Here is a 57,671-nt window from a genome sequence, read left to right on the forward strand (position 1 = left end):
CACATAGCGCGATTAAAAAACGTATTTAAGCAAGTAAACCACCCTGATGCCAAATTGCATATAGGCCATGCACTGGCAAAAGAATACCAAGATCTAGCCAAGTTTTCAGCGGCTTTTGACGCTTTACAGCAAGGTAAAGCAGAAAAATTAGCGCAATGCCCCTTTGATAACCAAGCATCTGAGACGTTATTTACACACATTAAACAGCTCAGTGTTAAGTACAAAAACCAAACAGCAGTAGGTAACCCCAGTAATGAGCCAATTTTTGTATTAGGTATGCCGCGCTCTGGCACCACATTAATTGAGCGAATTTTATCAAGCCACAGCGAGGTACAATCAGCAGGCGAGCTGCAAGACTTTGGCCTAAGTGTAAAAAAATTAAGCGAAACACAGACCCCTCACGTGCTCGACACCGATACATTAAACCAGGCTTATCAACTTGATTATGCAAAACTTGGCAGCACTTACCTTGAAGCAACCCGTGTTGTAACCGGCTGCCATAAACACTTTATTGATAAACTGCCGTTTAACTTTTTTTATATCGATTTAATTACTAAAGCACTGCCAAACGCCAAAATAATTTGCCTACTTCGCGACCCTATGGATACCTGTATTGGTAACTATCGCCAGCTATTTACTATTAATAACCCGTATTATGCGTATTCGCTAGACTTACTCGACACCGCTAAATTTTACAGCCGTTTTTATCAGCTTATGCAGCATATGCGCGCTCTACACAGTAATATAAAATTCATCAAATACGAAGAACTGGTCGCCGCACCAGAGCAACAAATAAAGGATATATTGAAATTTTGCGAACTACCTTGGCAAGCACAATGCCTGGATTTTCATTTAAATACCGCACCGGTATCAACAGCAAGTAAAATACAAGTACGCCAACCCCTTAACAGTAAAGCCATAGGCCGCTGGAAAAAATTTAAGCCCCACACCGATGAAGCTCACACTTATTTAATTAAAGAAGGTGTTTTATCTGTCATTCCGCACCCTAAATCTGAATTAAATTAGTTCATTAAATGCTGAGAGATCCCCACGAATTTAGCCTAAATTATCAATTTGTATAGTCAGAAGTGACAACTGGCTATACACATAAATAATGAACTGCCCATCAGGCTCATACCTAGGATCATCAACCACTTCTTTGCCAAGATAAATATAGGACAATACTCGTCGTTTTTTCTCTGTATTCGCTTGTAATGCCAGGGCAAACGGGTTGATTTTATACAGTTAGCCCAACGGTTAGCACTTTCATCATATAAACATTATCCCAACCCGCTTTCAAGCGCTTGCTTTTCACTCCAACCTTTGCACTTTTTTCGTTCTTCAATAGATTAAGTGCTATTTTATTAATTAACGCGATGTTTTGAGCTGCATACCCACTGCGTAAACGGTTTTGGTCTTCATTAAAGCTAACGTCGAGTTGCCAATGTAATTTATTCTCCACATGCCAATGACTACGGATAGCATCAGCAATAAATGCAGCGTCTTTATCTTTATGGCTACTAAGATAATACCGCTTCTCATTCGAACTTACACCATTTACCTCTCGTGTTGAGCATATTACGGCAATACTTTTTAAGCTTTTCCATCGTGGATGTCGTGCTACCAACCAATCTACTTCTGTCGTTAACCAAACCTCTCTATTTTCTATTCGCCCGTGATCACCATTTAGTGAACGATGCACGCTGTGTGGGATATTTTTAAATTGCGTGTTGAGCTGGGTATCTAAATGTAGTTTAACGTCATCATAAATCTCCCCTTGATTCCCCTTAAGTCCAAGCACATAGTTACCCTCGTTAGAGATTATTTGCTCACCGATTTTATACTGGCATCCCATGGCATCTGTTGTAATTGTTGCTCCTTTTATGTCAAGGAGCTCAAGCAAAATGGGGATAGCGGTTATTTCATTCGATTTATCAGCAACCTTAACTTGTCCTAAACAAAAATTATTCTCAACAGACCATGCACTGACTAAGTGAGTTGCGGGCATACCTGAGGCTTTATCTAATGTACGGCGCATTACTTTACCATCCAGAGCAATCACTCCTTCTTTATTCTTACTTATTTCAGTGACCCATTTGGTAAATGCGCTATTAAATTCAGTTGGGTTGAGGCGATTGAGTACGTCATTAAAAGTGTCATGACTAGGAATACCATTTTTCAGGTCTAAAAATTTCCGTAACCACTTTACTTTTGACTTTCCGTATTCTTCTATCTCGTTAAAATTATTGCAACCGCTGATAATAGCGCAAATAGCGATACTCAGAATATTAATAAGTGGATGGCGGACACTGGCAGAGTTTCTTGGATCGGTTAGTTGATTAAAAGCTTGGCTGATAGTCGTTTCTTTCATGTTTTGTACAGGCAAAGACTATTATAAACCACAATCATTAGGATCGGTCAAATGATCAAAAAGTACTTGTATGTTTTTTACCCGTTTGCCCTGCTTGTAATGCCGCATCCCCTTGTTGTGCCGACACGGTGTACCCTATGCACCATAAGACAAACAACATTAACGCCGCTATGAGCAATAAATTATCAAACCTTTCTGCGCTTCTTGAATTTGCAAAGGCTAAACTAATGCCAAGTTTTGCATTCTTAGTGTCTCTGAAACTTTCTTCTATTTGCATACGTTGTTTATATAAAGTCACAATCCGTTGAGGCTTATCTGTAAATTGTGTAGGTAAATTAAACACAAGTAGCCAAGGCTCTTTGGCCTTTTGTTGTTGGTATTTAACCGTTGTACATTGAGATTGCCCACCCCGTTTTTTGATTTTTTTACGTCCCTTGTTTTTCCCTCTAAACAAAACACCTTGGCACGCGAAACGAACTGTTTTTCCGTAGTAAATCTGTGTCAGAAGGTGTGGTTTATCTGTTGCTTGCTCAAACCATGATTTACAATTTCGCCATGTCTCAAGGTCGCTAGATAAGGTCACATTGCCTCTGACGCGCCCAAGCCAATACCAGCCTTTATCTTCTATGGCTTTAAACCATGGCGTTCTAAAAATAGCATCAGATAAAATAATAGGCTGACAATCTGCAGGTAAACACTGTGCCAAGCTATCGAGTAAGTGTTGATGAGCCGCTTCGGTATTTAATTCGCTTTCAGGATACACTTTTTCATAGAGCGTTAACGCTCTTCCCCCCATTGGTATGCTTGCCCTGAGCACTTGAAATATTTCGCCGCCATTAATAGGTGACCAGTCAACGATAATAAGTGGGTGTTGTTGCTGGCCTACTAAGCATTCGGTCATATGTTCATAGAAACAAAGACGTTCTTGATGCAGGTTAGCATTACCAATCAAACGGTCTGCGCGTTTAATATCATGTTTTTTATCGGTATTAGAAAATGATTTTAATCCGCGGCCTAGGTAAGTGACAGTAACGCGCTGGTCACGCAAGCCTGAGTTAACAAACGTAAAGACTGTATTTAAACGTGTTTTATGAATTTCAGGGTAGGCAATGGCAATATCTTTGTGTAATATTTCGGTGGCTTTCATGATTATGAGTGAGTTTTTTTATAGTGAAAAAATTTGATCACAAATAATCATGAGAGTCTACCATTAATTTTTATTTTGTGGGGATTCGTCAGCATTAAATGCAGGGCAAACGGGTTGATTTTATACAGTTAGCCCAACGGTTAGCACTTTCATCATATAAACATTATCCCAACCCGCTTTCAAGCGCTTGCTTTTCACTCCAACCTTTGCACTTTTTTCGTTCTTCAATAGATTAAGTGCTATTTTATTAATTAACGCGATGTTTTGAGCTGCATACCCACTGCGTAAACGGTTTTGGTCTTCATTAAAGCTAACGTCGAGTTGCCAATGTAATTTATTCTCCACATGCCAATGACTACGGATAGCATCAGCAATAAATGCAGCGTCTTTATCTTTATGGCTACTAAGATAATACCGCTTCTCATTCGAACTTACACCATTTACCTCTCGTGTTGAGCATATTACGGCAATACTTTTTAAGCTTTTCCATCGTGGATGTCGTGCTACCAACCAATCTACTTCTGTCGTTAACCAAACCTCTCTATTTTCTATTCGCCCGTGATCACCATTTAGTGAACGATGCACGCTGTGTGGGATATTTTTAAATTGCGTGTTGAGCTGGGTATCTAAATGTAGTTTAACGTCATCATAAATCTCCCCTTGATTCCCCTTAAGTCCAAGCACATAGTTACCCTCGTTAGAGATTATTTGCTCACCGATTTTATACTGGCATCCCATGGCATCTGTTGTAATTGTTGCTCCTTTTATGTCAAGGAGCTCAAGCAAAATGGGGATAGCGGTTATTTCATTCGATTTATCAGCAACCTTAACTTGTCCTAAACAAAAATTATTCTCAACAGACCATGCACTGACTAAGTGAGTTGCGGGCATACCTGAGGCTTTATCTAATGTACGGCGCATTACTTTACCATCCAGAGCAATCACTCCTTCTTTATTCTTACTTATTTCAGTGACCCATTTGGTAAATGCGCTATTAAATTCAGTTGGGTTGAGGCGATTGAGTACGTCATTAAAAGTGTCATGACTAGGAATACCATTTTTCAGGTCTAAAAATTTCCGTAACCACTTTACTTTTGACTTTCCGTATTCTTCTATCTCGTTAAAATTATTGCAACCGCTGATAATAGCGCAAATAGCGATACTCAGAATATTAATAAGTGGATGGCGGACACTGGCAGAGTTTCTTGGATCGGTTAGTTGATTAAAAGCTTGGCTGATAGTCGTTTCTTTCATGTTTTGTACAGGCAAAGACTATTATAAACCACGATCATTAGGATCGGTCAAATGATCAAAAAGTACTTGTATGTTTTTTACCCGTTTGCCCTGGCATTAAATGAGCGGTTGATCGAATTTTGTTAAAAAACACTTGACGGCGATCCCCATATTTGATCTATTACTCTCTTTTGAGAGCGCGTATTTATGTCTATCCCTTATGCCCAAAAACTCGAACACCACGGCTTAGTTGCTGGATTTTGTCACGATCTAGGTTTTGTCGATATTATTGATAACGCACTCGGTGGCGTGGCGCCTGAGCGCAACATCAGTTGTGGTCAATTAGTGTTGGCTATGGTGCTAAACGGCCTAGGTTTCACTGGCCGCACACTGCATATGTACAGCGAGTATTTTCAAGGCAAGCCGCTTGATAGATTAATTGGTGAAGGCGTAAAGTCCGAGCACATCAACGACGATGCGCTTGGTCGCTGTTTAGACACCTTATATGAATACGGCGTATCGAAGCTGTATCAGCAATTGGGTGAGGCGGTGGTAGAGAAATTAGGGTTACAAACCGAAGCTTTACACCTTGATTCAACAAGCTTTCATTACGATGGCAAAGCGACAAGCGAGCCTGATGATGACGAACCAAAACCTATCCGTATCGCGAAAGGTTATTCGCGCGACCATCGCCCTGAGCTCAACCAAGTGATACTCAATCTTATCTGTGAGAACCAGTCAGGCATTCCGGTTTATATGAAGCCTGCCAGTGGCAACAGCAATGATATGGAAGGCTTTAAACAGATTGTAAAGGCACATATTGGCAGTTTAAAAGCCGCGCAAGCCAGCCGCTACTTTGTGGCCGATGCCGCCTTGTATGTGCAAGAAACCATTAAAGATTTACATACTCAAGGCCAACTGTTCATTACGCGGGTACCGCAAACCCTCAAAGAAGCTAAAACCCTTGTTAAGCAAGCGCCTAACTTGAATTTCACCCCTATCTCACCTGGCTATGAAGGCGTGAGTTATGACAGTGAATACGGGGGGGTGAAACAAAAATGGCTACTCATTCGCAGTGAGCAGGCGTATAAGCGAGAGCAGCATAACCTGAACAAGCGTATGCTAAAAGCCGGAGAAGTTGCCCGCAAAAGCTTTAAAAAACTGTGCCAACAACGCTTCGCTTGCCAAAATGACGCACAAAGCGCCCTTATAAAATGGCGAGGTAAACAAGCGGTATGTGATGTGGATGCTAGTGTTCTCGAGGTCGCTGTTTATAAAGGCGCAGGACGCCCTAAAGCAGGGCAGTTACCTGAGCGTATCGAATACCAGATTACGGGTGCATTATGCACACCACTGGCATCCAGAAAAGCCGCTTTACAACAACTGGGGTTATTTATTATTGCCACCAATGATGTTAGCGACCATCTTGATATGGCCAGCTTGCTGAGCAGGTACAAAGCGCAGCAAAACGTGGAAAAAGGCTTTCGATTCTTGAAAAGTCCCGACTTCCTTACGAGCGCTATTTACCTGAAAAAGCCTGAGCGCATTGAAGCGTTACTCATGGTAATGACTTGCTGCCTAATGGTGTACGCGGGGTTAGAGCATCAAATTCGCAAAACCTTGGTCGAGAAAAACTGCTACTTCCCCACAATGAAATACAAGCCGGGCCAACGCCCCACGGCACGCTGGGTGTTCCAGTGCTTCGAGCATATCATCATAATGTATTGGCCTGATAAGCCACCCATGGTGGCGAATATGCAGCCGCGCAATCAAACCATTGTTGATTGCTTGGGTGAAAAATATCAGCGGATTTATTCTTAAAATGGGTGCGGAAGATCGGTTTTATTAGATGGCTAGTGATATTTGAACATTTAATAAAAAAGCGGCAAATAAAGTTGCCGCTTTTTCGTGGTTTAAATCGCTTTAATCTTTATTTTAAGTTTTTAATTTATTAAGTTCTGAGTCTTGTTGCGCGACCAGTTTATTAAGTTCTTCACTGCTATCCCCCGCTTGAGCAGATAGGTCTGAAAGCTGTGAAGCGGCATCAGAAATAATGGTTAAGTTACGATTTATTTCTTCAGTCACTAGACTTTGTTCTTCAGCTGCGGTGGCAATTTGAGTAATTTGATTCGTTATTTCATCTACTTTCATCACTACACTGTGCAGTGCATCAAACGCTGTCGAAGTTTCGTTTACTGCGGTTTCAGCTCGTACCACGCCTTTTTCAATAACCGTCGAGGCATTACCTACTTCTGATAGTAAGCTGTCGATTAAACTACTGATATCATCAGTAGATGAACGCGTTTTAGATGCAAGCGCCCTTACCTCATCAGCAACAACAGCAAAGCCTCGCCCATGTTCACCCGCACGCGCAGCCTCAATTGCTGCATTGAGCGCTAACAAATTAGTTTGCTCTGAAATAGTCCTGATCACATCCAAAATTTGTGTAATATCGTTACTGCGAGATGCTACTTTTTCTACCGCATTATTAGCTTCTTTGATCTCCTCAGACATGGTTCTTACTTGCGTCATTGCAGACGATAAACTCGACTCGCTACTCATTACCAACGTGTTAACTTCATCAACTTGTTGCGCTGATTGCTCAGAGGCTTTTGCCACTTCAAGTGCCGTGGCACTCATTTCATTCATTGCAGTGACCACGCTTTCAATTTCTTTAAACTGTGCCTGTACATTATTATTAGTCTCTGTGGCAATATTAGAAGTTACCTCACCTTGGTGTTTAGTTTGAGATGAAACCTCTTTGAGCTGACTAATAAGCTCTCTCAGTTTGGATAAAAATTGATTAAAGCCTTTGGCTAATGCAATTAATTCAGCATGCGTATCAACATGCAATATTTGGGTTAAATCACCCTCAGCGCTTGCTAAATTATCGACTCGTTCTTGAATTTGTTTAAGGGGCTTAACAACACTACCTACAACCAATTTCATTACAATAAACGCCAGTACAGCAATCGCAGATCCGGTGATTAATATAATAACTCCCAATTCTTTTGCTGCCTTCGACATTCCTTGCGTTAATTGAATAGGCCCTTCAAAAGCCAGCTCTTTTGGTACTTCAATTAATAGCATCCATTCAACATTAGCAAGCTTAATTTCTATGGGGTACGACACCATAATTTCAGCGCCTTGCTTGTTGATTGCGGTTGTACCTTTTAATTTTCCGTAATATTCATATGTTTTATCGTTAACCGCTTCTTTAATTGGTCGCCCAAGCTTAGCCTTGTAATGGCTGCTGCCAACGATAAGTCCTAAATGACTTAATAAGGTTACTTTGGCTTTACCATCATAAAGTGCGTTTGAAAGCTCTTCCGTTAATTTTTGAAATACGGGCAAAGTAATGTCAGCACCCGATACACCAACGAATTTACCTGATTTGATAATAGGCACCACTAACGACGTCATCATTTCAGAATAACCAGGGGTGATTTCATACAAATAAGGTTCCATAATACATGGTTTTAACTTATCTCTTGCGCACAAGTACCATTCAGCTTCACGTAAACCAAATTCGTTAACGTTATCAATGTATTTTTCTGCTGCATCTTCAACTACTTGCTGCTCAACAACTCCGCTTGCGCTTTTAGTAAAGTAAACTTCTAAAGTACCTGCACCGGCAACAGAGTGATCAAAACCTTGAGTAAAGTCACTGTCTTTACCATCAAAGCCATTTTTTTCAAATTGCGAGTAAATTGAGGAAATGACATCGTTGCTTTCTAATAAAGAGCGGTTCAACGCAACAACGGACGATCTGTCTATTGAAGACTTGTCAGCATCGGCTAGGACACTGCCAAGCGAAAAAGGTATCCGATAAGCCTCATTGATAAATGCAGCAATTTTTTCACCATAAGCGGCAGCATTTGCCGTTAATCGACCGTCTACTTCGCTTACAATTAAAGTTTCTGCCTCAGATGAAGTATTTGCATTACTTGAGGAGAGTTTAGACCAGAGTATTGCTGAAAATAGTACAACCGTTAAAAGTATACTTCCAACACTTATCCATAATAACTTTTTTGCTAACGCTATTTCCCGCATTAAAAACTACCTTGCATTATTTAAATGTTCATTTACTTCGAGTTTAGACTAATTTAAATAACATACTATAGGTTTTTTTAATAAATTAATAACAATACAGGTATTGATGTATATTTTACATTTATCGAATAAAAAGCACGGGAGTAGTTGCATACTCACCGTACCTTTTTTAGGTTTAAATAACCGACAGCTCAACTTCAATATTGCCGCGTGTTGCGTTTGAGTATGGACATACTTGGTGCGCTTTATCAACAAGCTCTTGCGCCGCGGCTTTATCCATATCCCCTAGTGATACTGCTAACTTTACTGCAATACCAAAACCGCCTTCAATTGCGCCAATAGATACTTCACAATTAATGTACGTATCATTTGGTAAAGCAATTTTTTCGCTACCGGCTACAAATTTAAGTGCGCCAATAAAGCAGGCTGCATAACCTGCTGCAAATAATTGCTCTGGGTTAGTGCCTTGTCCGTCATCACCACCTAATCCTTTTGGGGTCGATAAGTTTAAATCTAAACGCCCATCGTCTGATTTAGCAGACCCTTCACGGCCACCCGTTGCAGTTGCTTTTGCTGTGTAGGCAACATTTTGTAATACATTCATAATAAACTCCAAAGTTAAAAATTAGCCATTAATTTAGTTTGCACGCAAAATAATAATACAGGTAAATATTAATTGCAAATATTTTGCACGCAAACTAAAATGCTTTTACTTTATAACGGAGCAATCTATGTCATTTGAGCAACTAAAATTAGAAAATCAGCTATGCCATCGTTTATATATGGCATCTAATGGCATAGCTCGGGCGTACAGAGCTCCCTTAGCTGAAATTAATTTAACCTACCCTCAATATGTGGTAATGATGGCGCTGTGGGAGCAAGATCAAATTACCATTGCCGAGTTAATAGAAAAAACCGCCATTGATGGCGGCGCACTCACACAAATACTAAAAAAAATGACGGCCAAATCACTGCTGGCAGTAGTGAAAGATCAACAAGATAAACGAAAGCGTTTAATACAATTAACACAGCAAGGTCACGCCTTAAAAAATCATGCTGCCACTATTCCTGAACGTGTTTTTTGTCAATTTAAAGGCATAAACACCACACAAACAACACAGCTTATGCAATTACTTGATTTAATCGTTGCCGACTTAATTACGCCTCCAGAAAATGAAAAAACTTGATAAATAAAAGTACAGTATGGTGCTTCCAATTTAGTGCAAACAAAGCCTAGATATACCTAATTTGGTGCTTAATTTTTTGTATGTTTTCGCTATAAAAAATCAACCCATTGATTATTATTAATAAAATATTCAAATAACAATTGGCATACTTCTTCCTACTCTTTAATTGACGTTAGTAACACCGAGGAACAAGCTATGTTTAATTTTTACAACTCACTGTATTTTTTATGGCGCTTAGACATTAGCGTTTGGCAAGTAAACGAGCCAACAAGCACACATACCACCAGCGAAAAAGAGCGCGTATAGGGTTAAACTATTTTTAAACAGCCTTTGCAAGCTAAGCTATTGCGTTGTATTGTAAAAGACTATTTAATTGTTTTAGTGGAACGTGTATGCATGCTTTAGAAGTTAACTTTGACGGCTTAGTCGGCCCTACTCACAACTATGCAGGGTTATCCTATGGTAATGTCGCCTCGTTGAATAATGCGGCGAGTTTCTCAAACCCGCAAGAGGCTGTGTTGCAAGGACTGGCTAAAATGAAAGCCATGCATGATAAAGGCCTCACTCAAGGGGTATTTGCCCCACATGCTCGCCCTGATTTAAATGTATTGCGGCGTTTAGGGTTTTCTGGCAACGATGCACAAGTCATTAATAAAGCATTTAAAGCCGATCCTATTTTATTACGCGCCTGTTATTCGGCCTCTGCTATGTGGACAGCCAATGCAGCCACGGTATCTCCCTCTCCTGATACAAATGACGGTAAAGTCCACTTCACTGCAGCTAATCTAAATAATAAATTTCATCGCTCTTTAGAACCCAACACCACGACACGCTTATTAAAGGCAATGTTTAATAACGAACAATACTTTGCGCACCATACACATTTACCTGAGCAAGGTTTTTTTGGTGATGAGGGGGCTGCAAATCATACACGTCTGTGCGACAGTCACGGCGAAACGGGTTTAGAATTATTTGTGTTTGGCGCAAGTGCATTTAATAGTCAGCTTGTTAAACCGGTTAAGTTTCCAGCAAGACAAACACTGGAAGCCTCAGAGGCTATTTGTCGATTACACAATATAAAAGATACCAGCCAACTATTGTTACAGCAAAATCCCGATGTAATTGATCAAGGGGTATTTCATAATGATGTAATAGCCGTGGGTAATGCCAATGTTTTGTTATGCCACCAGCAGGCATTTTTAAATCAAACGCAAGCGTTAGATGATATCCGCGAAGCCTACGTGGGTAATAAACAGCTTTATATTATTGAAGTACCTACCAGTAAAGTCAGCATACAAGATGCTGTTAGTAGCTATTTATTTAACAGCCAATTGGTGAGCCTAAGTGACGATGCTATGTTGCTTGTTGCACCACAAGAAAGCCAGCGTAACCCTGCTGTAAAGGCGTATATTGAAGAGCTAATAATTGCAGATAACCCAATAAACCAAGTACAGTTTTTTGATTTACGCCAAAGTATGCAAAATGGCGGCGGGCCTGCTTGTTTGCGCCTGCGCGTGGCACTCAATAGCCACGAATTAGCGGCGGTAAACCCTGAAGTTATTTTAAATGATGAAAAATACACCCAGTTATGTGATTGGGCTACGCGCCATTACCGCGATAAACTCGGTGCTAACGACTTTGCCGATCCAGCGCTATTAACGCAAAGCTATCAGGCGCTTGATGAGCTAACTCAGCTACTTAGTTTAGGATCAGTTTACCCGTTTCAACTCGAAGCTTAATATTTTTGTATTGTTTTGGTTTAAAGCTTGCGTTAAAACTTTTAACGCAAGCTTTCTAAATTCAAACTAGGTTAAGTTTTTATGCTTATACTATTCAATTGCACATAACTTTCCATCAAGGTGATGTATTACCTTGGCAGCCCATTTAATGACATCACTGTCACTCAATTAATTCTACATAACCCATAACTCACTTAAGTGAGTCTTTTATTTAAGCTTGGCAGAATTCCAAAAAAGGAGATAAACCATGGCAACAGAAAAAGTTATTTTAATCACCGGCGCCTCAAGTGGCATCGGGGAAGCAACCGCTAAAACATTGGTCAATAATGGCCACAAAGTAATATTAACAGCGCGCAGTAAAGATAAACTCAATAAATTGGTTGATGAGCTAGGCCACGAAAATGCATTTAGCGTTGCAGCCGATGCTACGCAATTTAATGAACTTGAGAATGTAGTGAGTGAAGGTGTTAAAAAATTTGGCCGATTAGATGTGGCATTTGCTAACGCTGGCATGGGGGTGTCATCACCGGGCACCGAGAATGGCGATCCCGATGAGTGGTCAGCCATGATCGATCTTAATATTAAAGCTCTGTTATGGACTGCCAAACTGACCTTACCGCATTTGCGTTCAAACAAAGGTCATTTTATTTTAACAAGTTCAGCAGCGGGTCGGCGTCCTATTGATGGCTCTATTTATGGTGCGACTAAATGGTTTGCCCATGGTTTTGGTCAAAATTTGGCTGAAGAAATGAAGCCATGGCATGGTCGCTGTACCACGATTGCCCCGGGTATGGTAAATACGCCTTTTTTTGATGAAGCAAAACCAGATAAGCTCGACCCACAAGATGTGGCCGACGCGGTTTTATTTGCAATACAAGCCAATCAACGCAACAGCGTGCGCGAAATCTATTTAATGCCGACTCACTAAATAGCAAAATGATGGATAGCGTAATCTATCCATCATAATTAACAGATTAACGTCCATAGTTGTCGCTAACAAACAGTAGAATTTTTCATAAAGAGCGGGGGTACTATGATAAATCACACTTTTATGACTATGCTATAAGCTACCTATACCCAACAAATGAACATGCCGAAATGCCAGCTAATAAAACTAATAATATACCAGCTCATCAATATGTTACTAATGATCCGCTGCATCAACTTTTTGATGCAGTCGATTCTGTTTCAGTACAAGGTTACGATGAACAACGACGTGTTATTTATTGGAATAAAGGCAGTGAAATACTTTATGGCTACTCACACCAAGACGCGATTGGCAAAAAACTCGAAGACTTAATTATTCCCGCGCCAATGAAAGAGTACGTTATTAAGGCGCACGCTGATTGGATTGAGCATGGCATTGAAATTCCAGCAGCAGAACTGACGCTAAATCATAAAAATGGTAGCAGCATTGTTGTATTTTCAAGCCATGTTATGTTTACTAATCAATACAATATTAAACAAATGTACTGTATTGATATTGATCTATCAGATATGCGTGCAGCACAGGCAGAAGCTACCTTTAGCGCCACTATGCTAAAAACGATATTTGAGGCTATTCCCGATTTATTTTTTGTATTAGAGCAAGATGGCACTATTACTGATTACCATGCCAGCGATGAAAATGACTTATATTTACCACCTAAGCAATTTATCGGTAAAAAAATGCGTGATGTACTACCTGAAAAGGTAGCTGAAAAATTTCAACTCCACATAAAAAAAGCAATAACGCATGATGATATGACTAGCTTTGAGTATGAGTTAAGCATGCCTGAGGAAATAAGTTATTTTGAAGCGAGAATTCGCTTATTACCCAAAAAAAGCAAAGTGATGGTGATTATTCGCGACATTAGTGAATCATACCGCAGCGCCGAGCTAATTCGTCATCAAGCTCATTTTGACAGCTTAACCGATTTACCTAATCGCTTTTTATCTCTTGATAGACTTTCCCAAATATTGAATGAAGCGCATAAAAGCCATGAAAAAGCAGCGGTGTTTTTTTTAGACCTTGATGACTTTAAAAAAGTTAACGATTCTTTAGGGCACGAGATAGGCGACAAGCTCTTAATTGAGGCCGCGCATAGATTAAAACGTGCACTTAAAAAAAATGACACCGTAGGTCGGTTAGGCGGTGATGAGTTTATTGTTTTAATATCAAGTTTGAGCGATGAAAATGATGCCTTAGTCATTGGTGAGCGATTACTCAAAGCGTTTAGAAAGCCCTTTAAACTAGAAGGTAGAGACTTAATACTCACATTAAGTATTGGCATTGCAATTTCACCAAAAGATGGGACCTCTGCATCGGTATTGTTGCGTAATGCCGACACCGCCATGTACCAAGCAAAAGCCTTAGGCCGAAACACGTCCTCTTTTTTCACCCAACAAATGAATATAGCCATGCGCCGTCGCTTTGAAATAGAAGATCAAATGCATGGCGCATTAGAGCGCAATGAATTTGAGCTATATTACCAACCACAAATTGATATAAAAACAAATACTATTGTGGGCGCAGAAGCCCTGCTGCGTTGGCATAACATAGTGCTTGGTGACATCACACCCGATGAGTTTATTCCTGTTGCTGAGCAAACCGGGTTAATAGCGCCTATTGGTGTGTTTGTTCTTCAACACGCCTTACGGTTTTTAAATGAATGGCAAACCATTAACAATCAAAACTACATCATGGCTGTTAATCTATCGCCGCGTCAATTTAGAGACCCCGAGCTGGTAAATATAATCATGAATGCGTTAAATAAAAATGATATACCTAATGAGTGTTTAGAATTAGAAATTACCGAAGGCGTGTTAATGAATGGCCAAGCTTCTATACGTGATGCGCTAATCCAAATTGATGAATTAGGCATAAAGCTATCAATGGATGACTTTGGTACTGGCTATTCATCATTGAGCTATTTAAGAGAATATCCCTTTGATGTGCTAAAAATTGATCGTAGCTTTATTAATGGCATAACACACAATAAGGCCGACTGTAATTTAGTAAAGGCAGCCATTGCCATGTCGCACAGCTTAGAAATGAAAGTAATTGCTGAGGGAGTAGAAACTAAAGAACAGTTAAACTTACTCGATGAGCTTAACTGTGATATTGCTCAGGGGTTTTATTTGAGCAAGCCTTTAACTGCCGCCAAGTTACTTAATTTTTCATTGCGTTACCCAAAAGCACTTTAAAAGTGCTTTAACAGTCACAAATTAGCTCATAATTTTAAATAATAAATCGCGTACGGTAGCGGGTTCAAATGGTTTGTCACAAATTGCATCTACACCAGCTTGGGCAATATTTGCTAAGTGGGTGTCGTTAGCCTCAGAGCTGACCATAAGTATGGGAATATGCGAATATGCATTCGATTTCCTTACCGTTTCGGTAAGCTCTTTGCCGTCCATTTCTGGCATATTATAGTCTGTAACAATTAGGTCAAATGACTGGTTATTAAGCATTTCAATCGCTTGTTTACCATCTTCAGCCTCCACTGGAGTAGGAATACCCATACCCAAAAGCACACGTATTATATGCTTACGTGCAAAACGGCTATCATCGACCACTAATACGCGCAGTAAAGTGATGTCAAAATGATCAAGCTCGATTTCCTGCTCGCTAATAATATCGAGCGTGGCTTTAAGCGCTCTAGTAATTTCATCGGCACTAAAAGGCTTAGGCAAAATAGCCAACACACCCGATTGCCTTAGCTGCTCTAAATGCGCTTTGTTACGCTCGCTCGAAACCAACATAAACGCTTGATGCTCGGTTTTATCATTAGCACGTATTGCTTGTAATAAAGAGTCAGCACTGCCATCACTAAAATACATACTGCTGATCACTAAATCAGGCTGGTAATTTGATAAAGCCGCAAGCGCATTGGACTGAGTGTTTGCCGTTTCAATTTGCAAAACACCACACTGAGCCAGTGATTTTTTTATTAGCTTTTGCTGCACCTCTGAAGGCTCAACTAATAATATAGATAAATTAGCTATGGTCGTTAAATCACTCATTTGAGTCCTGTTATTGTCATTTAAATTATTTTTATGACAGTCATTATAAAGTAATAACTCACAACAAAAAGCTAAAATATCAAAACAAATGTGTTACGCAAACGAATAATGCAAATTAAAAACGGTAATTTATACCTGCATAATAACGTCTGCCAGTGTAACTTGCGTTTAATAGTCGAGCGTCTGTATCGTTACCTAATCGCGTTACTGATTCTGATTTAGTTAAATTAATAACCGCGGCAGTCAAACTCAAATCCTCAAGTAAATTAATTGAAGCATTTACATCAACTTGCTCGTATGGATCTTGGTATACGTTCAAGCCGCTATTTAAACCTAACACAGTTTCACCGCGTTTATTATAAGAAGCACGAATATTAAAGGCATCTCCTTCATAATATATTGAGGTATTGTATTGATACTTAGCACTGCCTATTAGTGGTGATTTACCAAACTCTTTACCATCCACTTCTACATCGGCTTTGTTAGTTTTGTTATAAGTGTAGTTTGCATAAAAACCAAAACCACTATCAAAGGCATGCTGTATAAATACTTCCGCTCCTTTAGATACGGCATCAGTACCATTACCTACCGTACTGTAAGGTGAAATGGTAATATTGCCCGTCTCAACTATCCCCTCTTTGCCAGCAAAATATTGCTGAGAATCTATAACTAGAGGCACAACAAAATTATCAACCGTTTTATGAAACAAAGCTAATCCCACGGCAGAACCTTCACTATAATAATACTCAATTGATAAATCAGCTTGTATTGATTCAAATGGCTTTAAGTTTTTATTGCCACCACTGCCACTAAAACCGGGGATTTCATTAAACTCAGCTCTGTCGTCTGCCCATTCATCAGACACAAAGTTAATACGCTGTTGAGCGCCTAAGTCAGTATAATCAGGTCGTGACATCACTTTAGCAACCGCACCGCGCACAACAATATCGTCGCTGGCATCCCAAGCAATATTAAGGCTTGGCAAAATTTGGGTATCGGTGTTTTCTTGGCTGATCAACTGGTAATCTTCAATTAACCTGTCATTTGCGATCACGGGTTCGCCCGTTTCATCGTCGGTATGATCTAGTAAATATGTGTATAAATCGGTAGAAGAACTCATCGTTTTAGTGCGTACTACACGTACCCCTAAATTACCGCGTACGCTATTAAATTCAAAGTCACCTTGCAAGTAAAACGCCGCTATTTGCTCTTCAATATCATAAATAAAGTTATCTTCTTTGCGTGTATACGGCACATAGTTGCTAGTTATAATGTCGCGGTATTTACCCCAATTAATCGCTGGCATTTGGTTTATGTTAAAACCACCAGTAATGTTACCTTCGTTAATAAACACGTCTTGTGCTAGTGGCATACCGTTATTCCACTGGTAACTATCAAACCGAGTAATTCCCCCCTCGCTGGCTTCTCCTGCTGCAATATTAAAATTAGGATCTAAAAAAAAGGTATTACCGGTTTCTCGGTGTAATGTGGCTTTTCGATACTTTATTCCGCTTTTAATCGTGCTTAAAATGCCCCAGTCAGTATAAATATCAAAATCTGCTTGGTAGTAATCTTCTTCTAGCTCACTTCGTACAAAGCTTGAATTTGACGAACCCGGATCGCGACCGCCTCCCACGCCATTAAGTAAGTTAGCTAGCGTATTTGGGCCTATGTTTAAACTGATGTCGTTTTCATTAATTTGCCAACCCGCTGTTTGCGAAACGTTTTCTACAAAATTTTCATTTTCGCCGGCGTTTGAACTTTTATACGCCGCTTCCCAACTTTCTTTTGGCCCGCCTTCTGAGCGCGTATTACCTGCCACAAAACGGGCTTTAAAATAATCACCTTCGTAGGTTAAATTAAAATCAAAGGTGTTTGAGGTCGACTCTTCACGTACATAACTGCCGCGCATCCACGGCAATTGCATATCATTTTCTACGCCACTTGCAGCTGCATCAAATTGCATTGCATTAATAATACTACCTGACTCATCCACACTTACATCGGTCAAAAAATCTGGATTTAAAGACCACTCGGGTATATCTAGTACCGACTCGGTTCTGTTTTTATCCAGCGAAAAACCAAAATAGTTAAAGCCAATTTCAATACGGCTGGTTGGGCGCCACTGTGTGCTAAACTGTATCCCCTCTCGTTCACGTAATTCATTAACAATTGAGCCACGAACCACTTGCGCAAACCAAACATCGTTATAACTAGTGACTTGGGCATCGGTTATTGCGCCCCACTGATTATTGTTTGCAACTGGTTCGCCATTTACATCAACTGGGTTTTCACCGGCAAAGCGCCATATATTTGCATCGGTGCCTCCCGAGAGTGTTCGATTAGTACGCTTTTGTGAGGTATAACCAAACAACACCCCAAAAGTATCGGCTTCATTTTTCCAAGAGTAAAGTGCGGTTAGTTGCGGCTGCGACTCTTTTGTTACATCCGCATAGGTGCTTTCAATGTTAATTACCCCTGAGTTTGCTTCCATACTCAGCGGTTTGCGGCTATGCATTAGTACGGTGCCGCCTACACCACCCTCATCTAAACGCGCTTCTGGCGATTTATACACTTCCACACTTTCAATCATGGCTGAGGGCAGTAATGCATAATCAAACGAACGAGATGGCTCACCAGGCGATGACGCAATAAAATTACTATTTAGCTGAGAAAAGGTCAGCTCAGACGATAGCCCCCTAATACTTACCGATGAGCCTTCGCCTCCGTCACGGTCAATAACCACACCAGGCACCCGTTGTAATGAATCAGCGACGTTTTTATCGGGAAACTTACCAATATCTTCTGCCGTTATGGCATCAACTACTGAACTTGATAAACGTTTTATATCTAAATTAGCCGCCATACTGGAACGAATACCACGCACCTCAATGACTTCCATGTCGTTGCTTTTTAGTGCGTTATCTGCTGCTTCATCAGCATATGCATGATTGATAACAGATAAAATAGACACGCACAGCGTTGATTTAATAAAAAGTGGAAGTGAGTGATGTGAAGCGTAGGTTGTCCGATGAGCGGTCATAGTTTTAACAGTTCCATTTAAAATACAGTTAATACTTAAAGATGAGCGTATCAAGGCGGGCTGATACGAAAAAAGTAGCTGTATTTTACATATCTAAACTTAATAGTTTGTTAATAAAAACTGACAAATAACTGAATACTTTATCAATAAGTAATCAATTTAATGAAAGCAGGAAGTTAAGCAGCAAAGCTATTTAGCTGCTTATAAAAGGACATAAAAAAGGAATGGCGTGATTAAACAGGCAAAACGCCGTTATTTTTTATCACTAATAGCCTGAATATAATAGTTCAAGCTGGCATGAGAAAGCTCGCCCATATGGCTGGTGACTAACTCCCCGTCACTGTTATAAAACAAGGTGGTTGGCAGGCCAGCTGCACCTGATTCACGACTCACATTACTACTTTGGTCAAAAAACACATGTTTGAGGTCAAGTTGTTGTTCATCCAGGAATGCGCTCACTGTATGTAAATCTTCACCTTGATTGACAAACGCCACGCTAATATCAGGGTTGTTTTTTTGAGCCGCCTGTAGCACGGGCATTTCTTTTCGACACGGCGGACACCACGACGCCCAAAAATTGATAACCACTGGCTTACCTTTAAAGTTTTGGAGGTTAACTTGCTGCCCTTGCATATTGTGCACAATCGATTGCGGTAACTGCACACCCGATTGATAAATAGACAGTGCAAAATTCGGAATAATCATTGAGCAAAAACCAACAACCCCGGCAATAGCATAGCTTTTTATGACCTCTTTTTTACCTCGTGCATAGAACGCTAACACCACTATAGCGCTGAGCCAGCCGTAATAAGGTATAAAACCACCATCACTAATATTAATAAGCTGCCACCAATTGCCTTGATAGCTATCCCACATAGTTAGCACAAACGCTAACCGAGCCGTTAAAAAGCCTACCACTACCGCTTTAAATACCGTATCTAAAATCCCTTTTTGTAATGGGTGTTGGCGAGTTAATAAATACGTAAGCCCCCAAAAAACACCTAACCCTAAAAAAATAATCAGCTGAGAAATAGAAATAACCAAAGGCCCAAAAGAAACACTCAACATTGCTACACTCTTCTTTTATTGTGTTTAAGTACCAAATAAACAGTAGCCAAACGTAAATTAATAAAATAAAGGATAACACAACACTTACCTGATTTTTTATTAAACCCCCTCTAATCAGTAGCAGGATTTAATAACATTTTTTTTGATATGGGACAGGCATAACATTTTTTTTGATATGGGACAGGCATAACTTTAATATTTTTGATATGGGACAGGAAAATTGATATGGGACAGGCATAACTTTATGCCACAAGAAATAAGCTTTTTTAATCTCCTTGATAATAAATCATCATTTAAAAATTACATGGTTTATCAAATATTCTCACAGTTATTAAAATTTTACTGCGATAAAGTCAAATTTCAGGCAGGTAAAACTAACCGCGCATGCTGGGCGTTTGAGTAATGAACATACTTAAAATAGCTGGTTTTAACCTGTGCCTTTGTACCATTTCACGTCATTTTTTGCTGCATGCTGTTTTAAGCACTGCGGTGCGCCTGCAAAATGTGAATATTTGCGTCTAAAGTGTTTTATTGAATTCAACCATACCGCTTCGTCTAAATCTAAGGTTGCGAGTATTTTGGGAATACTGTTATCAATATGCCCTTTTTTTTGTGGATTTATATGCCTGCCACTCCAGTCGACTAATGCTAAATAATCAATTAAAGCAAAGGGGATGGTGTGTTCAATATGGTTGCCTGCGAATGGTTTTAACTGTGCAGGCTGACCTAGATGTGGAGAGTTATCTTGTTGTTTACAAACGTTATCTGTGTTGTTGTCATTATTTTGTTGTGCTTGAAAATGAACAATACGTTCTTGTATCGAAGTGAAGTCGCTGTCTTCAAGGCTATTAGCGGCTTTTGCTCTGATAGGGTTAAGGTCTACGTACGCCATGCAGCCAGGGCAAACGGGTTGATTTTATACAGTTAGCCCAACGGTTAGCACTTTCATCATATAAACATTATCCCAACCCGCTTTCAACCGCTTGCTTTTCACTCCAACCTTTGCACTTTTTTCGTTCTTCAATAGATTAAGTGCTATTTTATTAATTAACGCGATGTTTTGAGCTGCATACCCACTGCGTAAACGGTTTTGGTCTTCATTAAAGCTAACGTCGAGTTGCCAATGTAATTTATTCTCCACATGCCAATGACTACGGATAGCATCAGCAATAAATGCAGCATCTTTATCTTTATGGCTACTAAGGTAATACCGCTGCTCATTCGAACTTACACCATTTACCTCTCGTGTTGAACATATTACGGCAATACTTTTTAAGCTTTTCCATCGTGGATGTCGTGCTACCAGCCAATCTACTTCTGTCGTTAACCAAACCTCTCTATTTTCTATTCGCCCGTGATCACCATTTAGTGAACGATGCACGCTGTGTGGGATATTTTTAAATTGCGTGTTGAGCTGGGTATCTAAATGTAGTTTAACGTCATCATAAATCTCCCCTTGATTCCCCTTAAGTCCAAGCACATAGTTACCCTCGTTAGAGATTATTTGCTCACCGATTTTATACTGGCATCCCATGGCATCTGTTGTAATTGTCGCTCCTTTTATGTCAAGGAGCTCAAGCAAAATGGGGATAGCGGTTATTTCATTCGATTTATCAGCAACCTTAACTTGTCCTAAACAAAAATTATTCTCAACAGACCATGCACTGACTAAATGAGTTGCGGGCATACCTGAGGCTTTATCTAATGTACGGCGCATTACTTTACCATCCAGAGCAATCACTCCTTCTTTATTCTTACTTATTTCAGTGACCCATTTGGTAAATGCGCTGTTAAATTCAGTTGGGTTGAGGCGATTGAGTACGTCATTAAAAGTGTCATGACTAGGAATACCATTTTTCAGGTCTAAAAATTTCCGTAACCACTTTACTTTTGACTTTCCGTATTCTTCTATCTCGTTAAAATTATTGCAACCGCTGATAATAGCGCAAATAGTGATACTCAGAATATTGATAAGTGGATGGCGGACACTGGCAGAGTTTCTTGGATCGGTTAGTTGATTAAAAGCTTGGCTGATAGTCGTTTCTTTCATGTTTCGTACAGGCAAAGACTATTATAAACCACGATCATTAGGATCGGTCAAATGATCAAAAAGTACTTGTATGTTTTTCACCCGTTTGCCCTGGCCATGCAGCGTATAATTGATACAAGGTCTAATAGCCCTTGCGATTTATATCGCCCTTCCCAGTATTTACCTGTGCAGTTATCTTCTTTGTTTGCTTCACGCGCAATATGCTCATTTAGGTTTTTCATGTACCAGCTAATGTCGTACAGCCGTGCTCGCCATATTGCAATGATTTCGTCAAAATGATGCCTGCTTATAGCATCTAACGGTTGACCTTGTTTATATTGGTCAACGAGAGTGTGGCCGCGATATAATTTACACCAACGAGTAATAACTTCATCGTCACTCCAATTTAGTGCATGTGGGCGATTAACTTTTACAACGAGGTGATAGTGGTTACTCATTACAGCGTAGGCGGCAATTTCTATGGCAAATATGGTACTTAAATGCTTAATCCGCTCAATAAGCCATGCCCTGCGGTGGTCAAAGTTTTTACCTGTGTAGGGGTCGTCACCACACAAATAAGCTCGCCTTACACACCGAGCAATTAAGTGATAGTAAGATGTTGAAGCCAAATCAATGAGGCATTTTCTTGCTCTTGTCATGCTAATAACCATTATTTTAACTGGATATAATAACAGTAGTTTAGTTTGAGGATTTTACAAAATATTTTATCTGTCCCATTTTATTTATGCCTGTCCTTTTATTTATCTGCGGTGGTCAAAGTTTTTACCTGTGTAGGGGTCGTCACCACACAAATAAGCTCGCCTTACACACCGAGCAATTAAGTGATAGTAAGATGTTGAAGCCAAATCAATGAGGCATTTTCTTGCTCTTGTCATGCTAATAACCATTATTTTAACTGGATATAATAACAGTAGTTTAGTTTGAGGATTTTACAAAATATTTTATCTGTCCCATTTTATTTATGCCTGTCCTTTTATTTACCTTTTTATGCCTGTCCTTTTATTTATTTTATTTACCATATTTATTGGCGAGTAATTCACTTTCTTTTGAACTATTACTCGCCATTATTTAGTGGCTTAAACACCTAAAATTAAAAGTTATTTTACCTCTTTACCCGCCGCCTGCTGATCAGCATGGTAACTTGAGCGTACGAACGGGCCAGAGGCCGCATGGGTAAAGCCAATTTCATCTGCATAGGTTTTTAGTGCATCAAACTCAGCCGTTGGCACGTAACGTTTTACGGGTAAGTGATGCTTAGAGGGTTGTAGATATTGGCCAACGGTTAGCATATCAACGTTATGAGTGCGTAAATCACGTAGCACTGCTTCGATTTCGCTAATTTCTTCACCTAAACCCACCATTAACCCCGATTTGGTTTTAACCTCAGGGTGCGCTTCTTTAAAGCGACGTAATAATTCAAGCGACCATTTATAATCAGCACCTGGGCGCGCAAGTTTATATAAGCGCGGTGCGGTTTCTAGGTTGTGGTTAAATACATCGGGTGGCGTTGCAATTAAAATTTCGAGTGCTTTATCCATACGGCCACGAAAATCGGGGACTAATATCTCAATGGTGATTTTTGGATTGTGCTTGCGAATTTCGCGAATACAATCAGCAAAGTGCTGAGCACCGCCGTCACGTAAATCATCACGGTCTACTGAGGTGATCACCACGTAGCTTAACTTCATGTCTTTTATGGTCAGTGCCAGCTTTTCAGGCTCTGCCGCATCAGGCTTTAATGGACGACCATGGGCAACATCACAAAACGGACAACGACGCGTACAAATAGCACCTAAAATCATAAAAGTAGCAGTGCCGTGGTTAAAACATTCTGATAAATTAGGGCACGATGCTTCTTCACACACCGAGTGCAAGCCGTGTTTACGCATAGCTTGTTTTATGCTATCGATCCGCTCAGTTGACTTAGGCAAACGGATCTTAAGCCACTCGGGCTTGCGTAACATGTCGGTTTTTTCTGTGGGTAATACTTTAACCGGTATTAGCGCCATTTTTTCGGCGTCGCGTAGTTTTACACCGGGTTCTATTTTTGCTGGTTTATTCATGAATAAAAAAACCTTTCATCGTTTAAATTTAAAGCACTACGTAATTACCTAGCGATTTATAACGCATTTATTTTTCAATAAAGGCATGCTCAATAACATAATCACCTTGTTTGCGTGACGTTGCTTTAACAAAGCCACGGCCATTTAAAATGTCCATGGTATCGTCTATCATCGCTTGATTTCCGCACAGCATAACTCTGTCTGAAATGGGATTGAGTGCAGGTAAACCAATTTCGTTAGTTAATTCGTCATTAATAAGTAAGTGCGTAATTCGTTTTTGGTGCGCAGGCGTGCCAAATTTTTCACGCGTTACTATGGGGTAATAAATTAGCTTTTCTGTTACCCAGTCACCAAAATATTCATTATTGGGTAACTCATTGCAAATTATCTCTTGGTAGGCAAGTTCTGAAATATAACGCACTGCGTGCACCAAAATTATTTTTTCGTATTGTTCATAAATATCGGGGTCTTTAATAATGCTCATAAATGGTGCTAAACCAGTGCCGGTTGCCAGTAAATAAAGGTGCTTAGCGGGCGTAAGATAGCCAGGCACTAAAGTACCTGCGGTGCGAGTTGAAAGCATAAGCTGATCACCCACTTGCATGTGCTGCAGTCGTGATGTGAGCGCACCATGGGGTACTTTTATACTAAAAAACTCAAGTTCATCTTCATAATTAACGCTGGCAATACTATAGGCACGCAGTAATGGTTTACCATCTACCTCCATACCAATCATTACAAATTGGCCGTTTTCAAACGTGAATGAGGGGCTACGTGTGGTTTTAAAACTAAATAAAGTTTTATTCCAATGGTGAATACTGGTTACTGTTTCTGTAATACTACTTCTCATTAAACACTCCTGTTGCACCCGCTATTATTTTATCTCTTTAGCCACTTACCTGCGCATTAGCAATGGCCTGAATTTTAGCCACAATGGCTTTTAATCCATTTCCTCTGCTGGGGGTTATGTGTCGTTCAAGATCGAGTTGCTTAAAGTAGCTATCAATATCTACGGCTAAAATGTCACTAGCCGTTTTATGATTAAACACCGCCAGTACAAGGGCAAGTAACCCGTTAACAATTACAGCGTCACTGTCTACCTTAAAAGACAGTCGATTGTCGTTTAGCTGACTTGTTAGCCACACTTTACTTTGACACCCTTTTACTAAGTTCTCAGGCGTTTTTTGATTTTCATCAATGCGATCAATACTTTTTCCAAGATCAATTATGTATTGATAACGCTGCTCCCAATCATCAAAAAAAGCCATATCGTCAATAATGTCATCACGCGTTGGTAAATTCATCGGGTACTCTCATTTTAAGGATTAAAAGAACACACCGGCTTCAAGCTGTGCCTCTTCACTCATCATTTCGCGGGACCAAGGTGGGTCAAATAATAATCTAACACTCACTTTTTTAACATTTGGCACCATTGCAAGCCTGTATTCTACATCACCGACTAATACCGGCCCCATGCCACAACCAGGAGCTGTTAGGGTCATGTCAATATTAACTGTGTGGGTGTCTTGATCTATAAGCACATTATAAATTAACCCAAGTGATAACAAATTAATCGGTATTTCAGGATCGTAAATGGTTTCTAATGCCTGTAATATTTGGTCATAATCAATACGCCCATCCTCTGGAATAGGAAAATCAAGCTTTTGTGGTGTACGCCCTAAGGCATCAGCATCGGTGCCATCTATACGTAACATATTACCTTGCCACGTCACGGTGTAATTTCCGCCTAAGTCTTGATTAATATTAACAAATTCACCTTGGGGTATTAGCACTAAGTCACCATTAGGTACTCGGCGCGCTTTACACTCACGCGTTAAAACAACTATTTTTTGCTGCATCTGCTACCCCTTTTTAATGCCTAAGGTGTTACTGGCTTTAGCTAACATTAAAGCTTTCACCGCAACCGCATTCATTTACTACATTGGGGTTATTAAATTTAATGACCCCATTAACGCCTTCTTTAACGTAATCAATTTCAGTGTCTTTAACTAACGCCATAGCGTCTAAAGCAACGGCTAAAGTGAGTGTATCGCTTGCTTTAATTAGGGTGTCGTCTTTTTGTGGCTGTGCAACGACATCTAATACATAGGCATAACCTGTGCAACCACTTGCTTTAGTACTTAATCGCAATAAATGATCAGGGCTATTTTTTAATTTCCCCTCAAAATATTTTATTGCAGACTCTGATAATGTAATAGGTGCACCTTGGCTATTTTTTGGTGTAAACATCTCTACGTTCATTTTACTTCCTCAAGACAACATTTCTTGTACTTTTTTAAGCGCAATGAAAAATGCGTCTATTTCCTCTAATGTATTGTAAATTGAAAACGATGCCCGAGCAGTTCCAGGCAATTCAAGGCGCTGCATAAGGGGCTGAGCGCAATGCTCGCCGCTGCGAATGGCAATACCTTGTTGATCAAGTAAAAAACCAATATCAGTTGCATGACATCCTTGCAGTACAAAGCTTAACACGGCAATTTTTTGAGGCGCATTACCTATTATTGTTAAGCCGTTAAATGCTTCTGCTTGCTCAGTTGCATACGCTAATAATGCGCTCTCGTGTTGCTGTACTGCTGCTAAGTCTAATTGGCTAAACCACTCAATAGCAGCAGCCAAACCAATAGCACCTGCAATATTAGGCGTGCCCGCTTCTAAGCGATTAGGTAACGCTCCCCACGTAGCAGTTTGATAAGTAACACTGGCAATCATTTCGCCGCCAGTTTGCCACACGGGCCAGTTTTCTAATACCGATTCTTTACCCCATAATACGCCCACACCTGTTGGGCCAAACAGCTTATGAGCAGAAAAAACATAAAAATCACAACCAATATCTTGTACGTTTACATTGCCATGGGCAATGGCTTGTGCGCCATCTACAAGCACTAATGCGCCTACTTTTTTAGCATGTTCAGTAAGCACTTTTACCGGGTTAATTGTGCCAAGTGCGTTAGAAATGTGCGTAAAAGCCACCAGCTTAGTGTTACTTGATAACATGCCAACAAATGCATCAATATTTAGTGTGCCATCGTCATCAATGGGGGCAATTTTAAGTGTTGCACCACTTTGGGCACATGCTTGTTGCCAAGTCACTAAATTAGCATGGTGCTCCATTTGCGTAATAAGCACCTCGTCGCCTTTGCTCAGTTGCTTTGCTATGCCATTGGCAACAATATTAATGCCTTCGGTTGTACCACTAGTCCAAATAACTTCATTACGGTTTGGAGCATGAATAAAGCTTGCGACTGTGTCACGAGCACGTTCAAAGCGATTAGTCGCCTCGTTGCTTAAATGATGCGCCCCACGATGAACATTAGCATTACAATGAGTATAAAAATCAGTGATTGCGTTAATCACTGCTTGCGGTTTTTGAGTGGTCGCTGCGTTATCAAAATAAATAAGCGGGCAACCGTTCACTTGCTGCTGCAAAATCGGAAATTGCGACCGCAATTGCGTTATATTTAAAGCACTGTTGGTCATTTTACTTGCATCTCCATAAAACGAGATTTTAACTTTGGTTCAAGCCATTGCATTATTGGCTTATTGGCTATGTTATTGATCAGCTGTTGAATAAAACCAAAGTTTAACATCACCAATGCCTCAGCGCGTGCAATCCCACGAGAACGTAAATAATACAACGCTTCTTCTTCTATTTCGGCAATGGTTGCACCATGGGCGCATTGTACATCGTCAGCATATATTTCAAGTTCAGGCTTGGTATTTACCTGCCCCCGACGCGACAACAATAAATTACGGTTGTTTAACTGAGCGAGGGTTTTTTGTGCATCGCGATGGATATGAATGCGCCCATTAAAAACCGCTTTTGCTTTATCGCCAATAATGCCGCGCGCATTTTCCTCAGTAGTGCCGTTAGGCATGGCATGTTCAATGGTGCTGTGTAAATCAAAATGTTCACCTTGGCCGAGTAAATACACCGTATTAAATTTTGCCTCTGTATGCTGACCATTATGAGCAATATCAACATCTATACGCGAAAGCTCGCTTCCATAGGCAATTAAGGTCGAATTAAGCTTTGCATGCGCTTGTAAACTAAAATGACAACCGCCAAAATAAATTGCCTCACCGCTTTGCATTGCAAGGCGATAATGCTCTAAGTTAGCGTGTTGACCAACATCAAACTCAGCAAAGCAAGTACTTACACTGTTAGCATCGCCTTGTTCTTGTTCAATAACTGTAACTTTAGCGTTATCGCCTACACGCACTAAAACTCGTTGATGAGCCCCTTGTTCTGCGGTACTTACAGACACTATGCGAATTGCTTTTGTGATCTGACTATTGGCTGCTACATTAATAATAACGCCGTCTTGAGCCAATATATCATTTACTAAGCCAAAAAAGTGATGCGCTGGTTTAATGTTATTAAACACGCTTTTAGCCGCATTTTGCTGTTCTTCGCAGGCGGTTAAAAAACCACTAATACGCAACCCCTCAGGTAACGTTTGAGGCATTAAAGATGTTTGCAAAATACCATTTACAAACACCAAATCAATGCTATCTAATCCCTGTATTTCACTCGGTGGTGCTGTTTTTACTGGTGCACAACGATTAAATGAAAGTTCTTCAAAAGCATTTAAGGAGGTATATTTCCAGCGCTCAATTCGCCGATGTGGCCAATCCATTGTTTGTAATTTTGCTAATGATTGCTCCCTTAACGGGCTTAACCAATCATCAACACAGCTGGCATGCTGTATTACCTGTTGTAACCATTGGTTCATGCAGTTTCTCCCTCAGTGCTATCAAGCCCTAAAAATGCATAACCTTGTTTTTCAATTTCTTTCGCTAGTGATGCATCACCACTTTTAACAATTTTGCCGTTGGCTAAAATATGCACATAGTCTGGCTCAATAAAATCAAGTAATCGCTGATAGTGAGTAATTACAATGAAACTACGCTTGCCATCACGCTGGCTATTTACTCCATTAGCAACCACTTGCAGCGCATCAATATCTAAACCCGAGTCAGATTCATCTAAAATACATAACTTAGGCTCAAGCAAAATCATTTGCATAATTTCGTTGCGCTTTTTTTCACCGCCAGAAAAACCTTCATTAACACCGCGCTTTAAAAAATCTAGCGGTAGCTGTACTTGTGCACACGCCTGCTTTGCCTTTTTTAAAAATTCGGTGGCCGTTAGTGGCTCAAGGTTATGCTGCTTACGCATTGCATTAACCGACTCTTTCATAAATTCCATATTACTTACCCCGGGTATTTCAACCGGGTATTGAAATGCTAAAAACAGGCCTTTTTTTGCTCGCTCTTCAATATCCATATCAAGTAACATTTCGTCATTAAAAATTACACTCCCCGCTGACACTTCATACCCTTCGCGCCCCGACAATACATAACCAAGGGTACTTTTTCCTGCACCATTTGGGCCCATAATAGCGTGAACTTCACCTGGTTTAATGTTTAAGTTCAACCCTTTCAAAATATTTGTGTTTTCTACATTTGCGTGTAAATTATTAATTTTAAGCATTATTTTATCCTACTGAACCTTCAAGACTGATCTCAAGTAACTTACCCGCTTCAACAGCGAACTCCATTGGCAACTCTTTAAACACTTCTTTGCAAAAACCATTCACTATCATAGAAACGGCTTTTTCTGCGTCAAGACCACGCTGCTTACATAAAAAAAGCTGCTCATCACTGACTTTTGACGTGGTTGCTTCATGTTCAACAATGGCTGAAGGGTTTCGACTTTCGATATAGGGAAACGTATGCGCACCGCAACGATCGCCAATGAGTAACGAATCGCACTCGGTAAAATTGCGAGCGCCATCGGCTTTTGCACCCATATGCACTAATCCACGGTAGGCATTATTACTATTACCCGCACTGATCCCTTTAGAAATAATGGTCGATTTAGTGTTTTTACCTAAATGAATCATTTTTGTGCCAGTATCGGCTTGCTGTTTTGCACGAGTTAAAGCAACAGAATAAAATTCACCCACGCTGTTATCGCCTTTAAGTATGCAACTAGGGTATTTCCAAGTAATTGCTGAACCTGTCTCAACTTGTGTCCACGAAATTTTTGCACTGGTATGGCAAATACCCCGCTTAGTTACAAAGTTATAAATACCCCCCTTACCATTTTCATCACCTGGGTACCAATTTTGCACAGTTGAATATTTTATTTGCGCATTATCAAGCGCTACAAGTTCAACAACGGCTGCATGTAACTGGTTTTCATCACGTTGCGGCGCTGTGCACCCTTCTAGATAGCTCACATAACTTTGCTCTTCGGCAATAATTAAGGTGCGTTCAAATTGGCCTGTGTTTTGCTCGTTAATTCTAAAGTAAGTAGAGAGCTCCATAGGGCAGCGCACCCCTTTGGGTATATAAACAAAAGAGCCATCTGTAAACACAGCGCTATTAAGCGCCGCAAAATAGTTATCGGCGCGCGGCACCACGCTGCCTAAATACTTTTTAACCAGCTCGGGAAAACGATGAACCGCTTCTGAAATAGGGCAAAAAATCACTCCAGCCTCTTCAAGCTTTTCTCTAAAGGTAGTAACAACCGACACCGAATCAAACACCGCATCCACTGCAACACCCGCAAGCATTTGTTGCTCGTAAAGGGGGATCCCTAGTTTTTCGTAGGTACGCAAAAGCTCTGGATCAACTTCATCAAGCGACTTTGGTTTATCTTTCATACTTTTAGGTGCTGAATAATACGAAATGGCTTGAAAATCAATTTTAGGATACTCAAGGTGCGCCCAATCAGGCTCTTCCATTTTAAGCCAGTTTTTATAAGCATGTAGCCGCCACTCCAGCATCCATTCTGGCTCACCTTTGTTAGCAGAAATACGCTTTATAACATCTTCATCTAACCCAACAGCAAATGTTTCAGACTCAATGTCGGACACAAAGCCCGCACCATATTTTTGTGACAGAACCTGTTCAATTTGTTCACTCATACTTTCGACCCCTTTTACCTTGTTTTATTTAAATACATTAATTATTAAAAACAAAGCATACAAAATACGTAAATTCTCAGACAACATGCGCCCCAAATACTTGAGTAATTTACTCAGGTATAAATCGTATAATACCTGAGTAAATTACTCAAGTATTATCAGAGGTAATTTTCACTCTCGATTAACTATACGCACAGCATTAAAACCCGTTAAAGCCACAATACTAAAATTTGTCACTGTCATTTTTTTATACGATGCAAAATAAAATACGCATGCTTTTTTCGTCTATTAGCACGAAAATATATTTATTTGATTAACGCTAAGATAGGTAATGTTAAAAATTTATGCCTGTCCTTTTTTATACGGCTAGCTCAAATGTGTAAATATGTTGTGTGTCTGTAGGCTTTATACGGGCAGGAGTGCCTAAAACTTACTCTTGTAGGTCTGGCTTCAGCCTGACAACATGACGGGATGAATCCCGACCTACAAAAAAAACACCAATACCCGACATTCCGCAACGCTTTCAGGAATAAATTTCTTGATAGATACTGCCCATGCAATCAATGATTGTCCTGTTCCTCTGCTCTATATTCAATACTAATTCCTGTGTTTCACTTAGCGTTAACACATGAATACCCTGGAAACAGAAAAATACCCAACGCGCTGTTGGGTTTTGACAGGGCTTGTATTTTAAGTTGGGAAAATGAGCTTCCTGCGCTTTTAACTCAGCCCTCATTTTATGCTCCAGTGCGGCGTAAACCATTAAACAGCACGTCATTATCATTAACAGTGCCTCTATCCGCTCTGGTTTTTTCAAGTAAAGTGATGAGGTTAAAAAGTCAGGGCTCTTTAAAAATCGAAATCCTTTCTCAACACTTTGTTGGGATTTGTATAAACTGAGCATTTTTTCCATCGACAGCGAGTCGCGTAAATCATTCGTCGCCAGTATAAACATGCCTTTGTCTTGTAACCTCGTTTTTCTCGCTGCTAGTGTCCAATAAACTGTGCCTGTAATTTGATATTCAATACTATCGGGTTGTTGCGTTAGCTTTGGACGACCACTGCGTTTAAATACGCCCTGCTCAATGATTTCATGCGCATATACTTCACTGTCAGGATGCCCTTTTTGCCACGTTTTTAATGCTTGCTCTGCATCTAAACGACACGCAAATTTTTGTTTGTTTAATTTCTTAAAGGATTTTAGCGTTTCATTGCTTTCTTTTTCCATCCGCTTAGTGAGCGTATGTTGCTCTCTATTTTTGGCTTGCTCACTTTTTAGCAATAACCAACGCTGCTTGACTTCTCCATATTCTGATGTCAACCAAGCGCCGCTATACCCATTGTCCATCTGCTCGAAATTGAGTGTATGTTGTGCCTTGATGGCTTCTTTAACCTGTTTTAATTTTTGTGGCGCACGGGAAATAAAAAGCTGCGCTTGTTCGTGAAGTGATTGGATCGTTTCTGCGGTATAAAGCGCTGCATCGCCAATAAAGTAACGGCTATTCTGTGCCGCTTTGAGACTGCTTATATGCTGTTTTACAATCTGTTTAAAGCCTTCGCTATCATTGCTATTACCGCTGGCTGCTTGCATATAAATAGGGATCCCCGCTCTGTTTTCTGTGATCAAATTCAATATAACTTGATTTAACTCAGGGCGGTGATCTCGACTATAGCCTTTGACAAGTTTGATCGCTTGGCTATCAATATCATCCTCATACTTACCATCAACATGAATACTGGTTGAGTCTAAATTGATACCTTCACAAGGAAGGTTTAAGTGCTTTACAACGTGGGCTGATAAGGTTTGATAAATACCGGAAACACCGGCGTCATACAGTTTATCAAGGCAACGACCTAATGCATCATCATTAATGTACTCAGCTTTTATCCCTTCTCCAATAAGGCGCTCAACGGGGCGCTCTTTAAAGTATTGCGGATACATATGCAGAGTGCGGCCAACAAAACCAAGCCCATTTAAAATCATGGCTTCAACAAGTTGACCATAAGAAATCAACTTATCAGGGCTTTGCTCAGGGAGTGATTGATCAATTAACTTAGCAATACCAAGTTCTTTGTTCATACCTGCGACTAAACCTAAATGATCAAGACTTTTTGTTGAATAAGACGCCATAAATTTTACACCACTTAAAGATAAGTAATAGATCAAAAATGGAGATCGTCGTCAAGCTTTTTTATTAATTTTTTTGGGTGCGGAAAGACGGCAATACCAAATCCTGCGTTTAACGCAGCGCCTCGGTGTGGAAAGAAACTAAAAGGGACAGGCATGTTATTTCCTTAAAGTACACAAGCAGTTTTTATCAATAAATAGAGAATGATTAATGATTTTTAAATTTCGAGGAAACATACTTAAAGTACAAGTCAGTAAAAATTGGCTGCTTTAATCTTATTAACTCAAACAGGCAGAAGTAGAGTCGTTTAAGTGGTTTTACTATAAAACTACTTAGACGCAAATAATGCTCTTAACCCCTACTTTAAAATAAAATACACATGCTTTTGTCGTCTATTAAGACGGAGAAATATTTATTCACTAACACTTAGGCATGGTTAAAAGTTTATGCCTGTCCCTTATTTTTCTTATTTTTGCTTAAAAAATTATTCAGACTCTAAAAACAACAGTTAAAAACTCTTTAAGTACAAATAGTGAATAACCGTTATTTCCCGCAGGGTGGCGGAGCTTGATTGCGAATAAACGCGGGTATGTCAAAAATATCAGAGGCTTGAGGTTTAGCTCTGGTTGCTGGCGATTGTTCTGTTTCGCTGCTAGACGCTTTATTGAACGGTTCTACTACCATCTTTGCGCTCGCCCCTGTCGCAATTATCAATAATTCATAATTGCTGGCTAAGTTTTCAATTTTAGAGACACCACAAATCACTAGCGCATTAGGGCTTACTTGCTGGCGCACTGTATCGGTAATAAGATTATAACTACCCAGTGAAATTTCTTCCTTGCAATTTACTTGTATAATGACCCCTGTGCTTGATGACATATCTACTTGATTAACCAGCGGATTATTAAGCGCACCATTGAGCGCAGTAGTAAGCTCGCTCTCTTCATCGCATTTGCCAACACCTAAAACGGCATCGCCTTGGCAGTCCATAATTTTAGCAAAGTCGTTTAAATCAACATTTATTAACCCTTGATAACACAGCATGTCGATTAGCGATTTTATCAATGAATGCAGTATTTGGTTACTGTGTTTAAACGCGTCAAATAAACCCACGTCATTGCCTAATACTTCAATAAGTTGATCGTTTGGCAGCGTAATAACCGCATTGGCATGCTCTTTAAGCTCATTTAAGCCCGCTTGCGTTATATTGCTTCTAAATTGGCCTTCACTACTAAATGGCATTGTTGCCACAAATATAACCGGCTTATTTTGCTCACGCGCAAGCTGCGCTATAAATGGGCTTGCGCCAGTGCCTGTGCCACCACCAAGCCCTGTTGCACACAATAAAATATCGCAACTACTTATTAATGCTAAAAGTTGCTCTTTACTCTCTTGAGCAGCCTGCAGGCCAATTTTAGGATCGGCGCCCGCGCCATAACCATGGGTGAGCTCTGCACCGATAAGCACGGCATCATCACTTTGGGTATGCTCTAGTACTACTTTATCGGTATTAACACTAAATAACTTGGCTTGCTTACTTTCTCGCTGCTCATAAATACTGTTGAGCGTGTTGCAACCACACCCGCCAATACCAAATACACCAATCGATAAACCATCTTGCTGCTCAATTAATTGAAACATAACCCCTCCTTAACTTTTAAAGCAGCATAACAGACAGGTACGTCAAAAATTGACGCAACCAGACTATTCAAATTAATTAGAAGTAGTTTTTAGTCGCGGCTTTAAGCTTGCTGGTAATGCGTTGCCGCAATTTTTCAGGTTTAATAACTTCCAGCCAATGAGCACATTTAAATAACTCATCGGTTAATTGCTCAGTATCAATAGTTTGGTAGGTGAGTAATACGTTTTTATCGTCAAAATATTGCTTATCGGTCAGCTCGCCAAGCTCAATAAACCCCTGGTTAGCAGCAGAATGCATAGGTACTTTTACTACTAACTCAATAGCTTTTTGCGACATACCTTTGTTAATCGCACTGCGTAACGATTTTAGCTGCTCAACACTTGGCTCTCGTCGTGTCTTTTGCAGAATATGAACATTGCGGATGCGGTAAACCGGCATCTGGTAGCACTTATCGTGAAGCGACCCCACCATAAACTGCACCATTAACACACCGCCTTGCTCAACTAAGTTATAAAAACTCAATTCAGTAAACTTTAACCAATGCGCCTCATCGTACAGCACCCTATAAAGCTCGGCACTCACTGCACGGTTATGCTTAATCGCATGCTCAATTTGCTTAACCAACTGAGTATCAATATTTACTTTTAAGGAAGGCTTTGGCAAGGTTGAAAGCCAATCAGGCACATTACCATTAAAACGTTTAAGTGCCTGTTCTGTTTTAAGGTGAACAGACTGTTTAACATCATCCGGTACAGATTGCGGTAGTAACTGCTCCAACAACAAGTAATGTTCTGCCACTTCACCGCTCATTACTTTTGTGTTACCACCTCGCCACTGCGAGTTAATAGACCAACCATAGGGTTTACTACGTGTATCTTTTTCGAGGCCAAAACAACCTTGATCGTATAATGATTGAAGATCACGTTGAAGCATGCGGGTTGAAAGATCAAACCCACGTTCAACAAGTTTTTGCTGCAGCTGTAGGGTCGAGATAGAGCTTGGCGATATTGGCACAAGCTCTAAAATTGATAAATGGCGGTGTGAATTCATTATGCCTTACTCAATATATAAAGGTGAGATAGAACTTCATTAACTTTTGTAACCAACGATGAAATAGAGAACTATATTTCAGATTCGACCTGACAGATTACTGCCATTAAAATTCAAATTGTGGATATATTTTAACTTAATGGATGAGGTTTATACTTCGCTATCGCAAGGCATTTAGCTGTAAAAGATCAAACTAAATATTTTAATTTCACCTTATTTATCCCTAGCATAGAAAAGCTTATTATGCTCCAACATGTATTTCTTAAATCTCAGTAACTCTAACGTCCCTAATGCTTTAACATTAAGTTCATCATCTTCTTTAATATTTATGCTCTCTAAAGCTTGCCGATCTACGTGTTTTGAAAAAATCATCTTGAAACGTTCTGACTTATTAATAAACGTGATCAGGTATTTATCAAATAAAGCGTCAAGGTGGGCAGTTAGAAACATTCCATTTGCACCATCCCAGTGTTCACCTTCCTTACAATCGCTAAACCTGACAATATGCGATGCAATTAACAACGGCTCAAAATTAATTCTAGTAACTGCACATTGTTTACAATTCCAAGCCTTTTCAACATTTTTACGGAACTTATTTTGTCCCTGACGAACTTTCTGCTCTGAGTTTTTATATGCATTCTCTTCACTATGTTGCTCGTCATCGTCAGGATGCTCATTTTGAGTTGAGTTTTCAGGCTTCAGATTGTTGATTGCTAGCATCCAGTCGAGCAAATCGCATATATTTTGACTTAAAGGATGCTTGAAAGATGCATTTTGGGTTTTTAAATGCTTCTCAAGAACGTTGTATTCAACTTGGTTACCCTTTTTAAATACTTTCTCTAGCAATTTATCATCTAAAAGGATTGGCTTTGGAGGGACAAGCGAATTTTGAAGCTTTGCCCTATGTGTCTTTTCGCGTGTTGATTGCGAATTGCCTTGAGTAAAGCCAACAATTTTGTACTTGCCTACTAACTGGTAAGGTTTTTTAGGCTTTTGTCTTTGTATTACATACACTAAATCCCCCTCGGAAGGTGGGGTTCTAGGATTTTTAGATTGACTTGGACTGTCTTTAAACCAGTTTCCAGGGCTTTCAGATTTGAATCCATAACCCATGTCGGTTATGAACTCTCCGCCAAGTTTATAATCTTTATGGAGTGCAAAAAAGCTATTCATTTTTTTTAGTGTCCTATTTTAGGTTTCATCAAAATACAATAACTTGCTAGGTATTAACTAGCTATCATTTTATGTGTTGCTGACTACTGAACTCTATTAAACTTAATTAAGACGGCTTTATTTTAAATTTTCTAAATAAGTGTAACACCCTGACCCTATGATACATAACCCCTTATCACTGAATGAAGATAGATATTAATTACTCCTTATTCGCTTTAAAACTCTGCGCTTGTTCAAATATTTCTTTTTATACTTCACCACAGCTGATTGGCGGGTATTTAAATTTAGCCAGCACCAAAAGCTCTACTTTGATAGTGCCGATTTAATATCGTTTCGGTGATTCCAATCTACAAATTTACTTTGTCGTTTACTATCACTATTTTTTAAAAGCAATCCGGAAAATAGTCACGCAATAACTTCATCATATTACGTTTTTGTTTAAAATTCTTAATGAGTGTAGTAATCATGTTATACAGTGGCGTGCAGTCAGCATTTGTGTCTTTTAAATTTTTCTCTATTTTAATTAATAGATTAGTTGCTTCACGGTAGGCGTCATTGTTGGTTTGTCCAATTATTTTGCTAAGTGATTTGTGATACAAGTCAATCGACTCGTGTGGGTATTGCGCCATAATTAAACCAGCTAACGTTATCAATTGACTCGACTTAACATCATGTTTTGCAGCCCATGAACGTGCTTTGTCAATGTCATTTTGATCAATATAAAAATCCAGTAACTCGCTTGGGTAATTAGTAAAGCGACGAATACCTTGGTTTAGCTGAGTGCCTTGACTTGATAGCGATAGCAATAATTGCTCTACCTTTTGCGTAAACTCTGCGTCAATAACGCCGGTTTTTTGTTGTAACGCTTGTAAATCTTTAAAGCCATTAAAACTTGGGTTATCAACAAATAACTGCCACGCTATTGCCCATGCGGCCTTAAATTCTGATAACTCAAGGCGAATTTCAATTTCAGCACGTTTACATGCAAGCTGCTCATGGGGGGTATTTGCGCGTTGATAAGCTTGCTTTAAATAATATTCAGCATCTAACAGGTCATTACGTTCTTTGCAAAGCGCCACTATTTTTAAATAATCTGCTGAATTATTGGCTGTTATTTTAATTAAACGCAGTTGCTCTTGCCAATCATCTTGCATTTGCGCTTGTTTTATTAATACCGAGGTAAGGCGCAGCAGTGCGCTTTTTTGTCTCCAGTCATCAAAATCAACGCCCACTTGCAGGCGTTTTTCTATTGCCGTTGCACACTGTGATAAAAACAAGGTATTTACACTGGGTGTTATATCAAAGTCTTCTGGCACACTCGGAAACACATCGTATTTATACTCTGCAAAGTGCTCAAAAATCCACTGCGCTTTTTGCTCATCAGACCAAGGCAGTTGATTAAACAGTTCGCCCAGGTTTTCGTTAAGTTGCCCTTCGATTTCAAAGCGAAAACCGCCCGAATCATCTATTTGCTCAAGCACTGTATTTAAACGTACCAAGGCTTTAAGGTTTAGCTGCCATTGCTGATCAACGGGCAGTTTTTCTATTGCAGGGAATATCATTTCAAACAATGACTCTGCCTCAGCAAAATAGCCACGCACTTCATTCCAATCCCACACAGGCTCTTTAGGCAACGCTTTGGTGATCAGTTTACTTAGCTCGCTGGCGCCCAGTGCCTGCTTATCGTTTGACATCATCATTAGCCATTTGCTGTATTCATGCTCTGACTCATCTAAAAACCTCATGATTATATCGGTAAGTTCATTAACTGATTTATCTAAAAACCATGCCATTAATTCACTACGCTCATTGTCTTGCGCTGTTTCATCATTGGCGTTTACGTCGGCGAATTCAGCTGCCGATAAACTGTTTACTTTGAGTGCCACAGCAACGGCGTGTTTGCATATTTCTTGATAGTCGGCAGCAGGGCATGTACAGCTTGCCAAACATTGCCCGCCAGCACTGTTTTCTAAGCTGACTTTGTATTTATACTGCCCCGCCACGCTCGCCATCGCTTTATTATCAACAATAAGTAACTTGCTAACATGGTTTGCAGCATACAAACCATAGCCCAAATCGTACGTTTTACTGGCCACGCGTTGCTTTATTTCATTTATGTCAAATACCACAGTAATCCTTATTATTAGTTAAGTTTGTAGGTCATCAGGGAATCAAAAAATACATCCTAAAAAATAAATTAAATAAGTATTCTGTATTTTTTGGCATTGCTTTAAAAGTGCGACCAGCGTTTTTTTGGTGCAGCGTTCATGTGCTCTGCCTTAGGCAAGAATATCAATATAATTTAAAAAGTCCCTTAAAAAAATATGATCATGCTCTGCACTAGCGTATATACTAAACAAAGATACCTATGATTTGCCAAATATATGTGAATAACTATGAGCAATAAAAACAACGAAATTTTACTAGAAAGCGGCACTAATGAGCTGGAAATTATTGAATTTCATTTAGAAAAATCTTTAGCTAACGGCCAAACCAAAACGTGCTATTACGGGATTAATGTTGCCAAAGTGAGAGAGGTGATCCGCGTTCCAGAGACTACCGACTACCCTAATGCTCAACCGCATATGATTGGCGTATTTTCGTCACGAGACATACTAACGCCTCTTGTTGACCTTGCTGGTTGGTTAGGTGTGCCAACATCAACAACGCTTGATAACAAATACGTAATTGTTACCGACTTTAATAAAATGACTAATGGCTTTTTAATCGACAGTGTTAGCCGGATACACCGTATTTCATGGAATGACGTTGAATCACCCAGCCAATTTTTAGAAGCTGGTGAGCAAGACTGTGTTGTTGCTGTGGTTCGTAAAGAACACAAACTGATCATGATTTTGGATTTTGAAAAAATAATTGCCGATATTAACCCAGAGCTTAGTATGGAAAAATATGATGTTAAGCTTGATCGTTCAGTAGATTTAAATGAAAAAATGATCAGCAAACGTAATGCTAAAACAATCATGGTAGTGGATGATTCTGCGTTTATTCGTAGTATGATCCAAGAAACCTTAACCTCATCTGGGTACAACGTCATTACTAGTAAAGATGGGGGCGAAGCGTTTGAAAAACTGAACGATATTCAACGAATTACCGAGGCAGAAAACTCTTCAATTGATGGCATTGTTAATGCTATTGTTACTGACGTTGAAATGCCACGGATGGATGGTATGCATTTAGTAAAGCGTTTGCGAGAAAATAAATTTTTTAACAATACGCCTATTATTATGTTTTCATCCATTATGAGTGAAGATAACCGAGGTAAGGCGCTTGAATTAGGCGCTAATGATACAATCACTAAGCCTGAAATCGGTAAAATGGTTGGTTTGATGGACCAGTATATTTTTAATTCTTAGCGCCATTGGCATGCCCTCTGGTCTTTATATCCCCCCGCTCAACACCGTTAAACTTGTTGCCCTTACGATTTAAGAAACGCAACTTAATCACCTATAAAGCAGTTGTCAGCACCACTAAAACGAGAGACAGCGCCTCTCGTTTTAAGCCATTGCTAATTCAATAACTATAGTCTAACCCGTTAATCTCACATATTTTTCAGCTAATTGATCTATACTTTCTCGATTTAGAGGATCGGGCTTAATGCAGTCTATTGGGCATACGCTCACACAGGTAGGTTTGTCGTAGTGGCCAACACATTCGGTGCATTTTGCGGGGTCGATTTTATAGATTTTAGCGCCCATGTAAATGGCTTCATTAGGGCACTCAGGGTCGCACATATCACAGTTAATGCATTTACTATTTATGAGTAAAGCCACTCTCTAACCTCATTTATTGGATCTAGTACTGCTAGCATAAAATTACAGCCGTGAATTATGCATTTTATGCTGTGTTGCTTTGTTGATCTTCATCAATAAAAACTGTAACTGGCAATTCGCATTCAGCCATTAGCTAAAAACAGCACAGTACCCGCTTCCACAATAAAAAAGTTTGAAGTTACTGGGCTCATTTCATTCAGGCAGCTATTACTTCTATGGCAAACTCATTACGACTTAACAAAAGCGCCAACTCAAAATAAGATAGCAGAGATTATTTTCAACTTTAAAAACACAGCTAAAGCACTCGGCGTAAATAAGCAAACGATTAACTTAATAGAGCAACAGCTTGATAATACGTACGCCATGAATAAGCATTTAACTAGTAGTTAAACCGCTTGTTTGAAAGGATTGCGGGTGTCTTGGTTTTCGTCCAAATTACGCATTAATATGGCGTGTTCTAAATCGATAGTGTCGGGCAGTGGAATTTTTACTATATGCCCTGAACCTTTAGCATCGGTAATTGCCTCGCCTTTTTTGTTTTCCATAAAATCGAGGTTAAAGCTAATATTACCTTGTGGGGTCATCAGCTCTAATGAGTGACCTACACAGAATTTGTTTTTAACATCAATCTCAACCAAACCACTGCCACTACGACCAAGTACTTCACCAACAAACTGCTGCTTATCTGACACGGAATGGCCGTACTCATAATTTTGATAATCTTGATGGGCGTGGCGTTTTAAAAAGCCTTCGGTGTAACCACGATGTGCTAAATTTTCTAACGTTTTAAATAAGTTGGCATCGAATGGGTGCCCCTCTACTGCGTCATCTATGGCTTTGCGATAAACTTGTGCTGTGCGCGCAACATAATAAAACGATTTGGTACGACCTTCTATTTTAAGGCTATGTACGCCCATTTTTGTTAACTGCTCTACGTATTGCACGGCGCGTAAGTCTTTTGAGTTCATGATATAAGTACCGTGCTCGTCTTCAAATGCAGGCATGTATTCTCCCGGGCGGCCTTGCTCTTCTAGCATAAACACATCCTTGCTCGGCGCACCTTCACCTAACGTAGGAATAACCGTTTTAGGGTCAATTTTATGCACCATTTCACCGGTTTCGTTTTCTACGCCCGGTTTTACATCGTACTCCCAACGACACGCATTGGTGCAGGTGCCTTGGTTAGGATCGCGTTTATTAATATAACCCGAGAGTAAACAACGCCCTGAATAGGCCATACACAGCGCACCATGCACAAACACTTCTAGCTCAGTGTGTGGGCAAAGTGTACGGATTTCGCTTATTTCTTCAAGCGATAATTCGCGAGATAAAATTACCCGTTCAATGCCCTGTTTTGCCCAAAACAATACGCTGGCATAATTTACCGCATTCGCCTGTACCGATAAATGAATTGGCATATCAGGCCACTTTTCTCGCACGAGCATAATTAAACCTGGATCTGACATGATCAGCGCATCAGGCCCCATAGCAATAACAGGCTCTATATCGCGTAAATACGATTTAACTTTAGCATTATGCGGCGCAATATTAGAGACCACATAAAACTTTTTATTCAGCGCATGGGCTTCGTTAATACCTATTTGTAATGTCTCAAGATCAAATTCGTTATTGCGCACTCGTAAGCTATAACGCGGTTGGCCGGCATACACCGCATCAGCCCCATAGGCAAAGGCAAAACGCATATTTTTTAAACTGCCTGCAGGGCAAAGTAACTCTGGAATAAATGGGATTGAAGAAGTAACCGTTGACATGTGCGCTCCATACATCGAACTGGGGTCAAGCCAGTTGCATGAATAGTTAAGAAATATAAAGCGCGCAAGTATAATGAGTGGTCAAAAGAGAAGCCTTGATCAAGATCATCAATTTTCTCTTAACATAACCAATAAAAGGACTAGTTTTTACTGGTTAATTGATTTGAAAATTGGCTAACTGCATCAACAACCTGTTGCGCCCCTTTTTTAATGTCGCTCATTACATCACCAGATTCTTTGGAGAGTTCAAGTCCTTGTTGCGCTTTAATTTTACCTTGCTCTATTGCAGCAACCGTTGATTGGGTTAAGTTTTGGTTTTGCTGAACTACATCCACTATTTCTTCGGTAGCCTTACTGGTTCTTGAAGCTAATAAACGTACCTCATCGGCCACCACCGCAAAGCCACGGCCTTGCTCCCCTGCACGTGCCGCCTCAATGGCTGCGTTCAGTGCTAATAAGTTCGTTTGATCAGCAATGCTACTAATACTTTGCACTATGCTTGCGATAAGCTGCGATTGTTTATCTAACGCAGAAATTTCTTGACCTGCTTGCTCCATCTGCACTGATAACTCATTCATTACCTGTACTGTTTTTTGTACTACTAGAGCACCTTTATCAGCGTTATTATCGGTTTCTACAGAGGTGCTATGGGCAATGCTCGCCGCTTGCTCTATGGCAAGCTCTCTCTCGACCTGATCAGTGATCACGGTAGCAAATTTAACTACTTTGTAAAGCTCATTGGCTTCATTAAAAATAGGGTTATAAGACGCTTCCAACCATACCGTATGACCCTGTTTGTCTACACGTTTAAACCTACTTGCAATAAACTCACCACTGCGTAATCGTTGCCAAAACGCTTGATACTCTTTACTGTTTGCTTCTTGCTCATCACAAAACATAACATGATGCTTACCCACAACCTCTTGTTTTGAATAACCCATACCCTTTAAAAAGTTATCGTTAACGCCAAGCACTATGCCTTTAATATCAAACTCTATAACCGCAGTTGAGCGATGCAACGCTTTAATTAGATCTTGATTTTCTCTTGAACTTTCAATTATCTGTGTAAGTACCGTGCAATGCATGGTTAAATATTCAAGCTGATTTTGCTCATTTTTAATCGGGTGCAAAATACAACGTAACCAATCTCGCTTTCCGTCTTGGTGTAATAATTGAATAGCACCTGCAAAGTGCTCAGACTTAGTTATCGCTTTTTTGAACGAATGATAATCTGGATTATTTCTAGCGTTCTCAGGTATAAAATCTAAAATATTTTTATTGATTAGTAGATCGTTTGCATAATCAAACGTCTGCTGAAAATTTTTATTTTGTCTTAAAATAGCACCTTGCTTATTAAGCTCTAATACCAGCATTTCACTGTCTAAGCTTTGCTTAACCTGCTCCCTAACAGAAAGCTTACTTTGTAAATCAGCAATTTGATTTTTTAAAGATTGGTTAAAAAACATATTATTACCTTAATGTTTGCGTCTGGGCATATAAATTTGGCGCTGACGAATCCCCACAAAATAAAAATTAATGGTAGACTCTCATGATTATTTGTGATCAAATTTTTTCACTATAAAAAAACTCACTCATAATCATGAAAGCCACCGAAATATTACACAAAGATATTGCCATTGCCTACCCTGAAATTCATAAAACACGTTTAAATACAGTCTTTACGTTTGTTAACTCAGGCTTGCGTGATCAGCGCGTTACTGTCACTTACCTAGGCCGAGGATTAAAATCATTTTCTAATACCGATAAAAAACATGATATTAAACGCGCAGACCGTTTGATTGGTAATGCTAACCTGCATCAAGAACGTCTTTGTTTCTATGAGCATATGACCGAATGCTTAGTAGGCCAGCAACAACACCCACTTATTATCGTTGACTGGTCACCTATTAATGGCGGCGAAATATTTCAAGTGCTCAGGGCAAGCATACCAATGGGGGGAAGAGCGTTAACGCTCTATGAAAAAGTGTATCCTGAAAGCGAATTAAATACCGAAGCGGCTCATCAACACTTACTCGATAGCTTGGCACAGTGTTTACCTGCAGATTGTCAGCCTATTATTTTATCTGATGCTATTTTTAGAACGCCATGGTTTAAAGCCATAGAAGATAAAGGCTGGTATTGGCTTGGGCGCGTCAGAGGCAATGTGACCTTATCTAGCGACCTTGAGACATGGCGAAATTGTAAATCATGGTTTGAGCAAGCAACAGGTAAACCACACCTTCTGACACAGATTTACTACGGAAAAACAGTTCGTTTCGCGTGCCAAGGTGTTTTGTTTAGAGGGAAAAACAAGGGACGTAAAAAAATCAAAAAACGGGGTGGGCAATCTCAATGTACAACGGTTAAATACCAACAACAAAAGGCCAAAGAGCCTTGGCTACTTGTGTTTAATTTACCTACACAATTTACAGATAAGCCTCAACGGATTGTGACTTTATATAAACAACGTATGCAAATAGAAGAAAGTTTCAGAGACACTAAGAATGCAAAACTTGGCATTAGTTTAGCCTTTGCAAATTCAAGAAGCGCAGAAAGGTTTGATAATTTATTGCTCATAGCGGCGTTAATGTTGTTTGTCTTATGGTGCATAGGGTACACCGTGTCGGCACAACAAGGGGATGCGGCATTACAAGCGAATACAGAGAAAAAACGACGAGTATTGTCCTATATTTATCTTGGCAAAGAAGTGGTTGATGATCCTAGGTATGAGCCTGATGGGCAGTTCATTATTTATGTGTATAGCCAGTTGTCACTTCTGACTATACAAATTGATAATTTAGGCTAAATTCGTGGGGATCTCTCAGAATTTGGCGTTCTTTATAGGTGTGCTATAAATAACAACTTAGGTCACAAAAATAATAGTATAGCGAATGTTAATAAATATATATTAAACGTAACTATATTGTTTTTGGCTCATAAATACGGATTGATAAATTATAATAATCAGTAAAATAGAATAAATTAGGTTTTTTTGACTAAAACGCGTATAATTCGCGCCCGTTAATATTCAACCTTTTATTTAAATTATTGGAGCACAAAGATGGCTTTAGAGCGTACTTTTTCAATCGTAAAACCTGATGCAGTTGCTAAAAACCACATCGGCGCTGTCTACAACCGTTTCGAAACTGCGGGCCTTAAAATTGTTGCCGCTAAAATGGTTCACCTTTCAAAAGAAAAAGCGGAAGGTTTCTACGCTGAGCACAGCGAACGTCCTTTCTTTGGCGCTTTAGTCTCTTTCATGACATCTGGCCCAGTAATGGTTACCGTTCTTGAAGGCGAAAATGCTGTGCTTAAAAACCGCGAAATCATGGGTGCAACTAACCCTGCTGAAGCACTAGCGGGTACTTTACGCGCAGACTACGCTGATAGCATCGACGAAAATGCGGTTCACGGCTCTGACGCTGTTGAATCTGCGGCTCGCGAAATCGCGTATTTCTTCGCAGACGAAGAGCTTTGCCCACGTACTCGTTAATTTGAGTTTCGCAGCTAACCCTGTGATGCAAAGTATGAAAAGGGCTTTAGAGCCCTTTTTTAGTCATTAATTAAAGTATTACTGTGTATTTTTTGATGTTTTACTTAATGATTAAAGTGGGTAAATTGTGTACAATTTACCCTTGTAAATTTTTATCACCACCGTCACTAATTAAGGTTGTTTCATGACCACTGAGCAAAAAAAAATTAACTTATTAGATTTAAACCGAGATGCAATGCGAGAGCTGTTTGTGTCGTTCGGTGAAAAGCCATTTCGTGGCGATCAGGTGATGAAATGGATTTATCATTTTGGCGTAGATAATTTCGATGAAATGAGCAACGTCAACAAAAAACTTAAAGAAAAGCTTAAAAATGAGTGTGAAATTGTAGCCCCCGAAATTTCAGTTCGCCAGCAAGCCAGCGACGGTACAATTAAATACGCATTAGTACTCGAAGGCGGCCAAGAAGTAGAAGCTGTGTGGATCCCTGAAAAAGACCGTGCCACTTTATGCGTATCTTCTCAAGTAGGCTGTGCATTGGAGTGTACTTTTTGCTCAACAGCACAACAAGGCTTTAACCGTAACTTAAAAGTGTCTGAAATTATTGGCCAAGTGTGGCGCGTAGCCAAAGACATTGGCCTTGATGGCAACAGTGAAAAACGCCCAGTCACTAACGTAGTAATGATGGGTATGGGCGAGCCGCTACTTAACGTTAAAAACGTGGTACCTGCAATGGAACTAATGATGGACGATTGGGGTTTTGGTTTATCTAAGCGCCGCGTTACATTAAGTACTTCAGGCGTTGTACCTGCGCTTGATTTATTAAAAGAAAAAATAGACGTAGCACTGGCTATTTCATTACATGCACCCGATAACGCACTGCGTGATATTTTAGTACCTATTAATAAAAAGTACCCTATTGAGGAGTTTTTAGCCGCATGTCGTCGTTATATTGATGGCTCAAAGGCCAATAAAGATGTAACCATTGAATATGTTATGCTCAATGGTGTGAACGACAGTACCGATCAGGCACATGAACTGGTTAAAACGTTAAAAGGCACACCATCAAAAGTAAACCTTATTCCATTTAACCCATTTCCAGGTAACGAATATACACGCTCGAGTAACAGCCGAATTGATCGTTTTTCTAAAGTGTTACAAGCCGCTGGAATTACCTGTATTGTTCGTCGTACTCGAGGGGATGATATTGACGCAGCCTGTGGCCAATTAGCCGGCGATGTGGTTGATAGAACAAAGCGCTTGGCTAAAAAGAAACTACGCGATGAAAACGCAATTGCCGTAAACATTCACCAAGCCTAAATGCCCTAAAAAAACCCAATGCCTTTGTGAAAAACCGTTTATTTTTAAATAAATGATGCAACACAAAGGCTTTTAGGTAAGATAGAGGCTATGTGAATGAATTGAGAGACAAAGTAATGCGAGCTTTAATTGCGTTAGCACTATCAACACTGCTTTTGGGCGGTTGTGTTACTGAAAATAGCTACAATGGTAGCGATAAACCCGTTCTGGAAAATAAGTTTAACAATACAAATGCTGCACGTACTCGAATCGCTTTAGCACTACAGTACCTCGATACAGGTAACAACTCACAAGCAAAATACAACCTAGAGCGTGCCAATGAATATGCTCCAAACTTGCCCGAAGTTCACTACTCATTAGCGTATTATTATCACCAAGTGGGCGAACACGCATTAGCAGATAAAGCCTATCAAAAGGCGTTAGCTATTAAACCTGACGATCCGAATACCCTGAATAACTACGGTACCTTTTTATGCAGCATTAATGAGTACGACCGCGCTACCGATCAATTTTTAAAAGCCATTGAAGTACCCAGTTATATTCGCGTTGCACAAAGTTACGAAAATTTAGCCCTGTGCGCCATTGAATCTAATGACTTTAATAACGCTGAAAACTACTTTGTGCAAGCACTCAATCACAGCTCACAACGGGCATCTACACTGATTAGTTTAGCGGCATTATATTATGCAAAAAGCGACTTATATAAAGCCAGTAGCCTAATCAAACGTTATGACGATACAGCGCAAGTTTCCCCACGCGCATTATTGCTGAGTTATTTAGTTAAACAACGCATGGGCCGAATAGAGGAAGCAGAGAAAATTGCCACAACCATCTTACAAACTTATCCTAATAGCATGCAAGCGAGCGCTATTAGCGACAATCAATTAAGGCAAACAGAGTTTGAAGTGCTACGCGAAAAGTACCGTCAAGCTCAGCTAGATGAATTACAACAGAGTAATCATAACAATCAAATTATTGTTGAACCGAAAATAAAAATTATCAGAAAAAAAGCGCCAGAACCAGAAATGGATCTTGAAGCGCCGACAAAAAAAACTAAATAATATAATAATTACTGATTTTGCTCTAAACCAATTTAGCATTTGGGTGTGATACAATGCTAAACTGTGCTTTGCTAGGTATATAAAGGTCTTTCTATAACGAGTGCTAATGGTACTCTTTTAAGCATAGCGCACTGGCACCAAGTATTAATGAACGCTAAACAATAAAAATAAATTTTACCTTGGTTGTTAAACATAAACTTTAATCGTGGACTCAGACTCATAAACATTATGAATGAAGATAATACACAAACACAGAGTGACGAACCCTCTGTAGGACAAATACTTAAAACGCATAGAGAAAATGCTAATATCAGTGTCGCTGCTATTGCTTCATTATTAAAGCTAACAGAAATACAAGTTCAGCATATCGAAAATGACGAGTTTCATTTATTGGGTGCAAAAACGTTTGTTAAAGGCTATATAAAAAATTACTGTCGTGCACTCAACATTGATAGCACGCCTATCTTAACAATGCTGCCTGTGTTTTCTGCATCAACTAAACCGGTCGATATGCAAAGCTTTTCAAGGCGCACAGAAAAAGAAGCCAATGACAGCAAGCTGATGACCGTAAGCTATTTAATTTTAGCCATTATTATAGGCTCCTCAGCCGTATGGTGGTGGCAAAATGCAATGCCTATTGATGAGCAAACCAAAACCATTAATGCCAGTAATTCGCTAATTACTCAGTTGCAAGAAAATACGACACTGCTAGCTGATGCTACTGAAGATACGCCATTAGAGGATATAGAGCCTGAACAACAAACAAATTCAGCCATACAAGATGAGCAACAATCAATTCAAGCCGCGCCAGTAAATGATGATGTTCAGCGCCCCAGTGACAAAAAAGACAATGGTTTAAGCACTCTTGTTATGATGTTTGATGATGAGAGCTGGGTAGAAATTCACGATGCCAATAATGAAAAAATTGCTTTTGGGGTAAAAAAAGCAGGTTATCAAATGACGTTAACCGGTGTCGCACCTTTTTCAGTGGTGTTAGGTAAGCATGATGTTGTTAATATTACCCTAAATGGTGAGCCAATTGATATTTCGGCCTTTCCCAAAAACCGTTTAGCTAAATTTAAATTACCATTAGCAGAGTAGTCGCTATGTTTTCAGAATCTCCTATAAAACGCAGAAAATCCACTCGTATCAATGTCGGAAATGTACCGATTGGCGATGGCGCACCTATTGCTGTGCAGTCAATGACCAATACAGACACCATGGACGTTGATGCTACGGTAGCTCAAATTCAAGCCATTCAAGATGCAGGCGCAGACATAGTGCGCGTATCTGTGCCTACTATGGATGCCGCAGAAGCATTTAAAAGCATTAAAGAGCAAGTATCTATACCACTTGTGGCTGATATTCATTTTGACTACCGGATTGCATTAAAAGTAGCAAAATACGGTGTTGATTGTTTGCGGATTAACCCAGGTAACATTGGCAGTGAAGAACGCATTAGAGCCGTAGTAGACTCTGCCCGTGAGCATAATATTCCCATTCGAATAGGGGTAAATGGCGGTTCACTTGAGCGCGACTTACAAGAAAAATACGGCGAGCCAACGCCAGCGGCTTTACTTGAGTCTGCTATGCGTCACGTTGATATATTACGTCGTTTAGACTTTGATCAATTTAAAATTTCGGTGAAAGCATCCGATGTCTTTTTAGCGGTAGGCGCGTATCGTTTACTCGCCAAAGAAATCGACCAACCTTTGCATTTAGGCATCACCGAGGCCGGCGGTATGCGCTCAGGCTCAGTAAAATCAGCCGTTGGCTTAGGTATGTTATTAGCAGAAGGTATTGGTGATACGCTGCGTGTATCGTTAGCCGCCGATCCGGTGCAAGAAATAAAAGTGGGCTTTGATATTTTAAAATCATTGCGTATTCGCTCGCGCGGGATTAACTTTATTGCTTGCCCTAGCTGCTCGCGTCAAGAGTTTGATGTGGTGAGCACCATGAACCAGCTTGAAGAGCGCTTAGAAGATATAATCGAGCCAGTGTCGGTTTCGGTGATTGGCTGTGTAGTTAACGGCCCAGGTGAAGCATTGGTTAGCGATATTGGTCTTGCTGGTGCAAATCGTCGCTCAGGCTTATACATAAATGGCGAACGCCAAAAAGCCCGTATTGATAACAACAATATCGTTGATCAGCTCGAGGGTTATGTACGCGACTTCATCGAGAAAAAACAACAACAAACACCAATCGATATAAAAATTGTAGAGTAATTTATACTCCAGCAATGTCTAACGGCCCTGTACCAACAGCATTGACAACATAGTACAAATTACGAACACCCCGTTACACTCGCAATTACTTCGTAGTTAGGGTTATAATGTGCGGTCGATTTTTTAGTTTTACGTGGTTGCAGCTTACAGCTGCACATAAACAGATTTAGGATTTATCAGTGGCAAAACAAATTCAGGCAGTTCGCGGTATGAACGATTGCCTGCCAGGCGATACGCAAGTTTGGCAGAAAGTAGAGCACATTTTACGCGAGACCGTATCATCGTTTGGTTATCAAGAAATTCGTTTTCCAATTGTAGAATCAACCGACCTATTTAAACGCTCTATTGGTGAAGTTACCGATATTGTAGAAAAAGAAATGTACACCTTTGCCGATCGTAACGGTGATAATTTAACCCTGCGCCCTGAGGGGACGGCGGTGTGTGTACGTGCAGGTAATGAAAATGGCCTGTTATACAATCAAGAACAACGCCTTTGGTACATGGGCCCGATGTTTCGCCATGAACGCCCACAAAAAGGCCGTTACCGTCAGTTTCATCAATTTGGTTTAGAAACCTTTGGTATTGCCAGCGCCGATATAGACGCTGAAGTGATATTACTCACGGCGCAACTTTGGGAAGCATTTGGCATAAGCGATCATGTACGCTTAGAGCTTAATTCATTAGGTTCTAACGAAGCACGTGCACAGTACCGCGATGCCTTAATCGCCTTTTTAGAACAACATACCGATGTACTAGATGAAGACGCTAAACGTCGTATGTACTCTAACCCACTGCGCGTGCTTGATACTAAAAACCCAGATATACAAGCAATTTTAGTCGATGCGCCAAAATTATCTGAGCATTTAGATACTGAATCAAAAGAACATTTTGAAAATTTATGTGAACGATTAGATGCCGCAGGCGTCAAATACACGGTTAATGAAAAGCTGGTACGTGGCTTAGATTATTACAATCGTACTGTATTTGAATGGGTAACCGATAGCTTAGGCGCTCAAGGTACAGTGTGTGCCGGTGGTCGTTATGATGGCTTAGTTGAGCAATTAGGCGGTAAATCAACCCCAGCCGTTGGTTTTGCAATGGGCTTAGAGCGTTTGGTTTTACTGCTTCAAGCACTTGAATGTGTAGGTGACATACGCCGCAGTGCTGATGTATATTTAGCGGCCATGGGTGATAAAGCCAGTATTCAAGCGCCTATTATTGCATCTAACCTACGTCGCGACGTACCTGGGTTGCGCGTTATGGTGCATGCTGGTGGCGGCAACTTTAAAAAACAATTAAAACGTGCTGATAAAAGCGATGCATTGGTCGCGGTTATTATCGGTGAGGATGAATTAGAGCAAGGCGTTGTGACCATTAAGTATTTACGTGAGCGTAAAGAACAAGTCACATTAGAACTAGAACACGCTAAAGCGCTACTTGCAGAACTAATTAATAGCTAAAATGACATAAAGCGCAGACACTTAAGCGCTTTAACAGAGGTAAGCATGGAAATTTATTCAACAGAAGAACAACAAGCAGAAGCAATTAAACGCTTTTTTCGTGAAAACGGCCTATCACTTGCGCTAGGTGTAATTGTTGGCTTAGGTGGTCTGTACGGTTGGAAAGCCTACAATCAAAACCAAATAACCACCGCAGAGCAAGCATCCGATGCCTACACTAAGCTTGTTGAAAGTGATGACGTATTAGCCTCTGCTGATGCGTTTATTAGTGAAAACAAAGACACCCAGTACGCAACTTTAGCTGCATTTGTTGCTGCAAAAGAAGCGGTCGATGCGCAAAAATTAGACGTAGCGAACGAAAAACTAAGCTGGATTGTATCACATGTTGATAACGCACAACTAAAAGCCATTGCCACTACGCGCCTAGCGCGCGTGCAAATTGCTCAACAACAATACGATGATGCATTAACTACGTTAAATGCGCCGCTGCCGGAAGCATTTAATGCAAATGTTGCAGAACTAAAAGGCGATATTTACACTGTGCAAGGCAATAAAGAACAAGCACGCGTAGCTTACCAAGCTGCGGTTGATGCCGGTGGATTAACCAGCAACCCGCTTTTACAAATGAAGTTAGATGACCTAGCAGTAACTAGCCCAGCGGCATAAGGTTTTAGGCATGAGAAAAATAACAACAGCAACGCTCGCCCTGTGTATGGCAACCCTAATGGGTTGTTCATCAAGTGATGACGAAGAAAAGTTAGTACTTCCACAAATAGCCAATCAGTTTGAAACAGAAGTTGTTTGGCAAGAATCAATAGGTAGTGGTGTAGAGCATTATTTCTCACGCCTATCACCGGCTGTTTATAAAGAGACTGTTTATGTTGCTAGTCGCGAAGGCCAAGTAGAAGCTTTATCGCTTGCTAACGGCGACACCCAGTGGAAAACCGACGTCCGTCAAGATTTATCGTTTTGGCCTTGGAGCGATAACGATAGTGCAAAATTATCAGGCGGACTATTACAAGCCTATGGTAAAATCTATCTAGGTTCTGAGCATGGCTATGTAATTGCGCTTGATCGCGAAACAGGTAAAGAAGTTTGGCGTAAAAAGGTCCCTGGCGAATCACTGTCAAAACCGGCTGCTGGTGATGGTTTAATATTTGTTAATTTAGCGTCAGGTAAGTTACTTGCTCTTCACCCAGATACCGGTGAGGAGCGTTGGCGCTTTGAGCAAGACGTGCCGCCATTAACGCTGCGCGGTCAAAGTTCGCCTACTGTTGCTAATGGTGGCGTGCTACTAGGCCTTGAAACGGGTAAATTAAGCGTTTTAATTTCAGAAAGTGGTTACTCAGCCTGGAGCGCCGAAATTGCAGTACCAAAAGGTGCATCAGAATTTGAGCGTTTAGTTGATGTAGATACACAACCACTTATAAGCGGCCCATTTGCCTATGCCATTGCATACAATGGCAACTTATCAGCCGTTGATATTCGTTCAGGTAATGTTGTGTGGAAACGCGAATACAGCAGCTACCGTGAAATCAGCATGGATTTACAAACAATATACGTTGTTGATAGTAACGGTGTTGTTTACGCACTCGATAAAGATTCAGGCATTGAGCGCTGGAGCCAACCTGCTCTACGTGGCTGGTACTTAACAGGTCCCACGGTTGCCGGTAGTTATTTAGCGATGGGTGATCAAGAAGGTAATTTACATTGGTTAAATAAAGACACTGGCGAGCTTGTATCTCGTGAAGACTTTGACAGCTCAGGTTTTTTTGTTGAGCCTGTTGTTGCTGACGATAAATTAATTTTATACACCCGCGATGGTGAAGTTAGCGCGGTAAAAATACCAAACTAACTGACTACTATTAGTGTAAGGCACTAATAGTTAATTATTTTTTGTAAGGCTTCGCACTGCGAAGCCTTTTGTTGTTTTTTAAAGAGGTAGTTTATGCTTCCCGTGATCGCTCTTGTAGGGCGACCCAATGTGGGCAAATCCACATTATTTAACCGTTTAACACGTACTCGTGACGCACTCGTTGCCGATTTTCCTGGCTTAACCCGTGATAGAAAATATGGCCAAGCAAATTACGACGGCTTTGAATTTATCGTGGTAGATACGGGCGGTATTGATGGCTCCGAGGAAGGTATCGAAACTGAAATGGCTGATCAATCACTGCTTGCCATTGAAGAAGCAGATATTGTTTTATTTTTAGTTGATGCGCGTGTCGGTATGACAGTTGCAGATCAAGCCATTGCTAATCACTTACGTAAGCAAGAAAAGAAAAGCTTTGTAGTTGCTAATAAAACCGATGGCATTGATGCTGACTCAAATTGTGCTGAGTTTTATCAACTTTCACTCGGTGAAGTTCATCATATTGCAGCCGCTCATGGCCGTGGTATCACTTTACTGCTTGAACAAACACTTCAGCCCGTTATTGCTGAGCTTGCGGCCCTTGATGAAGATGTAGCCGATGATGATGAAGAGCTTATCGACTTGTATCAAGAAGGTGAAGAGGATGATACCGATCATCAAGCGTTCGCCGACAAGCCGGTAAAGTTGGCTATAATTGGTCGCCCTAACGTGGGTAAATCAACACTTACTAACCGTATACTCGGCGAAGAGCGTGTTATTGTATATGATATGCCAGGCACAACACGGGATTCAATTTACATTCCGATGACCCGTAACGACAAAGAATATATTCTTATCGATACCGCCGGTGTACGTAAACGTAAAAAAGTAAGTGATGTAGTTGAAAAGTTCTCAGTGATTAAAACATTACAAGCAATCGAAGATTGTAACGTGGTGCTACTAGTCGTTGATGCGCGCGATGGTATTTCTGATCAAGATTTAAGTTTATTAGGCTTTGCACTTAATTCAGGACGCTCATTAGTTATTGCAGTAAATAAGTGGGATGGCCTAGATAACTACGTAAAAGATCGGATTAAAACCGAGCTCGACCGCCGTTTAGGGTTTATTGATTTTGCCCGCCTACACTTTATATCTGCACTGCATGGCACAGGGGTTGGTCACTTATTTGAATCAGTTGACGAAGCGTACGAATCGGCAACTAAGCGTATTAGTACGGCTATGTTACGTCGTATTATGGATATGGCACAAGCTGATCACCAACCGCCGCTTGTTCGTGGCCGTCGTGTTAAGCTTAAATACGCCCATGCTGGGGGTTATAACCCGCCGCGTATCGTTATTCATGGTAACCAAGTACATGATTTACCTGATAGCTATAAACGCTACCTAATGAACTACTATCGTAAAGCACTTAAAATTATGGGTACGCCAATCAAAATTGAATTTAGAGAAGGTGATAACCCATTTGCAGGGCGAACGAATAAAGTAACGCTGTCGCAAAAACGTAAAATTCGCGCGTTTAGTAAAGAAAACCGCAATAAAAGCTAGGTGCTAGGTGCTAGGTGCTAGGTCAAAATTAAATAGCGTACAATAAAAGTACGCTATTTTTTTATCTAAAATAAAGTGATGGTACCCCATACCCTAAAGTAAAAGGATTATTTGACGTCAAAGTGCAAAGCGTATGGTTGCCCCACATACCCTTGGTAAGCTGTCTATATGCTGCTTAAATCATTATTCTTAAAAAATTATTTCTTCGTTGTTTATATAAATAAAATAAGTAAGGAGAGCAATTAAACACACGCCTTAATGTTATAAAACAACGCATTAATTGAGCGAACTTGTTATTATCATAAAATCAGCGCGCATAAATAATAATTAAAATTTTAAAAAGTGAAATTCAACATGTTTAAAGAAACAACTTTAGCTATTTGTTTAGCAGCCACCTCGCTGCCAAGCTTAGCCGACAGTAACAGCGATTTAAAAATCATTATTGATAACCACTGGGAAAATGCGAAAGCAGAAAAAATATTTTTTAGAACCGATCCAGACGGTTGGAAACCAAACGGCACATTGCCAAATTGGAGCAAGCAAGCCATTGCTAAGCGCCAAGCTTACAACAGCAGCGTACTAAAAAGCTTAGCGAGCATTGACCCAAAAGCGCTCAATAGCGAGCAGCTAATGAATTACCGCTTATTTAAATATGAGCGAGAAACAGAGCAGCAAAGCTACCTTTATCAAGATAAGTATTTTCCGGTTAATTTTTTAAGTGGTTGGCATACTTACTTTGCAGAAGCGCCGGCTAACATGGCCTTTTTAACCATTGATGATTACGATGCCTTTTTAGTGAGCCTCAGTAACTACCCTCGCTTTAATCAGCAAAATATTAATTTAATGAAGCAAGGTATTCAAACCGGTTTTACCCACTACTGCGAAACGTTTAAAAATTATGGCAAAAGTATTAACGCCCATATAGTTAAACAAGCTGAGATTAGCGCCTTATATGAGCCATTTACCCGTATCCCTAATAAATTTAGCGCAGCGCAAAAAGAAGCTTACCAAAATAAAGCTAAAGCGTTAATTACCTCAAAAGTCGTGCCTGCTTACGAGCACTTTTACGACTTTTTTGAAAACGAATACATGTCACATTGTAGAGCAGGACCCGGTATTGCAAGCATCAAAGGGGGCCTTGATTATTACAAATACACAGTAAATTATTACACCACAACAAACGCGACCCCCAAGCAAATACATGAGCTTGGCCTTAAAGAAGTGGCACGCATCAAAGCGCAAATGCAAAGTATTATTGATAAAGTTGGCTTTGATGGCAGCTACAGTGAGTTTTTAGAATTTTTGGCAACCGATGAGCAATTTTACGCAACCGATCCCCAAGACTTGCTCGAAAAAACCGCCTTTATAACCCAAAAAATGTACGGCAAACTCCCTACTTACTTTGGCCACTTACCACGAAACACCTTTACTATAAAAGGCTCAGCGAGTCGTGGCGCATTTTATATGCCACCGCCAGATAACCGTTCACCGGGGACTTACTTTTTAGCTTCAACGCCTAAATTACAACCTTTATATAATTTAGAAGCACTTAGCCTGCACGAAGCTATTCCTGGGCATCATTTACAAAACGCCATTGCAATGGAATTAGACGTTCCTGAATTTAGACGCACACTGAGCCACTCAGCATTTGGCGAAGGCTGGGCACTTTATTCAGAGCGTTTAGGTAAAGAAGCGGGCTTTTACCAAAGCCCATACAGTGACTTTGGCCGTTTAGGCTACGAAATGTGGCGCGCTGTGCGCTTAGTGGTTGATACCGGTATTCATGCCTTTGGCTGGAGCCGCCAAAAGGCGATTGATTATTTGGCTGATCATACCGCTTTGCCACAAAGCGCAGTGGAAGATCAAATAGACCGCTATATTTCTTGGCCAGGCCAAGCGCTTTCATACAAAATGGGCGAAATTAAAATACGCGAACTACGTGCCAAAGCAGAAAAACAGCTAGGCGCACAATTTGATATTCGCAGCTTCCACGATACCGTTATTGGTCAAGGTTCATTACCTATGGCGGTACTTGAAGACGTTATAAACGATTGGATAGCAGAGCAAAAATCAGCTATTTAACATTAAAGGAGGCGGTATTATTTGCCGCCTTTTTATAAATGGACTTTTTAATGAAACACCTACTTATTTTTGTATCACTTATTTTATTTAGCAGCCAAGCTAATGCCTTTTGTTTAGACGCATCAAACTACATAGAGGGCGT

General features: G+C 40.1%; 44 protein-coding genes and 6 pseudogenes (2 of these 50 only partly in view). 20 read left to right on the top strand and 30 right to left on the bottom strand.

What is annotated here, in order from left to right:
• Positions 1-1,026 carry the 3' portion of a tetratricopeptide repeat-containing sulfotransferase family protein gene (locus AC6H44_RS16730; protein WP_500738982.1) on the top strand. The gene continues 585 nt to the left of window position 1, outside the view, so only the last 1,026 of its 1,611 coding nucleotides appear in the window; its start codon lies off the left edge, out of view; its stop codon occupies positions 1,024-1,026.
• A 30-nt stretch (positions 1,027-1,056) separates the two neighbouring features.
• Here the strand turns inward: AC6H44_RS16730 and AC6H44_RS16735 are convergent, their stop codons facing one another.
• From AC6H44_RS16735 to AC6H44_RS16750, 4 genes and pseudogenes are all read right to left on the bottom strand, one after another.
• Positions 1,057-1,182, bottom strand: coding sequence for a hypothetical protein (locus AC6H44_RS16735; RefSeq protein ID WP_500738983.1), 126 nt, complete (start codon positions 1,180-1,182; stop codon positions 1,057-1,059).
• Positions 1,183-1,237: 55 nt separating this feature from the next.
• Positions 1,238-2,371 carry an ISAs1 family transposase gene (locus tag AC6H44_RS16740; RefSeq protein WP_500737093.1) on the bottom strand — a complete coding sequence of 378 codons (1,134 nt, stop codon included), beginning with the start codon at positions 2,369-2,371 and terminating at the stop codon, positions 1,238-1,240.
• A gap of 91 nt (positions 2,372-2,462) precedes the next feature.
• Positions 2,463-3,518 (bottom strand): annotated as a pseudogene (locus AC6H44_RS16745) (IS4 family transposase); the annotation flags it as partial.
• A 120-nt stretch (positions 3,519-3,638) separates the two neighbouring features.
• A complete protein-coding gene (locus AC6H44_RS16750) occupies positions 3,639-4,772 on the bottom strand; it encodes an ISAs1 family transposase (RefSeq protein ID WP_500737093.1) in 1,134 nt (377 codons plus the stop codon).
• Positions 4,773-4,958: 186 nt separating this feature from the next.
• Between AC6H44_RS16750 and AC6H44_RS16755 the strand changes: the two genes are divergently transcribed.
• Positions 4,959-6,572 carry an IS1634 family transposase gene (locus AC6H44_RS16755; RefSeq protein ID WP_500738985.1) on the top strand — a complete coding sequence of 538 codons (1,614 nt, stop codon included), beginning with the start codon at positions 4,959-4,961 and terminating at the stop codon, positions 6,570-6,572.
• Between the two features lie 114 nt (positions 6,573-6,686).
• Here the strand turns inward: AC6H44_RS16755 and AC6H44_RS16760 are convergent, their stop codons facing one another.
• Together AC6H44_RS16760 and AC6H44_RS16765 are read right to left on the bottom strand one after the other, a co-directional pair.
• Complete coding sequence (locus tag AC6H44_RS16760) at positions 6,687-8,804, bottom strand: methyl-accepting chemotaxis protein (protein ID WP_500738986.1); 2,118 nt, start codon at positions 8,802-8,804, stop codon at positions 6,687-6,689.
• Positions 8,805-8,979: 175 nt separating this feature from the next.
• Positions 8,980-9,408: an organic hydroperoxide resistance protein gene (locus AC6H44_RS16765; protein ID WP_500738988.1), complete on the bottom strand. Its 429-nt coding sequence runs from the start codon at positions 9,406-9,408 to the stop codon at positions 8,980-8,982.
• Positions 9,409-9,535: 127 nt separating this feature from the next.
• Here AC6H44_RS16765 and AC6H44_RS16770 point away from each other — a divergent pair, with 127 nt between their 5' ends.
• From AC6H44_RS16770 to AC6H44_RS16785, 4 genes are all read left to right on the top strand, one after another.
• A complete protein-coding gene (locus AC6H44_RS16770; protein WP_500738989.1) occupies positions 9,536-9,991 on the top strand; it encodes a MarR family winged helix-turn-helix transcriptional regulator in 456 nt (151 codons plus the stop codon).
• Between the two features lie 392 nt (positions 9,992-10,383).
• The gene (gene astB, locus AC6H44_RS16775) at positions 10,384-11,730 is read left to right on the top strand and encodes an N-succinylarginine dihydrolase (RefSeq protein WP_500738991.1); all 1,347 of its coding nucleotides are present in this window, start codon (positions 10,384-10,386) and stop codon (positions 11,728-11,730) included.
• 247 nt (positions 11,731-11,977) lie between these two features.
• A complete protein-coding gene (locus AC6H44_RS16780; protein WP_500738992.1) occupies positions 11,978-12,658 on the top strand; it encodes an SDR family oxidoreductase in 681 nt (226 codons plus the stop codon).
• 170 nt (positions 12,659-12,828) lie between these two features.
• Complete coding sequence (locus AC6H44_RS16785; protein WP_500738994.1) at positions 12,829-14,916, top strand: putative bifunctional diguanylate cyclase/phosphodiesterase; 2,088 nt, start codon at positions 12,829-12,831, stop codon at positions 14,914-14,916.
• A gap of 21 nt (positions 14,917-14,937) precedes the next feature.
• Here the strand turns inward: AC6H44_RS16785 and AC6H44_RS16790 are convergent, their stop codons facing one another.
• From AC6H44_RS16790 to AC6H44_RS16890, 21 genes and pseudogenes are all read right to left on the bottom strand, one after another.
• Positions 14,938-15,735 (bottom strand): response regulator, encoded by a 798-nt coding sequence (locus AC6H44_RS16790; protein ID WP_500738996.1) that lies wholly within the window; start codon positions 15,733-15,735, stop codon positions 14,938-14,940.
• A gap of 115 nt (positions 15,736-15,850) precedes the next feature.
• Positions 15,851-18,778 (bottom strand): TonB-dependent receptor, encoded by a 2,928-nt coding sequence (locus AC6H44_RS16795; protein WP_500738998.1) that lies wholly within the window; start codon positions 18,776-18,778, stop codon positions 15,851-15,853.
• A 252-nt stretch (positions 18,779-19,030) separates the two neighbouring features.
• Entirely contained in the window at positions 19,031-19,846 is an 816-nt protein-coding gene (locus tag AC6H44_RS16800; RefSeq protein WP_500739000.1) for a prolipoprotein diacylglyceryl transferase family protein, read from the bottom strand.
• 427 nt (positions 19,847-20,273) lie between these two features.
• The gene (locus tag AC6H44_RS16805) at positions 20,274-20,738 is read right to left on the bottom strand and encodes a hypothetical protein (protein WP_500739001.1); all 465 of its coding nucleotides are present in this window, start codon (positions 20,736-20,738) and stop codon (positions 20,274-20,276) included.
• A 24-nt stretch (positions 20,739-20,762) separates the two neighbouring features.
• The gene (locus AC6H44_RS16810) at positions 20,763-21,896 is read right to left on the bottom strand and encodes an ISAs1 family transposase (protein ID WP_500736497.1); all 1,134 of its coding nucleotides are present in this window, start codon (positions 21,894-21,896) and stop codon (positions 20,763-20,765) included.
• Positions 21,897-21,988: 92 nt separating this feature from the next.
• Positions 21,989-22,534: pseudogene (locus AC6H44_RS16815) on the bottom strand (transposase); the annotation flags it as partial.
• Positions 22,535-22,639: 105 nt separating this feature from the next.
• Positions 22,640-22,771, bottom strand: a pseudogene (locus tag AC6H44_RS16820) (alpha-amylase family glycosyl hydrolase); the annotation flags it as partial.
• A gap of 222 nt (positions 22,772-22,993) precedes the next feature.
• Complete coding sequence (gene lipA, locus AC6H44_RS16825; protein WP_500739002.1) at positions 22,994-23,959, bottom strand: lipoyl synthase; 966 nt, start codon at positions 23,957-23,959, stop codon at positions 22,994-22,996.
• 67 nt (positions 23,960-24,026) lie between these two features.
• Positions 24,027-24,809, bottom strand: a complete 783-nt coding sequence (locus AC6H44_RS16830; RefSeq protein WP_500739003.1) for a ferredoxin--NADP reductase — start codon at positions 24,807-24,809, stop codon at positions 24,027-24,029.
• A 37-nt stretch (positions 24,810-24,846) separates the two neighbouring features.
• A complete protein-coding gene (locus AC6H44_RS16835) occupies positions 24,847-25,263 on the bottom strand; it encodes a SufE family protein (protein WP_500739005.1) in 417 nt (138 codons plus the stop codon).
• Positions 25,264-25,284: 21 nt separating this feature from the next.
• Entirely contained in the window at positions 25,285-25,818 is a 534-nt protein-coding gene (gene sufT / locus AC6H44_RS16840; protein WP_500739006.1) for a putative Fe-S cluster assembly protein SufT, read from the bottom strand.
• A 37-nt stretch (positions 25,819-25,855) separates the two neighbouring features.
• A complete protein-coding gene (locus tag AC6H44_RS16845) occupies positions 25,856-26,221 on the bottom strand; it encodes an iron-sulfur cluster assembly accessory protein (protein ID WP_500739008.1) in 366 nt (121 codons plus the stop codon).
• A gap of 9 nt (positions 26,222-26,230) precedes the next feature.
• The gene (locus AC6H44_RS16850; RefSeq protein ID WP_500739009.1) at positions 26,231-27,457 is read right to left on the bottom strand and encodes an aminotransferase class V-fold PLP-dependent enzyme; all 1,227 of its coding nucleotides are present in this window, start codon (positions 27,455-27,457) and stop codon (positions 26,231-26,233) included.
• Positions 27,454-28,713: a Fe-S cluster assembly protein SufD gene (gene sufD, locus AC6H44_RS16855; RefSeq protein WP_500739010.1), complete on the bottom strand. Its 1,260-nt coding sequence runs from the start codon at positions 28,711-28,713 to the stop codon at positions 27,454-27,456. Before sufD ends, AC6H44_RS16850 begins: the two co-directional genes overlap by 4 nt.
• Positions 28,710-29,414, bottom strand: a pseudogene (sufC, locus tag AC6H44_RS16860) (Fe-S cluster assembly ATPase SufC); the annotation flags it as partial. The gene sufD and the pseudogene sufC, both read right to left, overlap by 4 nt.
• Before the next feature lie 64 nt (positions 29,415-29,478).
• A complete protein-coding gene (gene sufB / locus AC6H44_RS16865; protein ID WP_500739011.1) occupies positions 29,479-30,915 on the bottom strand; it encodes a Fe-S cluster assembly protein SufB in 1,437 nt (478 codons plus the stop codon).
• 523 nt (positions 30,916-31,438) lie between these two features.
• Positions 31,439-33,046 carry an IS1634 family transposase gene (locus AC6H44_RS16870; protein WP_500739012.1) on the bottom strand — a complete coding sequence of 536 codons (1,608 nt, stop codon included), beginning with the start codon at positions 33,044-33,046 and terminating at the stop codon, positions 31,439-31,441.
• A gap of 541 nt (positions 33,047-33,587) precedes the next feature.
• Complete coding sequence (locus tag AC6H44_RS16875; RefSeq protein WP_500739013.1) at positions 33,588-34,685, bottom strand: cell division protein FtsZ; 1,098 nt, start codon at positions 34,683-34,685, stop codon at positions 33,588-33,590.
• A 76-nt stretch (positions 34,686-34,761) separates the two neighbouring features.
• Positions 34,762-35,736 carry a transcriptional factor gene (locus AC6H44_RS16880; protein WP_500739014.1) on the bottom strand — a complete coding sequence of 325 codons (975 nt, stop codon included), beginning with the start codon at positions 35,734-35,736 and terminating at the stop codon, positions 34,762-34,764.
• Between the two features lie 213 nt (positions 35,737-35,949).
• Positions 35,950-36,909, bottom strand: coding sequence for an HNH endonuclease (locus AC6H44_RS16885; protein WP_500739015.1), 960 nt, complete (start codon positions 36,907-36,909; stop codon positions 35,950-35,952).
• A 383-nt stretch (positions 36,910-37,292) separates the two neighbouring features.
• Positions 37,293-39,038: an SWIM zinc finger family protein gene (locus AC6H44_RS16890; RefSeq protein WP_500739017.1), complete on the bottom strand. Its 1,746-nt coding sequence runs from the start codon at positions 39,036-39,038 to the stop codon at positions 37,293-37,295.
• Positions 39,039-39,305: 267 nt separating this feature from the next.
• On the opposite strand from AC6H44_RS16890, the gene AC6H44_RS16895 reads away from it, so the two are divergent.
• On the top strand, positions 39,306-40,283 hold the full coding sequence (locus AC6H44_RS16895; RefSeq protein WP_500739018.1) for a chemotaxis protein CheV: 978 nt from the start codon (positions 39,306-39,308) through the stop codon (positions 40,281-40,283).
• A 171-nt stretch (positions 40,284-40,454) separates the two neighbouring features.
• Here AC6H44_RS16895 and AC6H44_RS16900 read toward each other — a convergent pair whose 3' ends face one another.
• Positions 40,455-40,700: a YfhL family 4Fe-4S dicluster ferredoxin gene (locus AC6H44_RS16900; RefSeq protein ID WP_500739019.1), complete on the bottom strand. Its 246-nt coding sequence runs from the start codon at positions 40,698-40,700 to the stop codon at positions 40,455-40,457.
• Positions 40,701-40,808: 108 nt separating this feature from the next.
• On the opposite strand from AC6H44_RS16900, the pseudogene AC6H44_RS16905 reads away from it, so the two are divergent.
• Positions 40,809-40,967: pseudogene (locus AC6H44_RS16905) on the top strand (transcriptional regulator); the annotation flags it as partial.
• Between the two features lie 119 nt (positions 40,968-41,086).
• Here AC6H44_RS16905 and trhP read toward each other — a convergent pair.
• Together trhP and AC6H44_RS16915 are read right to left on the bottom strand one after the other, a co-directional pair.
• Entirely contained in the window at positions 41,087-42,472 is a 1,386-nt protein-coding gene (gene trhP, locus AC6H44_RS16910; RefSeq protein WP_500739020.1) for a prephenate-dependent tRNA uridine(34) hydroxylase TrhP, read from the bottom strand.
• A gap of 140 nt (positions 42,473-42,612) precedes the next feature.
• Complete coding sequence (locus AC6H44_RS16915; RefSeq protein WP_500739022.1) at positions 42,613-43,938, bottom strand: methyl-accepting chemotaxis protein; 1,326 nt, start codon at positions 43,936-43,938, stop codon at positions 42,613-42,615.
• Between the two features lie 134 nt (positions 43,939-44,072).
• Here AC6H44_RS16915 and AC6H44_RS16920 point away from each other — a divergent pair, with 134 nt between their 5' ends.
• From AC6H44_RS16920 to AC6H44_RS16975, 12 genes and pseudogenes are all read left to right on the top strand, one after another.
• Positions 44,073-45,278: an IS4 family transposase gene (locus AC6H44_RS16920; protein ID WP_500736204.1), complete on the top strand. Its 1,206-nt coding sequence runs from the start codon at positions 44,073-44,075 to the stop codon at positions 45,276-45,278.
• 255 nt (positions 45,279-45,533) lie between these two features.
• Positions 45,534-45,965, top strand: coding sequence for a nucleoside-diphosphate kinase (ndk, locus tag AC6H44_RS16925; protein ID WP_500739024.1), 432 nt, complete (start codon positions 45,534-45,536; stop codon positions 45,963-45,965).
• Between the two features lie 184 nt (positions 45,966-46,149).
• Complete coding sequence (gene rlmN / locus AC6H44_RS16930) at positions 46,150-47,283, top strand: dual-specificity RNA methyltransferase RlmN (RefSeq protein WP_500739025.1); 1,134 nt, start codon at positions 46,150-46,152, stop codon at positions 47,281-47,283.
• A 116-nt stretch (positions 47,284-47,399) separates the two neighbouring features.
• Positions 47,400-48,299, top strand: a pseudogene (gene pilW / locus AC6H44_RS16935) (type IV pilus biogenesis/stability protein PilW); the annotation flags it as partial.
• 273 nt (positions 48,300-48,572) lie between these two features.
• A complete protein-coding gene (locus AC6H44_RS16940) occupies positions 48,573-49,445 on the top strand; it encodes a RodZ domain-containing protein (protein ID WP_500739026.1) in 873 nt (290 codons plus the stop codon).
• Positions 49,446-49,450: 5 nt separating this feature from the next.
• Positions 49,451-50,569 carry a flavodoxin-dependent (E)-4-hydroxy-3-methylbut-2-enyl-diphosphate synthase gene (gene ispG / locus AC6H44_RS16945; protein WP_500739028.1) on the top strand — a complete coding sequence of 373 codons (1,119 nt, stop codon included), beginning with the start codon at positions 49,451-49,453 and terminating at the stop codon, positions 50,567-50,569.
• 179 nt (positions 50,570-50,748) lie between these two features.
• On the top strand, positions 50,749-52,029 hold the full coding sequence (hisS, locus tag AC6H44_RS16950) for a histidine--tRNA ligase (RefSeq protein WP_500739029.1): 1,281 nt from the start codon (positions 50,749-50,751) through the stop codon (positions 52,027-52,029).
• A 45-nt stretch (positions 52,030-52,074) separates the two neighbouring features.
• Positions 52,075-52,695: a YfgM family protein gene (locus AC6H44_RS16955; RefSeq protein WP_500739031.1), complete on the top strand. Its 621-nt coding sequence runs from the start codon at positions 52,075-52,077 to the stop codon at positions 52,693-52,695.
• A 10-nt stretch (positions 52,696-52,705) separates the two neighbouring features.
• Complete coding sequence (gene bamB / locus AC6H44_RS16960; RefSeq protein ID WP_500739032.1) at positions 52,706-53,884, top strand: outer membrane protein assembly factor BamB; 1,179 nt, start codon at positions 52,706-52,708, stop codon at positions 53,882-53,884.
• Positions 53,885-53,977: 93 nt separating this feature from the next.
• On the top strand, positions 53,978-55,447 hold the full coding sequence (gene der, locus AC6H44_RS16965; RefSeq protein ID WP_500739033.1) for a ribosome biogenesis GTPase Der: 1,470 nt from the start codon (positions 53,978-53,980) through the stop codon (positions 55,445-55,447).
• A 354-nt stretch (positions 55,448-55,801) separates the two neighbouring features.
• Entirely contained in the window at positions 55,802-57,529 is a 1,728-nt protein-coding gene (locus AC6H44_RS16970; protein WP_500739035.1) for a DUF885 domain-containing protein, read from the top strand.
• A 50-nt stretch (positions 57,530-57,579) separates the two neighbouring features.
• Positions 57,580-57,671, top strand: partial view of a winged helix-turn-helix domain-containing protein gene (locus tag AC6H44_RS16975; protein WP_500739036.1) — the beginning only. Its footprint extends 616 nt past the window's final position; 92 of the gene's 708 nt are visible here — the first part of the coding sequence; the start codon lies at positions 57,580-57,582; its stop codon lies beyond the right edge, outside the window.

It is taken from the genome of Pseudoalteromonas sp. TAP-3C (assembly GCF_059888565.1).

Coding starts and splice junctions, on each gene's coding strand:
- AC6H44_RS16740 (WP_500737093.1), bottom strand. CDS start 2,371: ATGAAAGAAACGACTATCAGCCAAGCTTTTAATCAACTAACCGATCCA.
- AC6H44_RS16750 (WP_500737093.1), bottom strand. CDS start 4,772: ATGAAAGAAACGACTATCAGCCAAGCTTTTAATCAACTAACCGATCCA.
- AC6H44_RS16755 (WP_500738985.1), top strand. CDS start 4,959: ATGTCTATCCCTTATGCCCAAAAACTCGAACACCACGGCTTAGTTGCT.
- AC6H44_RS16760 (WP_500738986.1), bottom strand. CDS start 8,804: ATGCGGGAAATAGCGTTAGCAAAAAAGTTATTATGGATAAGTGTTGGA.
- AC6H44_RS16765 (WP_500738988.1), bottom strand. CDS start 9,408: ATGAATGTATTACAAAATGTTGCCTACACAGCAAAAGCAACTGCAACG.
- AC6H44_RS16770 (WP_500738989.1), top strand. CDS start 9,536: ATGTCATTTGAGCAACTAAAATTAGAAAATCAGCTATGCCATCGTTTA.
- astB (WP_500738991.1), top strand. CDS start 10,384: ATGCATGCTTTAGAAGTTAACTTTGACGGCTTAGTCGGCCCTACTCAC.
- AC6H44_RS16780 (WP_500738992.1), top strand. CDS start 11,978: ATGGCAACAGAAAAAGTTATTTTAATCACCGGCGCCTCAAGTGGCATC.
- AC6H44_RS16785 (WP_500738994.1), top strand. CDS start 12,829: ATGCCAGCTAATAAAACTAATAATATACCAGCTCATCAATATGTTACT.
- AC6H44_RS16790 (WP_500738996.1), bottom strand. CDS start 15,735: ATGAGTGATTTAACGACCATAGCTAATTTATCTATATTATTAGTTGAG.
- AC6H44_RS16795 (WP_500738998.1), bottom strand. CDS start 18,778: ATGACCGCTCATCGGACAACCTACGCTTCACATCACTCACTTCCACTT.
- AC6H44_RS16800 (WP_500739000.1), bottom strand. CDS start 19,846: ATGTTGAGTGTTTCTTTTGGGCCTTTGGTTATTTCTATTTCTCAGCTG.
- AC6H44_RS16805 (WP_500739001.1), bottom strand. CDS start 20,738: ATGGCGTACGTAGACCTTAACCCTATCAGAGCAAAAGCCGCTAATAGC.
- AC6H44_RS16810 (WP_500736497.1), bottom strand. CDS start 21,896: ATGAAAGAAACGACTATCAGCCAAGCTTTTAATCAACTAACCGATCCA.
- lipA (WP_500739002.1), bottom strand. CDS start 23,959: ATGAATAAACCAGCAAAAATAGAACCCGGTGTAAAACTACGCGACGCC.
- AC6H44_RS16830 (WP_500739003.1), bottom strand. CDS start 24,809: ATGAGAAGTAGTATTACAGAAACAGTAACCAGTATTCACCATTGGAAT.
- AC6H44_RS16835 (WP_500739005.1), bottom strand. CDS start 25,263: ATGAATTTACCAACGCGTGATGACATTATTGACGATATGGCTTTTTTT.
- sufT (WP_500739006.1), bottom strand. CDS start 25,818: ATGCAGCAAAAAATAGTTGTTTTAACGCGTGAGTGTAAAGCGCGCCGA.
- AC6H44_RS16845 (WP_500739008.1), bottom strand. CDS start 26,221: ATGAACGTAGAGATGTTTACACCAAAAAATAGCCAAGGTGCACCTATT.
- AC6H44_RS16850 (WP_500739009.1), bottom strand. CDS start 27,457: ATGACCAACAGTGCTTTAAATATAACGCAATTGCGGTCGCAATTTCCG.
- sufD (WP_500739010.1), bottom strand. CDS start 28,713: ATGAACCAATGGTTACAACAGGTAATACAGCATGCCAGCTGTGTTGAT.
- sufB (WP_500739011.1), bottom strand. CDS start 30,915: ATGAGTGAACAAATTGAACAGGTTCTGTCACAAAAATATGGTGCGGGC.
- AC6H44_RS16870 (WP_500739012.1), bottom strand. CDS start 33,046: ATGGCGTCTTATTCAACAAAAAGTCTTGATCATTTAGGTTTAGTCGCA.
- AC6H44_RS16875 (WP_500739013.1), bottom strand. CDS start 34,685: ATGTTTCAATTAATTGAGCAGCAAGATGGTTTATCGATTGGTGTATTT.
- AC6H44_RS16880 (WP_500739014.1), bottom strand. CDS start 35,736: ATGAATTCACACCGCCATTTATCAATTTTAGAGCTTGTGCCAATATCG.
- AC6H44_RS16885 (WP_500739015.1), bottom strand. CDS start 36,909: ATGAATAGCTTTTTTGCACTCCATAAAGATTATAAACTTGGCGGAGAG.
- AC6H44_RS16895 (WP_500739018.1), top strand. CDS start 39,306: ATGAGCAATAAAAACAACGAAATTTTACTAGAAAGCGGCACTAATGAG.
- trhP (WP_500739020.1), bottom strand. CDS start 42,472: ATGTCAACGGTTACTTCTTCAATCCCATTTATTCCAGAGTTACTTTGC.
- AC6H44_RS16915 (WP_500739022.1), bottom strand. CDS start 43,938: ATGTTTTTTAACCAATCTTTAAAAAATCAAATTGCTGATTTACAAAGT.
- AC6H44_RS16920 (WP_500736204.1), top strand. CDS start 44,073: ATGAAAGCCACCGAAATATTACACAAAGATATTGCCATTGCCTACCCT.
- ndk (WP_500739024.1), top strand. CDS start 45,534: ATGGCTTTAGAGCGTACTTTTTCAATCGTAAAACCTGATGCAGTTGCT.
- rlmN (WP_500739025.1), top strand. CDS start 46,150: ATGACCACTGAGCAAAAAAAAATTAACTTATTAGATTTAAACCGAGAT.
- AC6H44_RS16940 (WP_500739026.1), top strand. CDS start 48,573: ATGAATGAAGATAATACACAAACACAGAGTGACGAACCCTCTGTAGGA.
- ispG (WP_500739028.1), top strand. CDS start 49,451: ATGTTTTCAGAATCTCCTATAAAACGCAGAAAATCCACTCGTATCAAT.
- AC6H44_RS16955 (WP_500739031.1), top strand. CDS start 52,075: ATGGAAATTTATTCAACAGAAGAACAACAAGCAGAAGCAATTAAACGC.
- bamB (WP_500739032.1), top strand. CDS start 52,706: ATGAGAAAAATAACAACAGCAACGCTCGCCCTGTGTATGGCAACCCTA.
- der (WP_500739033.1), top strand. CDS start 53,978: ATGCTTCCCGTGATCGCTCTTGTAGGGCGACCCAATGTGGGCAAATCC.
- AC6H44_RS16970 (WP_500739035.1), top strand. CDS start 55,802: ATGTTTAAAGAAACAACTTTAGCTATTTGTTTAGCAGCCACCTCGCTG.